Genomic DNA, 57,671 nt, shown 5'->3' with positions numbered 1-57,671 from the left:
GCGTAGCGATCCTCGACGTACGCGGAAAGGACCAGGACGGGAAAGCCCGGGCGAAGCTTGCGCACCTCGATCGCCGCTCGAAGCCCCTCGTTGGTGAAAGTAGGAGGCATCCGGACGTCGAGCACCGCGGCGTCGGGGGCGGTCTCCTCGAACACCGTGAGGAACTGTGCGGCGTCGGAGACGGCAGACACCTCGAAGCCCTCTCCGCGGAGCAGCAGTGCCAGCCCCTCTCGCAGGAGAGCGTCGTCCTCGGCAATCAGAATCCGCACGGTAGTTCCACCCTCATCGTTGTCGGTCCACCCTCCGGGCTCTCCAATACTGCGGTTCCTTCGAAAGCCTCGACCCGGCGTCGGATACCCGCCACGCCGCCGCCCGGACGTTCGTTCGCGCCGCCCTGACCGTCGTCGATCACGTCGATGAGCATCGTCTCACCCAACGAGTCGGCAGACGCCTCCGTCCGTGCCGTGACGGTGACGCTGCGCGCTCCGCTGTGTTTTGCGACGTTGGTCAAGGCCTCGGCGACGACGAAGTAGGCAGCGGCCTCGACGGCAGCCGGGGCACGGCGGAGTTCTTCGATCTCGAGTACGCAGGGCACGGCGGAGCGCCCGGCGAGCGCGGAGATCGCGCCCTCCAGACCCAACTCGTCGAGGATCGGCGGGTAGATGTCGTGCACCAACGTCCGGAGTTCGCTCAACGCCTCGGTGGCCGCATCCTGGGCCCGATGCAGTTGTGGCAGAGCCTGGTCCGGATTGTTCTGCAACGACCGCTCGGCCATCCCCAACATCATCACCACCGCGACCAGACGGTTCTGCGCGCCGTCGTGCAGATCCCGCTCGATGCGCTTGAGTTCGGCCGAATGTGCGTCGAGCGCCGCAGCGCGGCTGGCCGTCAGGGCGGTGACGCGCTTCGAGAGGTCCGAACGCGTGTCCGGCGCAAGCAAAGTCGTGGTCGACCAGCTGATCCACTTCGCCATCGCGGGGGTCAACCACCACGCGATCAGAAGGTACAGGATGCCGATCAACGGCATTCCGGCAGCGCCCAACCACGACGTCACGGGGTACGGATTGTTGACGGGTTCACCGGCGGGCATCTGCTGCCAGTACAGCGGGACGGCAATCGAATTGAGTGCACCGAGTGGCAGAGCAATGGTCAGCATCGCTGCGACGAAAGCCCCCAGACCATGAATCGACAACCAGGCCGCGTCGCGCCTCGTCGACTGATCGGTGAGGAACCGGCGCCAATCCCCGAAGGTCGGATTGCCGGGCATCGGCGGGTATCGCTGCAGAACAGGGCGTCCGGTGTACGCAGCCGTTCTCTTGCGGGCCAGACCCGCCCACCACCGGAGCACCCGCACGTACGACGGCAACAGCAACCAGCCGACGATCAGAATCGAGAGCGACAGCAGAATGAGACCGACCATCAGCAAGAACAGGGAGACCACGGCTGCCGCACCCTCGACGAGCACGTACACCGCAGCCCTGGTTCTCTTCTTCACTGCCCCAGCATGCCGCACCTGATGCCGCGATCCACTACAGCTGGCTACACCATTGATTCGGGACCCTGCTGGATGTCGACGAATGCCGAATCTCCATAGCGTTCTTCCCATGAAGAATCGACACTCGGTCCTCGCCCCGCCGGCCCCTGGTGCCACGGCCGCCCGAACATCCGCCGTGCGACTCGAAGGCGTCAGCAAGATCTACGGCAACGGCCGCGGCGCCGTGACCGCCCTCGACAACATCAGCCTCACCTTGCCGCGCAGCACCTTCACCGCCGTGATGGGCCCGTCCGGATCGGGCAAGAGCACTTTCCTGCACTGCGCCGCAGGGCTCGATCGACCGAGCAGCGGATCGGTGTGGCTGGGCGACACCGAGATCTCACAGCTGAAGCCGAAGGCCCGCAGCATCTTCCGTCGCGATCACATCGGTTTCGTCTTCCAGGCATACAACCTGCTCGGCGCTCTCGACGTCGAGCAGAACGTCACGCTCCCCCTACTACTCGCCGGACGACGAGCCGACAAGCAGTACCTGACCTTCGTCCTCGAATCCGTCGGACTCGGATCGCACCGCAAGCGCAAACCCTCCGAACTGTCCGGCGGTCAGCAGCAACGCGTCGCCATCGCGCGCGCACTCGTCACTCACCCCGACGCACTCTTTGCCGACGAGCCGACCGGCGCCCTCGACTCCCGCAGCGCCAAGCAGGTTCTGGAGTTGTTGCGCCGGACAGCCGCCGAGTTCGATCAGACCATCGTCATGGTCACGCACGACCCGGTGGCCGCGTCGTACGCCGATCGTGTGCTGTTCCTCGCCGACGGGAAACTGGTCGGGCACATCGACCGCCCGACGCCGCAGCAGATTGCCGAGCGCATGACACACCTCGGGGACTGGTGATGATGAAAGCGCACACCTTTGCGCACCTGAAAGCGCATCGCTCCGGTTTCGTCGCCGTGTTCGTCTCCGTATTCTGCGCAGCGCTCCTCACCTGCGGTCTGGGTGTGCTGCTGGAATCGGGAGTGCGAGGCGGAGTCTCACCACATCTCTACGCCGGTGCCGACGCCGTCGTGAGTGCACCACAGGCGCTCGAGGTCAAGGAAGACGCCGATCAGCCTTTTGCCGAGCGAGTTCTCCTCGACGGCGATACGGTCCGCAAGCTCGATGCCCTCGATGCCCTCGATGTCACGGTGATTCCCGACATCTCCGTCCCCGTCAGCACCGCCGAGGGCGTCGTACTCGACGCACATCCTTGGAACACAGCACAACTGGCGCCGTACTCGCTCACCGAGGGGCGCGCTCCGCAGAGCCGAGACGAGGTGGTCTCGACTACGGGCGCCGCTCTCGGCGAGCAAATCACGCTGGCTCACGGCGCGATAGCCGACGAGTACACCGTCGTCGGCACAGCTGATTCGGCTTCGGTGCCGTCACCCGACCGTCCGGCACTCGTCTTCCTCGACGACGCAGAGGCCGAACGGTTGTGGCCGCACCAGAACGCTGTCACCGCAGTCGGATTGATCGCTCCCGAAGGCGTGGATGCTGCCGCTCTCGCCCGCGATGCACTCGCCGGAACCGGCGCGGAGGTCACGACCGGCACTGCGCGCGGAGGCATCGAATTCCTCGACGCCGGTGCTGCGCGGACCCAGTTGATCGTGCTCTGCGCGTCGTTTGCCGGTCTCGCGTTGATGGTCAGTATGTTCGTCGTTTCCAGCACGCTGTCGCTCTCGATCAACGCCAGACGCCGAGAGTTCGCTCTGCTGCGGGCAATCGGGGCCACCACGCGACAAGTCCACGTCATGATCGGGCGTGAAGTGCTGCTCGTCGCGGCGGCTGCGGCTGCGCTCGGCGCGGTGCCCGGATTCCTACTCGCCCGATTCCTGGGTGCACAGTTTGCCGACGCCGGGGTCATGCCCACCGATTTCGCGCTGGCCTACAGCCCGCTTCCGGCGATCGCGGCATTCCTGATCTGCGTACTCACTGCCCGCGCGGCAGCGGCGATCGCGGCACGACGACCGGCGAAGCTCGACCCCGTCGAAGCGCTTCGCGAATCCGAAAGCGGCCCGGCGAAACTGAGCCGCGGACGCATCGTCACCGGGCTGATCTTCGGCGCCGCCGGCCTCAGCGCGTGCGTGCTCCCCGCTTTCCTGCCCGGCAGCGTGGCAGCCGCTGGAGCCGGTTCGAGTGCACTGTTGTTGATCTTCTCGGTCGCGCTGCTCGGCCCCTTGTTGGTGCGCGGCATCATCAAGATGATCGGCGGTCCACTGCGCCGTAGTGGGTCGGCGTCCAAAGTTCTCGCTGCCGCCAACGCCGAATCCAATTCGAGACGGCTCTCGTCGGCGGTTGTTCCATTGGCTCTCGCAATCGCACTGGGCTCGGTGCAGTTCTTCAGCCAGAGCACCGTCGCCGCCGAGGCGACCAACCAGTCGATCAAGGGCGTCACCGCCGACCTGATCGTCGGCGCGCCGGCCGGTATCGCTCCCTCGCTCCTCGACTCGATCGCATCGGCGCCCGGAGTGAGTGCGGCAAACCCGGTGGTCCGCAGTCAAGTCCTGCCGGTACCCAGCGGTGAGGAAGGCGGCTCAGCCGACAGCGCGATCGCTGCCCAGGGCATCGACGCCGCCGGCGCCGACGCGACCCTCGATCTCGCGGTGACCGAGGGCGACCTGAGCGCTCTGACCGGCGATACCGTTGCCGTGAGCGAAGACGGCGCCTTCACACTCGGAGCCAAGGTAGGTCAGCGCGTCGACCTCTATCTAGGGGACGGCACACTGGTGCATCCGATGGTCGTCGCAAAATATGGTCGCGGCCTCGGATTCGGGGACGTGACCATGCCGATCGAGACTTTGCGTCAGCACTCCACCGACGCTCTGATCGACACCGTTCTGATTGCTGCCGAACCCGGACGGTCGGCCGAAGTCCAGCAGTCGTTGCGCTCGTTCCCCTCGATCGCCGCGATGAACCAGGACCAGTTCGGGGCCGCGGGCGAAGATCAGCGTCGTATGCAGTCCTGGGTCAGCATCCTCGCCGTACTCGTCCTGCTCGGCTATCTCGCAGTCGCCGTCGTGAACACCCTGGTCGCCGCCACTGCCGAGCGTTCCCGCGAGTTCGCGCTCCTTCAACTGGTGGGCTCGCGGACGAGGCAGGTCCGAGCGATGATGCGCATCGAGTCGTTGATGGTGGTGGGAATCGCCGTCGTGGTCGGATCGCTGATCGCCCTGCCGCCTCTGATGGGTATCGCCGTAGCGGTGTCCGGGCAGCCGATCCCGGCGATTTCACCGGCGATCTACGGTTCCATCGTCGCGGTGACCGCTGTTCTGGGATTTGTCTCCATCGCGATCCCGACGCGCGCCGCCCTACGCAAGAACCCGATGGACGGAGTGCGTAACCACTGAGTGGCACTACCGTCGTCATCTATGGATGCGGCGGCCTGGGACAAGAAGTACGAAGAAACCGAGCTCGTCTGGGGCGCTCCTCCCAACGAACTGCTGGTGGAATACGCGACGGCCCTCCCCCACGGCCAGGCACTGGACCTGGCGTGTGGCGAGGGCCGTAACGCGTTGTGGCTCGCGACCCGCGGTTGGGAGGTCACCGGCATCGACTACTCGGCCGTCGCGATCGAGAAAGCCCGCACGATCGCGGCCCGCTCGCCCCGATCGGTTCTCGACCGGCTCGACTACCGATGCGGCGACGTCACCGTCGCGGATTACTCCTCCAGGAACGGGCAGGGATACGACTTGGCCCTGCTTCTTTACCTTCATCTGCCCGCACCACAACGCACCCTGGTTGTGAACCGTGCCATAAATTCTCTGAAACCTGATGGAATCCTCATGATTTTGGGTCACGACCGAAGCAACATCGACTACGGCGTCGGTGGACCGAAAGATCCCGAAATCCTTTACACACCAGAAGAATTGATGCAGGAGTTCCAAGGAAGGCTCGAGTTCGAGATCGCCGGAAATCCGCACAGACACACCGAAACGGGGATCGCGGTCGACGCGCTTGTCATCGGACGCAAATCCGGTGTTGGCAATGCAAAGAACGGCTAGTAACATGTATTAAGTTACCGACGAGTAATAAACTTCGGGCGGTACTAGGAGTGCTGGACCGCACCACCTCACTGGGAGAAGCAGAAGACATGGGCCATTACAAGAGCAACGTTCGGGACCTGGAGTTCAACCTCTTCGAGGTTCTCGGACTGGAGAAGCCACTGAGCGAAGGCGCTTGGGGCGACCTGGATGCCGACACTGTCCGCAACATGCTGGCAGAGGTCGCACGCCTGGCCGAGGGACCGCTTGGCGAATCTTTCGCCGACGCGGACCGCAACCCCCCTGTCTTCGATCCCGAGACGCACACCGTTGCACTTCCGGAATCCTTCAAGAAGTCGTTCAAGGCTCTGTGGGATGCCGAGTGGTACCGCATGGGACTGAGCGAAGAGGTCGGCGGCGTGCCGGTTCCCCGCTCCGTCGTGTGGGCCATCGGTGAGCTGATCCTGGGCGCACAGCCTGCAGCGCACATGTACCAGGCTGGACCCGCTTTCGCGGACGTGCTGTTCAACAACGGCACCGAAGAGCAGAAGAAGTGGGCAGCCACCATCGTCGAACGCGGATGGGGCGCCACGATGGTCCTCACCGAGCCCGACGCCGGCTCCGACGTCGGTGCCGGACGCACCAAGGCGATCAAGCAGGACGACGGCTCCTGGCACATCGAGGGCGTCAAGCGCTTCATCACCTCGGCCGACTCGGACGACCTGTTCGAGAACATCTTCCACCTCGTTCTCGCTCGCCCCGAAGGCGCCGGACCCGGCACCAAGGGCCTGAGCCTGTTCTTCGTCCCGAAGACGCACTTCAACTTCGAGACCGAAGAGTTCGGCGAGCGCAACGGCGTCTTCGTCACCAACGTCGAACACAAGATGGGCCTGAAGGTCTCCGCCACATGTGAGGTCACCTTCGGTGGCCACGGCATCCCCGCACAGGGCTGGCTGGTCGGCGAGGTCCACAACGGCATCGCCCAGATGTTCGACGTCATCGAGCACGCTCGAATGATGGTCGGCACCAAGGCAATCGCCACCCTCTCCACCGGTTACCTCAACGCTCTCGATTACGCCAAGCAGCGCGTTCAGGGTGCTGACCTGACCCAGATGACCAACAAGGCAGCACCGCGCGTGACCATCACGCACCACCCCGACGTGCGTCGCAGCCTGGCAATGCAGAAGGCATACGCCGAAGGCCTGCGCGCGGTGTACCTCTACACCGCAGCACACCAGGACGAGGTTGTCGCCCAGCTCGTCTCGGGCGCAGACAAGGACACCGCGTTCCGCGTCAACGACCTGCTGCTCCCGATCGTCAAGGGCGTCGGCTCCGAGCGTGCGTACCAGTACCTGACGGACAGCCTGCAGACCCTCGGTGGCTCCGGCTTCCTGCAGGACTACCCGATCGAGCAGTACATCCGCGACTCCAAGATCGACTCGCTGTACGAAGGCACCACGGCCATCCAGGCTCAGGACTTCTTCTTCCGCAAGATCGCTCGTGACCGCGGCGTCGCCCTCGCTCACGTTGCCGGACAGATCAAGACCTTCATCGACAGCGAAGCCGGCAACGGTCGCCTGAAGGCGGAGCGCGCACTGCTCGCCACCGCACTCGAAGACGTCCAGGCCATGGCTGCCACGCTCACCGGCTTCCTCATGGGAGCTCAGGAGCAGCCCACCGAGCTGTACAAGGTCGGCCTCGGCTCCGTCCGCTTCCTGATGTCCGTCGGCGACCTGCTCATCGGCTGGCAGCTCCTCCGCCAGTCCGAGATCGCTCTCGCAGCACTCGACAACGGCGCTTCCGACAAGGACAAGGGCTTCTACGAGGGCAAGGTCGCCATCGCGTCCTTCTTCACCAAGAACGTCCTGCCCGAGCTCACCGCTTCACGCGAGATCATCGCGAACACCGAGAACGACATCATGGAGATCGACGAAGCAGCATTCTGATTCGTTCCTGATTCATGAAAAGTGCCGGTCCCGAGAATGTTTCGGGACCGGCATTTTCATGCTCGGCAGTCAAGGCAATCTGTGGTCATCTGCGCTCGACGGTCGGGCAACTGATCTGTGCGGACAGTACGGACGTCGTCGGTTGTTCGCCGGGCCGTGCCGCCGTTCCTACCAGGGAAAGCGCCACGCGCCTGCGGTCCGGAGAACTGACTATTTCGATGGAATTGTCGACGCCGCCGCCGAAGGACACGAACTGTCCGCTCTGATCCGAGAACATCATCGTCGCCCCGGACTGACCTGGTTCCGGGTTTTCGTTCACGTAGACCTGCAACTGGAAATCACGCCCCGGATATTCGCCGCCGCCGTCGTACTCGTAGAAGGAACTCGTGTGCACCTCGTAGGCCCACTGGCGGTGACCGGCGGGCAGCGAATCCGCCCAGTTGTGCTCGAAACACGTGACGGATCCGGGCAGCGAGACATTGGCTGCGCCGCTCCACCCACCGGACAGGGTGATGGCTCCGTATGGCGCTGCTTCGGACTCGTGCCGATCGGAAGGCAAGGGCGGAACGGTCACGGGTCCGACATTGCGCCCGGTGAACTCGAAAAGCCTCTCGCTCGACACGAACGGGGGCGACTCGCGCTCACCGGCACAGGAGACAACCGACAGGGTGGCCATGACCAGTACCGCGCACATACCGCGTCTACGAACCGGCACTTCGACACCCCCTGTCCGTTTCCAACAGAATACATACCGTTCGGTCTTCAAGTTACCGATCGTGTCCGACACATCCCATTCGTGGGACCGCTCACCCGCTACCGATGTGATTGGGTGAGCACGAACGTCCACTGAACCAGCACTCGGTTCTTTCGAAGGCCGAGTAGATCAACAGACAGGTGATCATCGTGGTCGCACCAGAGCACGCACAACTCGATTACGCCCCTGAACTGGCATTGACCGCCACGGACTTGGCGCTCGACGGCCCATGGGGGCCGGTGTTCGGACCCGTCAATCTCGAGATTCGTGCGGGCGGTGTGACCATCCTCGAAGGCTCCGCCGGTTCAGGACGTACGTCCTTACTTCTGACACTCAGCGGACGAATGAAAGCCAGTTCCGGATCACTGTCCGTCTTCGGTCGAACGCGTCCCCGAGAGATCTTCGAGATCGCCGGGGTCGCCGGGTTCGAGGACATCGACGAGCTTGCCGAGTCCGTCACCGTCCGAGATCTGATCACCGAACAAATTCGCTGGGATGCGCCCTGGTACAAGCTCATCGGACGTGCCGGAGACCGCGAACTCGAAGCGGTGTGCGCTCCCGTCTTCGGCGATCATCCCTTACCTGCGCTCGGCCGGTACGTCAGCGATCTCGGGGAACTCGAGGCGACCCTGCTGCGTATCGCCGTCGCGAACACGAAGAAGCCGGCCCTGCTCGTCGTCGACGATCTCGAACAGGTGCGGCGCGACTCCGAACGCGCGTACCTCGTCGAGCGACTCGTCGAGATGGGGAGCTACCAGACCATCATCGCGTCGACCGTCAACCCGCTGCCCGACGGATCACCCATCGATGCCGTCGCCCTGCTCCAAGAAGTCACCAATCCCGACCAAGAAGGGGCGAGGTAACCGCGATGCTCGCTGGAATGTCTCTCGGAACCGAACTCAAGCGGTTCTCCCGCGGCGCGATGCCCAGGATCGCACTCGTCACCATCATCTTGATGCCACTGCTGTACGGCGCAATGTACCTGTGGGCCTTCTGGAATCCGTTCGGTGAGGTCAACAAGGTCCCCGTCGCACTGGTCAACACCGACCGCGGTGCAATGGTGCAGGGTCAAGAGCTCAAGGCTGGCGACGAAGTAAGCCAAGCACTTCTCGATTCCGGTGAGCTCGATCTCCACCTGGTCTCACAGCAGGAAGCCGAACAGGGAGTCTCGGACGGGACGTACTACTTCTCTCTCACTCTGCCCGAGAATTTCAGCGAGGCCGTTGCCTCCCCGACGTCCAAGGACCCCCACAAAGCTCAGTTGCAGTTCACCTTCAACGACGTCAACAACTACCTCGGCACCATCATCGGCCAAAATGCCGCCCAGCAGGTTCTCAGTCAAGTCAGCGACAAGATCGGCGCGCAGTCCGTCGAGACGGTTCTGGTCGGATTGACCGATGCGGGTGCAGGTTTGAAGCAGGCCGCCGACGGAGCACTCCAGCTCTCGGCCGGAGTGAACACTGCCAACGCCGGAGCCGGCGAATTGGCGTCGGGTTCGAAAACTCTGGCAGACAACATGGTTACCGCACGTGACGGTGCAGCCACTCTTGCCGGCGGTACAGCGCAACTCTCGACCGGTATCAATACCGCCACGGACGGTGTCCTCGCACTGACCGACGGTTTGGGGCAACTCGATCTCGGAGCCGTCCAACTGGGCGACGGCGCAAGCCAACTCAGTGGTGGCGTCACCCAGGTCGTCGACCAACTGAGCGTCCTCGGGAACACACAGGCAGACGTTGCACAACTGGTCGGGCAGGCGGTGGCCAGCCTTCGGCTGAACCCGGATCCTGTCAGCCAACAGATCGCCAATGCCCTCGCGCCTGCCCAGGACATGCTGCGCACTCAGGGTTTCGGTGAAGCGACCATGGGCCAACTGGGCGAACTCAAGAGCGGTGCACAACAACTCGCTTACCAACTCGACGATCCGTCGAGCACCTTCCGAGCCGGGCTGAATGCCGCGGCCAACGGCGGCGGTGAACTCCGCAACGGCCTGGTGCAGCTGCGTGACGGCGGTCAGCAAGTCAACGACGGCGCGCAAACCCTCAGCAGTGGACTGGTTCAACTCACCGACGGCAGCGTCCAGCTCTCCGATGGTGCAGCCAAACTCGCCGACGGCACCGAGCAACTCCGTGCCGGGTCTGCCGAACTCGCGACCAAACTCACCGAGGGCGCCGGTCAGATTCCCAGTTGGACCGATCAGCAGCGAACCGCAACCGCTCAAACCCTCTCCAGCCCGGTCGAACTACAGGAGACCTACGAGAACCGGGCAAGCACCTTCGGTACCGGTTTTGCTCCGTTCTTCCTGCCCCTCGCGCTGTTCGTGGGCGGCATCATCACCTGGATGCTGCTCAAGCCGCTCCAGAACCGGCCCATCGCAAACGGACTCGGCGCGCTGCGAGTGGTCCTCGCCTCGTACTGGCCGGCATTGCTCATCGGCATCTGCCAGGTGATCGTGATGTACCTGGTCGTGCACTTCGCCGTCGGCCTGCACCCCACACACGCCCTCGGCACCGTCGGATTCCTGATGCTCATCACTGCCACGTATATGGCGTTGATCCAGGCATTCAACGCCATCTTCGGAGTATCCGTCGGACGCGTCATCACCCTGGCGTTCCTGATGCTGCAACTGGTTTCGGCCGGCGGCATCTATCCCGTCGAAACCACCGCGAAACCGTTCCAGATCATCCACCCCTTCGACCCGATGACCTACGCGGTGAACGGGCTACGACAACTCACCGTCGGCGGTATCGACTCGAGACTGTGGGTCTCGATCGCCGTCCTCGGCGGCCTTCTCGTCGCCTCACTCGGGGCCAGTTCACTTGCTGCACGCCGAAATCGGCAATGGACCATGGACAGGCTGCATCCGCCGATCGAAGTCTAGGTCAGGGTCTCCGGCCAAGGCTCCACGGTCAGCGCAGGCCATTCCCTGCGCCACCGTGCCGCCTTGGCCTCGTAAACCTCTCTCGGCGCCAGCACCGGGTTGGGGCGGACGATCATGTCGAAAAGATCGTCGTATCCATGCGGGGCATACACGTCCACAGTGCCGCCCGCGGCCTTGGTGATCCCGAAACAGCAAGTTGTGGAAGCGAAGTGGTCGATAGCGTCGCGGCAACTGGTGAACGGAACGCCGGGAATCCCGAAATGCTGCTCGTACCACAGGTGCACGCGGGCTTCGTTGCGTACTTCGACATCGGCATCCACATCGGCGAACAGTTCTGCCGCCGAACGAATCACACGGTCCTCCGCGTCGTAGCTCAGATCGCCGGCGTCGAAATAGAAGAGGTCGTAGTCCTTGATTCCGGCGCCGAGGTCACGGCCGTCGATGTGATTCCAGACGGTTTGGAAGAGCCCACCCGCCGTCAGGTACCACTCCGACAATCCCAGCTTCGGCGCCCGATCCACGATCGTTGCGACCACTGGATTGGCCAGGGAGATCTCGAGAAATCGTTCACGCATGCTCGTCAGCCTCTCATATGACAAGTAAACTTGACATCATGTGACAAGTATTCTTTACTTTTCCCATGACTGGAAAGGCCGGCGACAACAACGTGCGGGAGCACCGACGCCTCGCCGGCCTCACCCAGGCGCAACTGGCCACGGCAGGTCAGGTGAGCAGACAGAGCATCGTCTCCGTCGAACGCGGCGACTACGCACCGAGTGTCTACCTGGCACTTCGCCTGGCACTGGCACTGGGGACCACCGTCGAAGCGCTCTTCCCCTTACCCGAATCGGCACTCACCGCAGAAATTCCAGAGGAGACGGCATGAGCACCATGATGAAGGCAATGCGGTTCGTCGGAGATCTGGACGACGACTTCTACAAGGACGAGCGGCAGCGCGACGTCTGGAACGAAGCCTCGGCGGTGGGATTCCAATTCGCCTATTGGATCACGTTGATCGCAGCGGCAATTCTGCCGTGGGTTGCCGGACGCACCGGCGCATGGATTTCAGTGGGACTGATCATCGGATGGTTTATCTGCTCGATGGTGGTGCTGCGGTATGCGCAGGCTCACGACGTCGACGCCTACACAAGCATGAAGGGTCTGCCGCCCCGAGTACTCATGGCTGGGTCCGTCTATCTGATCGCATTGATCGGCGTCGTCGCCCAACTCGTAGCTCGACCGGGCGACGGAATCTCGACTTGGGCCGGCGCTGGAGTCGGTGCACTCGTCGGCGTCACAGCCGCCGTCCTGGGCGTAAAGCGCCACCAGCAGCGCGCCAAGCGACGCGAAGCGGCCGAAGAACTTCTCTGAATTCCGGAAGTCTGCCCAGCACAACGGAATCCATAGAGTTGGTAAAATCGTGCCGGGTCCTCCGATCGCGAGTAACGTCGAAACGGTGAGCACTCGCCTCGGATACCAGATGCCCAACTTCAGCTACGGCGGTCCGGTCAAGGACCTCTTCCCCACCGTCATAGCGCAGGCCCGCGAAGCCGAAGCCGCAGGCTTCGACACTGCATTCGTGATGGATCACTTCTACCAACTCCCCGGAATCGGAGCGCCGGACGCCCCGATGCTCGAGGCCTACTCCGCGCTCTCCGCGCTGGCGACGGCCACCGAGACCATCCAGTTGTCTGCACTGGTCACGGGAAACACCTACCGCAATCCGCCCATGCTCGCCAAGACCGTCACCACCCTCGACGTGGTGAGCGGCGGTCGGGCCATCCTGGGAATCGGCGCCGGTTGGTTCGAGCTCGAACACAATTCGTTCGGATACGAGTTCGGAACGTTCACCGAGCGCTTCCAGAAGCTCGACGAAGCACTGCAGATCATCGCGCCGATGCTCCGCGGTGAGCGCCCCACCTTCGACGGCAAGTGGTACCACGTCAAGGACGCCATCAACGAGCCTCGAGTCCGCGACGACCTGCCGATCCTGCTCGGCGGTGGCGGTGAGAAGAAGACGTTCGGCCTCGCCGCTCGCTTCGCGGATCACCTCAACATCATCTGCGACCCCTCGGAACTGCCGCGCAAGATGGAAGCACTTGCGGCACGCTGCGACGAAGCCGGTCGCGATCCCGCAACCCTCGAGACCAGCTTCCTCACGTTCATGATGATCGACGAGGACGGCGACAAGGCTCGCGCGCATCAGCGAACGTTTCTCGCGGAGCGTGGCCTCGACATCACCACGGCGCCGGAAGACGTGGTCGCCAAGGCCACCGAACGCCATTTCGTCGGCAGCCCGGACGACGTCGCCGAGCAGGTTCAGACGCGCATCCTCGACCACGGCATCGACGGCGTCGTGATCAACCTGATCACCAACGGCGAAGAGCCAGGCATCGTCGACCTCGCGGGCCGCACCCTCGGCCCACTCGTCGGCAAGTAGTTCCCTACTCGCACTTCACGATCGGCACCGGGTCGTACTTGACGGTCCGGGTGTTCGAGGAAATCTCGGCGCCACTCGCGTGGTCGGTGATCACGCGGGTGTCGCTGACCGTGAATCCGGGCGCACCGCTCGAAGCCACACAACCAGGCCCCTCCGGCAACGTCACGGTGTTCGGCGACGTCGGCGACGTACGCGGGCCGGTCGTCGAAGCGACATCGACGGTTTTGGTTCCCCAGATCCGAACGGTGATGTTCGACGACGTCGCAATCGTCTCGATCATCACGCCGGTCTTCGCCGGATTACGGAACTGCAAGTCGATCGCTCCATCGAAGATGGTCGCCTCACGCGCCTCGGGGTACCGCGAGATGTAGTAACTGTGCTCGGTGTGCGCGACGTCGTCCATGCCTGCGAAATACGTCGCGTTGTAGAGCGTCGTCGCGAGCTGGCTGATACCGCCGCCGACAGCCTTGTCCGGGCGACCATTGTTGATGATCCCCGACTCGACGTATCCCTGAGCCGCACCGCGCGGACCCGTGTACTCGTTGAGCGAGAACGTATCCCCTGGCTTGATCACGGCCCCGTCGATCTCCGATGCGGCCAGGCCGATATTCACACCAGACGCGTATTCGAAACCACCGGTGGTGAATTCGCCGATCACCTCGTTGATGCCGAGGGCATCCGCGGCTTCGGTGGTCAACGCCGGCGGGACCGGTCCGTACACGGCGGGCGTTGCCCGAGAAGCCGTGCTGCCCAGCAGAACCGGAAGTTCCTTGACCGTGTCCGGCCAGTTGATCAGATCACCGACAACACCCGGCACAACCGACGGCTTACCACCGGCGAAGGTGAACGACGCGTCCTTGGGTTGTACTTCAGTCGATACCAACTGCGGAGTCAGAATCTTGATCGCAGCATCCGTGTTGTACTGCGGAGTCAGCCCACCCGAGCCGTCAGGTGTGAAGGTCAGAACCTCACCGATCTGGTCGACGCCGAGCGTCGCAACCTTGCCGTCACGGCCGTTGACCACGACATCACCCGAGGCAGCCGGAATGGCAATCTCCTGCAGTGCGCGATCGACACCGGCCTGAGTGACCGTCACCGGCACCTCGTCGACTGGAAGATCGACGACGCCACCGTCAGACCACTCCGCGGCGAAGGTTGCGCCCGCCTGCTGCGTTTCGAGAGCCTGCCCGGCGGCAGGTGAAACACCCGTCGCCTTCCCACTCTCGAACACGACTGCGCCTTCGACGGGCGCACGATCGCTGTTCGCCGCAAGCTGCGACATCGAGGCATCCAACGCACCCTGGTCGACCGTCGACACCACGGGCACCTCGCGGGAGCCGAAGAACGACGTGATGCGGGTGATCGGGTTGATCGGCTGAGCGTTCACGCCCGAGAGCGTCGCCGACCAGTCGACGTCCACACCCGCAGATGCGGGAACGATCTCGGCATCGACGCCGCCGGCATGTACCGCTACCGGTTCGACGAGCCTTGGGCCGAGTTCGGCGCGCAGCGTGGCCTCTGCGTCGGCAGGCGTGAGATCACCGATGTCCACCCCGGCGACCTGGGTGCCGCGTGGTGTCTTCCCCGACGACGTGAAGATGTCCACTCCGTAGGCAATCACTGCGACGGCAAAGATGGCGCCGAGTGCTATCGCTGGTTTGACCCACTTACGGGAAGAAGCCGGAGCGGGCGCTTCTGGCTGTTGTTGCGGTGCTGGTGGTGCAACTGCCTCTGGTTCGCGGACAACAGGCTCGTACTGCTGCTGGATGGGTTCGAATTGCTGGGTGTCGTACTGCTGCACGAACTCGGGACGCGGCGGCTTCGGGGGAACCACCACTGCCGGGGGCTCGAACTGCTCTGTCTGCTCGTCGATGGTTTCTGTCGCCGGAGCCGAGTCGACTACTTCCGTCGGCGGTGCGCCCTCCGCTGGGACGACTGGGATGACGGTGGTGACCTCGTTTGCCGATTCGTCGATGGCCGGCTCGTCGAATGTTGTCTCGACGTCGGTCGGCTGGATTACTGCTTCGCCGACTGTCGCTTCTGTGGAATCGATTGCGTCTTTGTCGACAGGCCTTGGTGCTTCGGCTGGTTCAGGTTCTACTGATTCAGCCTCGACAACCGCCTCGGTGTCCTCAGTGGCCTTGGGTTCCTCGACCGACTCGGCCTCTTCGACCGCCTGAGGTTCCTCGACCGCCTGAGGTTCCTCGACCGACTCGAGTTCCTGTTCCGGGAGGGACGAGTCCTCGCTGTTCGTCTTCTCGACGGACGGACCCTCTTCGTCACTCACCTGTTGGCTCCTCGCTGCATCAACCGTCGCTGCGGCGCTCACCGACAACTCAATACAGGATATCCGGACATACGAGAGCCCCGCGCTGCTGCCAGGTCGGGGGTCAGGCAGCAACACGGGGCTGTCATGAATATCGGTAGCTATTCTGCAGCGTTACACGCCTGCGCGAAAAAGTTTGCAAAGAGTTCGGGGATCCGGCCACCCCTCGTGGCCGGATCCCCGATTACGCATCCCCTCGCGACGATCACTGCAGGTGAGCGCAGTTTTCAGTCGCGTGGGGAGATTGTGGAGCGGTTACCGCTCGATAATCGCCGTGACACCCTGGCCACCGGCCGCACAGATCGAGATCAGACCGCGGCCCGAACCCTTCTCCGCGAGCATCTTTGCGAGGGAAGCCACAATACGTCCGCCGGTTGCCGCGAACGGGTGACCTGCAGCCAAGGACGATCCGTTGACATTGAGCTTGCTTCGGTCGATCGATCCCAATGCGCCGTCGAGGCCGAGGCGTTCCTTGCAGTACTCGTCGGACTCGAAGGCCTGCAGGGTTGCCAGAACCACCGAAGCGAAGGCTTCGTGGATCTCGTAGTAATCGAAGTCCTGCAAGGTCAGACCGTTGCGGGCCAGCAAACGCGGAATCGCGTACGTGGGAGCCATGAGCAACCCGTCTTTGCCGTGGACGTAGTCGACGGCAGCGGTTTCGGAATCGACGAGGTGCGCCAGAACCGGAAGGTTGCGCTCGGCTGCCCACTCGTCGGTGGAGAGGAGCACTGCAGAAGCGCCGTCGGTGAGCGGCGTCGAGTTGCCTGCCGTCATCGTCGCGTCGCCGAGCTTGGTACCGAAGACGGGCTTGAGCGTCGACAGCTTCTCGACGGTCGAACCGGGACGGAGGTTGTCGTCGCGGGTCAGGCCGAGGAACGGGGTGACGAGGTCGTCGAAGAAGCCGCGGTCGTAGGCAGCCGCCATGTTCTTGTGGCTGGCAGCGGCAAGTTCGTCCTGATCCTCGCGCTTGATGCCGAATTCCTTGGCGGTGATCGCAGCGTGGTCACCCATCGACTTGCCGGTGCGAGGCTCGCCGTTGCGCGGAATTTCGAGGCCGAGCATGCCCGCACGGACGTTGCCGAGCAGCTTGATGCGGTCGCCCGTGGACTTCGCGCGGTTGAGGGACAGCAGGAACTCGCGCGCCTGATCGTTGACGCCGATCGGGGCGTCGGACGTGGTGTCCGTGCCGCCGCCGATGCCGGAATCGATGCGGCCGGCCGAAATGGCGTCGCCGACGGCGATGATCGACTGCAGTCCCGTGCCACACGCCTGCTGAAGGTCGTACGCCGACGTGTACGGGCTCAGCGCGCTGCCGAGAACGGACTCGCGAATGAGATTGAAATCACGGCTGTGCTTGAGCACCGCACCGCCGACGACCATGCCGAGCTTCTCGCCCTGCAGATTGAATCGGCTCACCAGACCGTCGAGCGTCGCAGTGAACATGTCCTGGTTGGACGCCTGTGCGTACGCCTTGTCCGAGCGTGCGAACGGAATGCGATTTCCGCCGACGATCGCAACCGGACGGCGCTGACCTGCGGACTTCGCAGCGGCTGCGGCCGGTGCGGTGCGCGGTGCGGCGGGCTTTGCGTTTGAACGGGCTTTGCTTGTCACTTGCGTCTCCAAGGATGGTGCGATTACCTGTTGAAGACTATTCTTACTCAGTAGTAAGTTACTTGTCTATCGCCGCATTCTTCCGATTGCCCGGTGAGAGACAACCCGAAACACAACAGAAGGTAGGACCGTGGCAGCCAGCAAGGGAGCTCCCGACCTCTATTCACAGTTCCTCTCGTCCGCCCCCGGCGCATTCATCGCGTCGAAGGCCGGCCTGCCCAGGCCCGAGAACCTGCGTCGCTACAAAGCAGGGGAACCCGCACTCGCCGGACCTGTCCTCATCGGCGGCAAGGGTCGGCTCGCAGAACCACTTCGCGTACTGCTCTCCGACTACCCGGCGGCTCAGGCACACGACAGCAGCTTCGGCGGACTCGTGTTCGACGCCACCGGAATCACTCAGGTCAGCGAGCTCGAGCAGCTGTTCGAGTTCTTCCAGCCCGTGATCCGCAACCTCGCACCGTCGGCTCGCGTCGTCGTTCTCGGCACGACGCCGGAAGAAACGTCGAGCGTCGACGAGCATGTCGCGCAGCGCGCGCTCGAAGGCTTCACCCGCAGCGTCGGCAAGGAGATCAAGCGCGGCTCCACCGCTCAGCTGGTCTACGTCTCCCCCAAGGCGTCCACCGGACTGTCCGGCGTGGAATCGACTCTGCGCTTTCTCCTTTCGGCAAAGTCCGCCTTCGTCGACGGCCAGGTCATCGTCGTCGGTGCTGAAGATTCCGTCGCGCCCGCAAGCTGGGACAAGCCGCTCGAAGGCAAGGTTGCCGTCGTCACCGGCGCAGCCCGCGGTATCGGCGCCACCATCGCCGAGGTCCTGGCACGCGACGGCGCACACGTGGTCTGCGCTGACATCCCGGCCGCCGGCGAAGCACTGTCCGAGACCGCAAACAAGGTCGGCGGCACGTCCCTCGCCCTCGACGTCACGGCGGCCGACGCAGCCGAGGTCCTCGCAGCTCACCTCCTCGAGCGTCACGGCGGAGCCGACATCATCGTCCACAACGCCGGCATCACCCGCGACAAGACCCTCGCCAACATGGACGAGGGCCGCTGGAACATGGTCATGAACGTCAATCTTCTTGCACCGCAGAAGATCACCGAGCACCTCGTCGAGAAGGGCGCCCTCAAGGAAGGCGGCCGCGTCGTCGACGTCTCCTCCATCGCCGGCATCGCGGGCAACCGCGGCCAGACCAACTACGGCACCTCCAAGGCCGGCGTCATCGGCCTCGTACACGCCGAAGCTCCCGTCCTGGCGAAGAAGAACATCACCATCAACGCCGTCGCACCGGGCTTCATCGAGACCGCCATGACCGCAGCCATCCCCTTCGCCACCCGCGAAGCCGGCCGCCGCATGAGCTCGCTCCTGCAGGGCGGCGAGACCGTCGACGTCGCCGAGACCGTCGCATACTTCGCCAGCCCGGCCTCCAATGCCGTTACGGGACAGGTCGTTCGCGTCTGCGGCCAGAGCCTCCTGGGCGCATGATGGCAACAAAGACCGTCGCGCTCACCGAGCAGCCGAAGACCCTCGACATCTACTCCCGGGCGGTACTGGGATTGTTGCCGTGGAACAAGTCCAACTCGCGCTCGGTGCCACAGCAGACCTTCACCCTCACCGGACTGAAGGTCGACACCGACAATCTGGCGGCGTACTGCCGCGTGACCGGACTGCGATTCGGCGACACTCTGCCGATCACGTATCCCTTCACCTTGGCCTTCCCGACCGTGATGAAGCTGATGGTGTCGAAGGACTTCCCCTTCGCCGCCGTCGGCTCAGTTCACGCCGAGAACGTCATCGAATCGCTGCGGCCCATCTCCGTCAGCGAACCGCTTGACCTCTCGGTGCATGCCGAGAACCTGCGTGAGCACCGCAAGGGCCTGCTGATCGACGTGATCACCGAAATTCGGGTGGGACGGGAACTGGTCTGGCGACAGACCTCGAGCTTCCTGAACCAGCAGAAGACCTCCCTGTCCGGCCAGCCAGGTCCGGAGCCCAAGGCCGACGAGGTCCCGCCGATGCCGATGAGCACCATCCGCGTCGACCAGACCACGATCAGCAAGTACGCCGCCGTCTCCGGCGACCGCAATCCGATTCACGTCTCGTCTCTGGGCGCCAAGGCTTTCGGTTTCCCGAAGACCATTGCTCACGGAATGTGGAGTGCCGCGGCAGTTCTGCGGACCGTCGAGGGGTCCGTCGCGGACAAGGTCACCTACAGCGTGCGTTTCGGCAAGCCGATTCTGCTGCCGGCGACGCTGAATGCCTACGTCGACCGCACCGACGACGGCTGGGATCTGTCGCTGCGTCACCCGAAGAAGGGTTACCCGCACGTCACTGCGACGCTGCGCTGACCTGAGTTTTGTCGGGTTTCCCCCCCACCCCAATTGAGCGAACGTACCTTTCGGCGCCTTGGATGCGCTGAAAGGTACGTTCGCTCAGATTGGCTTGGGGGGGCTATTCGGACTTCTTCTTGCCCGACAGACCGCGCCACGCGAGGGATTCGAGTAGATCCGCTGCGGCATCCACTTCGATTTCCCCACCCGCGACCCGGTCGGCTACCGCCTCACCGGCGCCGACGAGCGCAATGGCGATGATCCCGTAATCGTGCGCGGCATCAGGATCCTTGGTGCTGGACTCGAGCAGATGCGCAGTCAACTCGATCAACCGATCGCGGCTGGACTGCACGGTTCCCGCAAAAGCCTGCTGCCCGACGGCCTGACGGTAGAGCACCATCCACGACTTGCGGTTTGCGCCCACGAACCCGAGGAAGCCCTCGAGAGCGGCGCGCAATTGTTCACGCGGAGTCAGGTTCGGCGCGCCGGCCGGGGCGAGCGCTTCGAGGAAGCGGAGCCCTTCACGATGAATGCACGCCGCGAACAGCTCTTCCTTCGAGCCGTAGTACAGGTACAGCATCGGCTTCGAGATCTCGGCTTTGGCTGCGATGGTGTCCATCGAAGTTTCGTGAAACCCCCTGTCGGAGAACACGTCCACAGCCGCGTCGAGCATCTGCTGCTCACGCACTGCGCGTGGCAGTCGCTTGGTACCGCCGGCCATGCTTCCTCCAACCACAGGGTAAATGTCGATCTTACTCTACGGTAAGATTGTGCGTCGAATCCTGACTTCGACTCAGCAGGTCACGGCGCCTTTGGCAGTGGCAACTGTGACCACGGCCTGATCGACCCGCGCCTGCGGAAGCTCACCGGACGCGACGGCCTGCTCGAGATGGTCGAGCACCCGCGGAACGTCGTCGGTTGTCAGCCACAATGCCTGATCGACTCCAGCCACCAGCGCAGCCTGAACCGCGTCGGCAATATCGTATCGGTCGGTGATCGCCTGCATTCCGCTGAGGTCGTCGGTGAATACCGGGCCGGTGAACGGCGCTGCGCCGTAACCCACTCCGTCGCGAAGCAACGCGACGGCGGCGGGGCTGATGCTGGCAGGGGTACCGGGCTCGGTCAGACCGGGAACCTCGAGGTGACCCATCATGACGCCGACTCCGGTTCCCGACAGCTCCCGGAAGGGAATCAGGTCCGACGCGATCAGATCCTGTAGCGGCGGCGTTGTCACCTCGCCCCGGTGCGAGTCACCCGACGCGCTGCCATGCCCGGGAAAGTGCTTGATCACCGGGAAGATTCCGGCATCGCGCATACCCTGCGCGTACGCACCGGCGTAGGCAACCACGGTCTGGGGGTCGTCGGAGTACGAGCGGTCCCCGATCACGGAGTCGTCGGGTTGGCTGCTGACATCGACGTCGGGGGCGTAGTTGACGGTGATCCCGAGATCCTTCAACCCACGTCCACGCTCGAGTGCCATCTGGTACGTCTGTTCCACTGTCATGGTCTGCGCCGTTTCTCTGGCCGACGGATCGGGCCCGAGGATGTCCGCGACGCGGGAAACTCGCCCACCTTCTTCGTCGATCGTCACCATCAACGGCAACTTCGACGACGAAGCAACCTGCGGCACTTCGCGATTGGTGAGCATCGACTGATCGGTCCAACTTCCGACGAAGATGCCGCCGATCTCCTCGTTCTGCACTATCGACAACGCGTCGTCGGTCCCGGTGACGCCGACGTTGAGCAGCTGGGCAAGTTTCTGACGCAGAGACAGTGAAGCCACAAGGTCACTACCGCACGACGCGGCGACGGGCGCGGAGCTGGATGCCGCAGGCGTCGACGTGATCTCGGAGGTGGTGCTGGTCGGGGCGCTCGAAACCGGATCGGCGGTCCCGTTTTCGCCCGAGCATCCCGCAACCAACCCTCCGCATAAAGCAATGGTCGTCGCAGCCTTCAGAAACTTGATCCGCATACCTCGACCGTAACGGACCCGGTACCCATACACTCCCTCACGGGCACATCGGGACGGTAGCCTGGAAGAGAACCGATTCCCCCGCTGACGAGGAGGTCGTGATGCCACAAGGTCTGATGCTCATCGCGTACGACGGTTCCGACAACGCCAAGCGTGCAGTCGACTATGCGGGGCGTTTCCTCTCCGCCAATCGTGCTGTTCTCGTCACTGCCTGGGAGCCGATGGTTCGCCAGGCCGCTCGCATGTCCGGCCTGTCCGGGGTGATGCAACCGGAGTGGGTTCCCGACGACGACGTCGAGGACATCGCGTACACCGACGCCAAAGTCACCCTCGCCGAGGGCGTCGCACTGGCCGAGGCCGCAGGCCTGACCGTCGAAGGCAGAAGCGCCGAGTGCCGATCCGCGATCTGGTCTGCAATCTGCGAAACCGCAGACGAATTGGACGTCGACATCATCGTGACCGGCACCCGTGGCACTACGGGTTTGCGGTCGCTACTGCAGAGCAGCGTCGCGGATCATGTTCTGCGTCACAGTCATCGGCCGGTGTTGATCGTCCCTCCAGGGAAGTGACCTTCGCGCATTCCTGATCCGTGGCCGACTAGTGTCGAAACCACCATGGACGGTTTTGTTCTCTCGCGCCCCGATCACAGCGTGGTCACCCGCGGCGTACGACGCAGCTTCGACAGCTCCGACGCGGCCACCCACGCTCTGTCGGCAGGTACGACAAAGCTGATCGTCGGAGCGCTCCCCTTCGACCCCGCTGCCGCAACGGCGTTGTACGAACCTGCCGAGGCGACGATCGCGTCGCGGCCGTGGCAACCGCTCGATCCCCAGGCCCTGCCCACGACCCGGGTTGACCGGGAGATCCCGTCGTCGTCGGAGCATCGTCGTCGAGTGGAAAAGTTGATCGGACGCCTCCGCAGCGGAGAGATCGACAAGGTTGTCGCGGCTCGCACTGTGGAACTTCGCACGCAGACCCCGATCTCCCCGACCGCGCTCGCCGCACGCATGGCGGCGCTCAATCCCGTCGCCAACACCTTTGCCGTCGACCTCTCTGCTGCGGGAGCCGAATTCGAGGGCCACAGCCTGGTCGGCGCGACGCCCGAAGTATTGGTCAGTCGACGCGGGCGCGTCGTGACGTGTCGCCCGTTGGCCGGGACCACAAAGCGATCCGCCGACGCCGATCAAGACCGCGAGGCAGGCGAAAGCCTTCTGCATTCGACGAAGAATCTGGCCGAGCACGCCTTCGTGACGGCGTGGATCCGCGAGGTCCTGCAACCGATGTGCAGCGATCTGTCGGTGCCGGTAACTCCCGAACTGACCAATACTCACGAGGTCTGGCACTTGGCCAGCCCGATCCGCGGCACGCTGCGAAACGACACCACTGCGCTCGACCTCGCCATCGCTCTGCATCCGACGCCCGCGCTGTGCGGAACACCCACCGACGCGGCACTGAAAGTCATCCGCGAGACCGAGGAGCCTCGCCGTTTCTACGGCGGCGCCGTGGGATGGTGCGACGAGGCCGGTGACGGCGATTGGGTGGTTGCCATCCGCTGCGCCGAGATCAGTGCAGACGGCCGCAACGCCTGGGCCAGCGCGGGTGGTGGAATTGTCGCCGAATCGGATCCGCAGGACGAACTCGACGAGACATCTACGAAACTGCGCACTCTGTTGACCGCGCTTGGTGCCGAAACCCTCGACTGACCAGCACGTCACGAGGGTAATCGTCCGGATTCTCGAGTGCGGGTGATACCTTGACCCGAGCAGTTCGTACGGGCCGGTAAGTCCGTCCGACCGCGAACGACCGACTAACGACCAATTGGGAGATCCGCGATGACGAAGTTCCTTGTCCCCGGTGTGGCCAGCGCTGTCATCGGTGCCGTTCTGGGTGCCGGCGTCATCTTCGGTGTCACGGCCGCCGCGTCGGACAACACTCGTCCCGAGATCGACCGCAGCGGAAACGCAGATTCTTCCGTGCTGAACCAGGTTGAGTACGGCAGCCGCTGAGAGCGCAGGCCTCGCGAGTTCCCGTTCTTCCGCCGACGCAGCGGTGTCTTCGGTAGACACCGCCCCGTCGGCAGAGCCCCTGTCGAAGCGGTGGCTGTTCGGCGCCTCCGTCGTAGCGTTTCTTCTCACTTTTCTGCAATCGCCGGGTCTGATCACCGCTGACACCAAGTACGACCTGACGCAGAATCCGTTCGGTTTTCTCGAACGCGCGTCGCATCAGTGGAGTAGTCAGGCCCCGCTCGGCCAGGTTCAGAACCAGGCCTACGGATATTTCTTTCCGCACGGGCCGTTCTTCGCGCTCGGTGAGTTGGCGAACATTCCACCGTGGATCACCCAGCGCATCTGGTGGGCGCTGCTCCTGATCGCGGGTTTCTGGGGCATCATCCGCATTGCCGAGGCTCTCGGTATCGGTAGTCGTAGTTCACGCGTCATCGCAGCGGTTGCCTTTGTTCTTTCTCCCCGCGTGCTGACCACGCTCGGTTCGATTTCCTCGGAAACCCTGCCGATGATGCTGGCGCCGTGGGTGTTGTTGCCGGTGATTTTGGCCTTCGGCCCTGTGCGTGGAAAAGGAGTCCCTGGACTCCCTAACCACTCACGGGGGTTGAGGCGGTTAGCCGCACAATCCGCGCTTGCCGTCGCGCTCATGGGTTCGATCAATGCCGTCGCCACTGCCGCGGCCTGCCTGGTCGCGATCATCTGGTGGCTCTCGCACAAACCCAACCGAACATGGCTGACGTTCACCGCGTGGTGGGCGCTGTTCGTCGCTCTCGGCACGCTCTGGTGGATCGTGCCGCTACTTCTGCTCGGCAAGATCAGCCCACCGTTCCTCGACTACATCGAGTCCGCCGGTGTCACCACGCAGTGGGCGTCGCTGGCCGAGATACTTCGCGGCACGGACAGTTGGACCCCGTTCGTCTCCCCCGAACGCATTGCCGGCGCCGTCCTGGTCACCCAGCCCGCAGCAGTTGTCGCCACCGGTCTGGTTGCCGCCGCCGGCCTCGCCGGGCTCTGCATGCGGTCCATGCCTGCTCGCGGCCGGCTGACGCTCATCCTGTTCGTCGGTATCACCGGCCTGGCCGCGGGATACGTTGGTGAACTCAGCTCGCCGGTGTCGGAGTCGGTACGCCTGTTCCTCGACTCGGCGGGCGCGCCGCTGCGCAACGTCCACAAGCTCGAGCCGTTGGTCCGTCTGCCGCTGGTGCTCGGACTCGCACACCTGCTGGCCAAAGTGCCACTACCGGGATCGGTTCCACTCGCCCGATGGCGCCGCGCGTTCGCCCATCCCGAGCGCGAACCGATGGTCGCACTGACCAGCCTGATCCTCGTTGCCCTCACCCTCTCCACCGCCTTGGCCTGGACGGGAAAGCTCGCTCCCCGCGGTGCGTATCCGGACGTCCCCTCGTACTGGAACGAAGCAGCGCAGTGGCTCGAGGACAACACCTCCCCCGGGTCGGAAGCCGAACGTGCCCTGGTCGTCCCGGGAGCGCCCTTCGGCAGCCAGGTCTGGGGTCTGACGCGTGACGAACCGCTTCAGGCTTTGGCGAGTACGCCGTGGGCGGTGCGTGACTCGGTCCCGCTGACCCCTCCCGGCGCGATCCGAGCGCTCGATTCGGTGCAACGTCTCATCGCCGACGGACGGCCGTCGGACGGTCTCGCGCAGACCTTGCTTGGGCAGGGCATCCACTACCTGGTGATGCGCAACGACCTCGACGGCGAAACGTCGCGATCGGCCAGGCCGATACTCGTGCACCAGGCGGTCGAAGGCTCGCCGGGGATCGAGCGAGTCGCCCACTTCGGTGAAGACGACAGCCCCGAACAGATCGAAGGGCTGGTCGCGGACAGCGATCTGCGTCCCGGTTACCCGGCGATCGAAATCTTCGAGGTCACCCCGCCCGACGGCACCCCGGCGGTCAGTGGCCCGTACTCCGTCGACCTGAACCAGGTTCCGCGTGTACAAGGTGGGCCGGAATCGTCTGTACGACTTCACGAAAGCGGGCTGGTTCCGGGGACCGGGCCGATGATTCTCGCCGCCGACGCCGAAGCTGCGGGACTGCCCGTCGATTCTGTCACCGTCACCGACACACCGCGCGATCGAGAAACCGATTTCGGTCAGGTCGACAACCACAGTTCCGCCCTTCGCACCCCTGACGACGCTCGTCGTACCTACAATCTGGTGCCCGACTACCCGGTTGCGAACACGCCTCTCGCGGAAGGCCGTTGGAGCGGAGCTTCGATCACCGTTTCCAGCGCCGCCTCCGACGCCACCCAGCTGGGCGGCACTTCACCGTCGAGCAGTCCCGCGTCGACGGTCGACGGCGATCCGGCCACCGGCTGGTTCAGCAACGGCATCGAGCGCGCACTGGGCCAGTGGTTGCAGATCGACTTCGACACACCGATTTCCAGTGGGTTGCTTCATCTGACCACCAGTGCCGCGGCAATCGGAGCTCCCGTCAAATGGCTCGAGGTCTCGACACCGAACGGCAGCACGGCGGTGAAGGTGGAGCGTCCCGGTGAGCCCATCACCGTCTCGATCCCGGGCGGCAACACGCCGTGGGTACGCGTCACAGCGACTCACACCGAAAACGGATCTCCTGGAACACAGTTCGGCATCAGCGAACTCTCCGTCGAAGACTTCTCCGATCGCAGCGCGCCGAAGACCGTACCGATCCGTTTCGACACAGTCCTGCCGAGCACGCCGACGGGCGCATCTGTGAACGCGTGGAACCTGAGCCAGGAGTTCCCCGGCCGCAACGCCTGCGCCGACTCGACGGACCGCGTGCGGTGCAGCAATGCATTCATGGCGATACCGGAAGAGCCGAGCCGCTTCCAGCGCACGCTCACGGTGGCCGAAAACACAGTCGTTGCACCGACACTGACTGTCCGAGCGCGTCAGGGCAACGCTCTCGAAGACCTGCTTTCCGTCCCCGGCCGAATCACGGCTTCGGGTTCGAGCGACATCGGCGACACACGCGGATCTGCCTTCGCTGCCACCGACGGCGACGCACGCACCACGTGGTCGGCGCCGCAGAGCACCACAGAACCGGGCGGCCCGAAACCGACGCTGACTCTCAATCTTCCCGAGCCCACCCTGGTCACCGGCCTGGACATCACCCGGGGACTTGGCACTCTGCCGTCGCTGCCGACCAGTGTCGCGGTGAATCTCGGCAACGGGCCGCAGGTGCGAGAGCTGCCCGAACCCTCGGACGACACGCCTCGAACCAGTCGAGTTACTCTCGCCCCCTTCGTCACCGACAAGATCGTCCTGAGCATCACCGCTTGGGAACCGGTCCTCGATCAGACGGCGCTCGGCTTCGCCCAGGCGCAGCCCACCGGCCTCGCCGAGGTCGGCGTCGTCGGTGCCGACGGAACCCCGATCGCCGGTTCCGGAGTGCAGGGCGCAGAATCATTCGACAACCGCACCGTCACCGTCACCTGTGGCGACGGCCCGACCATTTCGGTTGCCGGACAGCAATTCCCCACCTCGATCACGGCGACGGCGACGCAACTTCGGACCGGCGCACCCGTCGAGGCACGTGTGTGCGGTCTGGACGCTTCGGCGACTTTGCCGGCGGGACAGCCTGAAGTGGTCGTCGAACCAGGCCCCGCATTCTCGGTCGACAATCTCGATCTGACGGCGGTCGGTCCTTCAGCCGCGCAACGGAATACACCGCTCGAATCGACCGCGTGGACGGCGAATCACCGCGAACTCACCGTCACGAGCTCGTCCGCCGATCAGCTGATCGTCAATCCCGAGAGCACCAGCATCGGTTGGATCGCCACGGCGCCGGACGGTTCCGAGCTGACGCCGGTGGTCGTGAACGGTTGGCAGCAGGGCTGGATCGTGCCGGCAGGCACCGCGGGAACCGTCACCATCGACTTCCCCAGCGACCGTTGGTACCGCCTCGGCATCTTCGGCGGGCTCGTGTTGCTGATCCCGCTGTTGTTCGCGGCTCTTGTCCCCACGCGCCGAGAGCCCAAGCCCCTCACACCACCCCGACCGTGGCGCAGCGTCGCGGCAGGATGGGTGGGCGTGCTCGCGGCGGCCACCGTCATCGGCGGCGGAGTGGGAGCGGCGATCGCAGTCGTGTGCTCGATCCTCGGACTTGCCGCGCTGCGAATCTTCGGCCCGGCTCGGACCGCACGCATTCTCGTCGGCACCGCCGGCGTGGCCGCGATGATCGGCATCACGCTGCTCTCGACCGGGCCGTGGCGGGCACCGGGCGGCTATGTGGGCGATTCGTTCGCGATTCAGTTCTCGATGTTGGTGGCCTTGGTCGTGACCGGGTTGGCCGCGTTGCCCTTTGCCGGTTCACCGATGTGGCGGCGCTTCTCCCACCGCGTGACCGCGACGCGCGCCGGTTCCTCCACCAAGGCGTAACTGGCCGAGGCCACAGCGACGCTCAGGACGACCGTGAGGGCCAGAACGTAGAAGAAGCTGCCCGAGAACGGAACTATGCCGAATACGGGGAACACAGCGTTCAGTACGGCCAGGTGCCAGATGAACAGGCCGTAGGACCAGCGTCCGATTGCCAGCGCCAAAGGACTGGCCAGGAACCGATGCTGCGATTGATCGCGCAGAACCAGTGGCGCGATCAACGAGAAGCTGATGATCGCACCGAGTGCAATCTTGATCGCGTACTGCCACGGCTCGGGCCGCACCAGACCTTCGGGCCCGGCCAGATCAGTGCACGAGAGAACGAAGGCGATAAAGGCAATGAGGGTCAGGAGTACCCGACGGTGCGCGAGGCGATGCACCCATGTCGACGGGCCCACTGCCAGCTCGGCCAGCACCATGCCGGCGCCGAACCACGGCAGGTAGCCCGGCAACCAGTTGTCGTGGTGGATAGCGTCCGGCGTCGGAATCGGAATGAATGCCCACGTCAAGGCCAAGACCGACACCCCGAGCAGAAGCGGCAGCCGGAACCGGACCGAGTTTCCTCGTAGTCGGACCATCAGATACGCGAAAAGCGGCAGCAGAACATAGAACGCCACCTCGACCGACAGGCTCCACATCTGCGTGAGGCCCTCGGTGAGTGTCAACGGCACGAAGACCTGCGCCAACCCGAGATTCGCCAACCACACTTGGTAGCCCCCGCCGGCTCCGGGCAGGAACAGCAGGATCAGGACCACTGCCACCCAGTACGCCGGCAGAATGCGCGTCGCGCGGGAGATCCAGTACCGGACGGTCGACTGCGGCTGCCCGATTCCGCGAGCCTTTGCCGCGTGGGGGCGCCACAGGAGAAATCCGGACAAGGCAAAGAACACCGCTACGGCGAGATCGAGTCGACCGAACGCGCGCCCGATCGCACCGGACTGCGCTTCACCGGTCTGGAACGCGACATGGGTGACGAGGACGCCGAGCGCGGCCAATCCACGCATACCGTCCAAAGCCGGAACGAAGCCCCGAGCCTGTGGCGGGACCGTCTGAGAGGAATTCGTGGAACTGATCATCACGGATAAGTGTGCACCCCAGGCCGATTGAGGGAAACCACCAGGGACTCACAACAAAATGCCTGGCCAATTCATGCCCTCATGCGACAAACCGGGCCGGTGGACTGTTAGTGTTCTGCCACACATGGTGTCCATCGGGGGCCCCATGCGATCTGCGCAGCTCATATTGTGCCGGTTGGGGAACCTCGAAAGACTTAACGGGTTAGGAGTCACAGCATGGCGGAACGCTCAGGGCCGAGCCGGATACTTCCTTGCATTCTGGTGGGCCTCGGTGCCTTCCTTTTGGCCATCGCCATCCTCATTCCTACCTACACGGTAGGCAAGCTGGAGAAGACGCCACTCGACCTCGAGGTGACCACCGTCGCCACAGGCACCGGTAGCGTCCTCAACTCGGCGGCCCTCCTCGGCGGAAAGGCACAGGTCGACACCAACGTGCCGATCGTCGCTCAGCGCTACGTCACCACGCAGGACCCGTCCGACGCCGACATCATCACCGTCGAAGCCGGCCAGACGGTCCGTCGTACCGACAAGCAGGGCGATACCGGACTGCTGACCGCAACCCTGGACCGCGTCACGCTCGATCGCGTCAGCTCGATGCCGACCAACGATCCGGTCGGAACCGTCCAGACGTCCAGCGACCAGCCCGCCGAAGAAGTTTCCCGCGACGGTCTGCAGTACAAGTTCCCGTTCAACACGGAACAGAAGAGCTACCCCTACTTCGACCTGAACGCTCGCGCCACGAAGGACATCGACTTCGTCGAAGAGACCGAGATCAACGGTCTGAAGGTGTACCACTTCCAGCAGACGATCGATCCCGTCGACCTGTCGAAGGTCGTCAACTCCCCCACCAACAAGCTGAGCCTTCCCGCTGACACCTGGGGCGTTCCCGGCGGCGCAACCCCGATCACGATGACGCGTTGGTACACCAACGTCCGTGATCTGTGGGTCGAGCCCAAGACCGGTGTCGTCGTCAAGGGCCAGGAGCAGTTGCACCAGTACTACGGCCGCAACAAGGATGCCGTCGACGTCGAGGTTCTCAAGGTCACGCTGCCCTTCGACGAGGCGACCATCGAGTACCAGGTCCAGCAGGCGCGTGACGGCATGGACAAGCTCTCGCTGTTCGGCCGCACCGTCCCGATCGTGGCAGGTGTCCTCGGAGTCATCGCGCTGATCGCCGGTATCTTCCTCGGCCTTCGCGGCGGCAAGGGCGGAACTCCGGCCCGCGCTGCACACGGCGGAACGAACCAGAATCCCAGCGGCCAGGGTTCGCCCGAGCCGGCTCCGGGTGAGCACGACTGGACCTCGGACGACACTCAGGTGATCCCGCGTCCGGATCTGCGCAAGGACTGATTCAGGCAGTAAGCAGAGCGCCCCTTCCACACGGAAGGGGCGCTCTGCTGCATTTCGAGACTTTGTTGCCGGATCGGCGTACGGATTGGCGCAACGGGTCGTTCCCTCCGCGTGGTCGCGGGCTTAGCGTTTTCTGGAAGTCCAGACCACCCCGAACACGAGGAGCCACATGCCCGCATCAACAGTTCTGGGTTCGCACATCTGTGTCAGCGATCTGACACGTCGGAGATTTGTTGTCGGCAGTGCTGCATTCTCCGGGCTGTTCGCCGCCGGTTGCGCAAGGTCCGCCGGTACCGAGGGCGATGCGTCCGGGATGCGCACGGTCACGACCTCGCTCGGAACCTACGACATTCCGGTGACACCGAAGCGCGTCGTCGCCATCGACTCCCGACTCGACCTCGAACCAGCCGTTGCGATGGGCCTGCCGGTCATCGCGTACAGCTTCGACGCCGCCGAGCCGTGGGTTCCAGCCGATCCCACGGCGCAGGTGTTCGAGGCACCGGTCAACGTCGAGGCAATTCTCGCGCTGGAACCGGACCTGATCATCTGCACCGACATCGGTGAGGCCTCCGACATGTGGCCGCTGCAGCAGTTGAGCCAGACAGCGCCTGTGCTTCCGATGGACTTCACCCGTCCGTGGCGCGAGAACATCGATCAGTTGGCGAGTTGGCTGAATCGCACCGAGAACCCCGAAGTCCGTCAGGTCATCGGAGCGTACGAGGACAAAGCAGCCGGATTGAAGGAACGCCACGCCCGGAGTTTGGCGAGCAAGCAGATCGTGCTGCTGAACTACGTGAATCAGAAGGTCAACGGCGTCAACCGCAAGGGCATCTCCACGCAGGTGGCCGAAGACCTCGGCGTCCAGCTCCAGTGGCCGGTCGAGGGACAGAAGGAGATCTCTACCGAAAACCTGGTGACTGCCCTCGACTCGGCCGACGGAATGATCGTCACCACCGCGCCCGGCGTGGATCCCGTCACCGACGACCGCGCGATGTGGAACCGTATCCGCGCAGTACAAGGCGACAACGTCGTCTACACAGGTGGGAACATCAACTACGGATCCGTCTACACCGCGATGCGTACGCTCGACTACTTCGACGATTTGTTCACGCGTCTGGAGAACTGACGTCGCTGTGAGGTGCCGGCCGGGCGCGGTCGGCACTTCGCACTGCGGCGACGGACACCGCCAAGGCCGTCGTCGACGCAACCACCACGGCGACGCCGATCAACTCTCCCGGCGTCTTCGCCCACACCAGCATGACCGTCGCCTCCACAACCAGTCCTGCCCACGCCAGAAGGGCCACTCGCGTGCGTTCTGACGCGATTGCGGACAGCAAAGCACCCTGGAGTACCGCCAGCGCTGCACCGTGCAGGGCGAAGGCCCACAGCATCGGAGCCACGGCGGCGTACGCGTCGCCCACGAGCATCGGCACCAGCGGGCCGGCAACCGCCGCCCCCAGAACCAACACGGCGCCGATACCGACGAGCACCGCCAACGCCGAGCGAACCGCTTGAGCGGAGTGCGCGGGATTCGCCATCTTCGGGTACAGCACGACGCCCACTGCCTGTGGCAGCCAGAACGCCACCTTCGTCGCGACGGCGCCGAGTGCGTAGACACCGGCGTCGTACTCACTGAGGACGACGCGGACGATCAGCAGGTCCAGCGAAGACAACGCGATCAGCGCGAGCTGGACCTGTGACGCCGCGAGCACGGAGACGACGCCGATACGCACCGCACGGTCCTCGCTCACCGAGACGGTTCGGTCGACCACTCGAACTATCGCCACCAGCAACGCAGTTCCGGCCGCGCCCGCGACCAATGCCGCGCCTGCCCCGCCACCGAAAGCCAGAACGATCACTGCCGGAAGGACTTTCATCACCCCGGCTCCGGCCAGCACGGCGCTGAGAGTGCCGAATCGACCGTGACCCTGCAACAACCCCTGCTCCGTTGCCAGCAGAACCAACATGGGCGCGGTCACCAATGCCGAGAACGACGCCACGATTCCGGTGTCGAGCAGCCACGCCATCGCCGGAGCGAGCGCAACCGCGAGGACGGCGACGATCGCGGTGCATCGATACCCCAACGACCGCAACGCATCTGTGCTCTTGCCACGCACCGCCTCGCGGGCGACCACCGTCTGCAACGCCAAAGCCGGAACCGCAAGTACCAACTGGGCGGCAAGCAGACTCGCGAACTCTCCGTAGCCGACCGGACCCAACCATCGGCTGGCCAACCATGCCAACAGGTACGACGCGACATTGGCCGTCATCGATCCCACCAAAACCATGCCGACCCCGGCCGCGGCGGCGCGATCGAGTGGTTGGCGAGGCATGGCAGTAATGATGCACCACGTATCGTGCGCGTCATGACAGTGCAAGCCGGATACCGCCGTTACCTGCCTGCGGCGTACAGCCTGGCGCTGGCACTGTTGATCCTCGGACCGCTGCTCGGCCCCGGCTACCTCCTGCTGCGCGACGCCGTCAGCACGCCGCGCTCGTACTTGACCGACTCCGCCCTCGGACTCACCGACGCCGCAGCCCGCGCCGTTCCCCAGGACGCGCTGATCGCAGCGTTGAGCACCGTGATCGACGGCGGACTGGTGGTCAAGTTCATCCTGCTCGTGGCGCTCTGGCTCGCCGGTTGGGGTGCGGCGCGCATGGTCGCCGTCCTGCTGCCGACGGCCGGTCTCGGTCCACAACTGGTCGCGTCGACGGTGATGCTCTGGAACCCCTACGTGGCCGAGCGCCTGTTACAAGGACATTGGAGCCTGCTGACCGGATATGCCGCACTGCCGTGGATCGTGTGTGCCGGAATCGGAGTTCGCCGAGCCACGCCCGGGTCCTGGTGGGCGTTGGCCGCGTCACTGGCATTCGCGGGCCTGACACCTACCGGCGCTCTGCTCGCTCTGACGGCCGCGCTGGTGGTGGTAGCCACCCCCGGAGGCCGAACCTCGGCCATGCGGCGTGTCTGCGGCGCTTTCGGGCTGTTCCTCGTCGCCGCCTCGCCGTGGTTGGTCGCCACCTTCGTATCCGGAGCAGCAGGCGACGGTTCCGATCCAGCGGGAGTCGCCGCCTTTGCCGCCCGAGCAGAACCGGGACTCGCGACGCTCGGCAGCCTCGCCGGGCTCGGCGGTATCTGGAACTCGGCAGCGGTACCGTCCACGCGCACAACACTCTTCGCGTTGGTCGGAACAGTTCTTCTGCTTGTCGTGGTGTTTGCCGGTGTGCCCGCTCTATGGCGCCGACGCCGGAACCCCGTTGTCAGTGGACTCGGCGCGCTGGCCCTGTTCGCGGTGCTCGCTCCGACCCTGGGCGCTACCCCGTGGGGGCTCGACGTCGGCCGATGGTCGGTCGAGGTGTTCACCGGCGCCGGTCTACTGCGTGACGCCCAGAAGTGGGTCGCGCTGGCCGTACCGTTCTACGCACTCGCTGCCGCCGCCGCGGTGATGTGGGCGGGCAATCGGTTCTCCCTTCCCCGCCCGACATTCTCGATCGCCGCCGTCGTGGTGACGATCGTGGCGCTACCGGATCTGGTGTGGGGCGTCGGCGGCGCGTTGAAGCCCGTGCACTATCCCGGGTCCTGGACCGTGGTGGCCGAGCAACTACGAGACGAAACCGGTGACGTTGCAGTGCTTCCCGCCGGGATGTTCCGTGCCTTCCCCTACAGCGGTGATGCGCCGGTACTCGATCCAGCACCACGCTTCCTACCCCTCGACGTGCTGCAGACCGGCCAACTGGTGGTTGCCGGTGGTGCTGTCGGCGGTGAAGGAACCCGGGCCACCCAGGTCGAGGATCTGCTGCTTGCCGGCGGGAGTCCTACGCAGTTGGCCGATCTCGGAGTCGGATGGGTACTGATCGAGCGTGAGACACCAGGCCAACTCGGCAAGGCGGCAGCGACACTCGACGGATTGGAACAGGTCTTTGCCGACAACGATCTCGAGCTCTACCGGGTACCCGGAGATGTTGCCGCGCAGGAAGCGTCGACCGGTGCCCGAACTGCCGTCATCGCTGCGCATCTCGCCTGGATACTGATGGGCGTGATCGCGCTGATCTCAGTCGGACTGAACCAGAACCGAATTCGACTCGCGAGGCGCGGCCAGTCCTGAGACCCACCGACCGTCCTTGTGCGCGGTCAGCACCTCGAGCACTCCGGTGCCGGTCTGCTCCCAGGAGAACTCGCCCGACCACACCCGAGCTTTCTCACCGAGCACCGTGCGGAGTTCATGGTCGCGGAGCAGGGTGCCTGCCGCCTGCGTCAGATCAGCGATGTCACCGTCGCCGGCGTGCTCACCGCCGACCAACAGCCCGGTCACTCCGTCGACGATCGAATCGGTCAAGCCCTTGGAACTGCGGTAACCGATCGTCGGAACACCGTGCTGCGCAGCCTCGATGACCGCCAGGCCCCACCCTTCCTTCCGCGAAGGCATGAGGTGAATCCACGACTGCGCAAGGAGCTCATGTTTACGAGCCTCGTCGACGTGACCGTAGAACGAGACCGCGTCACCGATTCCCAACTCGGCGGCACGATCTCGCAGGTTCTGCTCCCACCAACCACCACCGATGACGTCGAGATGGATGTCCGGAAGCGTCGGACGCAGGGCTGCGACGGCCTCGAGTGCGTCCTCGATCTGCTTGTGCGGCACCAGTCGTGAGAGAACCGAGATGGTGGGACGCTCGGCCCTGGTGATCGATCCACCCGCGTCGACGCCGACGGGGAGCCGATCGGCACCGTTGCGCACCACGGCAATTCGTTCGCGCTCGACACCGAGGTCCACCAATTCTTCGGCCGAAGGAAGCGACACCGTCAGATACTGACTACGTCGATGGGTGCGCGGTGACAATCGCGATTCGACCCACCAGCCGATCCGGCCGACGAGCTTGCCTGCCACCGGCCATTGTTCACGATGGCAGTGATGGACCAGAAGCGTGACCGGCGCACCCGCCACGGTCTTCGAGAAGAAGGGGATGCCGTTCTGGGTGTCGATCACCGCGTCGGGGCGAATGCCCTTGAGCGATCCGAAACCCAGACGTCCGGCGGCAATGGCGGCCAGAGCGCGGGGGTACACGCTGAAACGTCCACCGGCCCGGCTGATCGTGATGCCGTCTCGAACCTCCGACGCGGGCGCCCCGGGATACGACGCCGTCCGCAGCGTCACCTTGATACCGCGCTCGGCCAACTGGGATCCGACCTGCTCGAGGTAACGCTCGCTTCCACCGCCCTGGGGATGCCCGGTATCGCGCCAGCAGAGCAACAGAACCTCGCGCACGTGCGTTACTCCCTGAGTCGGTCGGTGGCCACCCCGGTTCGGGCGATCCTGCGGGATGCCCCGCCTGACCGGCCGGTAACCCTGCCGAACACCCTAACTGTTCGAGCGTCCGTATTGCCGCGCTCCTGACGGTGTTCGTGGACCGGGCGACCCAGTGGCTAAAGTTGCTACCCGTGACCAAGCCCGCAGTGACCCGCATTTTCGGCCGACGGGCAACCCTGAAACGCTCGTTCGGCCTGCTCAGCGACTTCCGCCACGAGCAGTCCGCGCCCGACATCTTCTACGGCGCGCTTGCGCGCGACTCCGTCGAGTTGATCTCGGACCTGCACGAAGGTCACACCGGACGATCCCTCGACGGTCTCACTGTCCTCGACGTCGGCGGTGGTCCGGGCTATTTCGCGGAGGTCTTTCAAGCCGCAGGTGCCCGCTACATTCCCGTCGAACCCGATCCGTCGGAGATGCATGCTGCGGGTCTGACCGTGGGCGGCGCGGTGCGTGGATCCGGTTTGGCACTGCCGTTCCTGGACTCGTCCGTGGACATCTGCTTCTCCTCCAACGTGGCCGAACACGTCAGCGAGCCCTGGCTGATGGCCGAGGAAATGCTGCGCGTGACCAAGCCCGGCGGCTTGATGGTTCTCTCGTACACCCTGTGGTGGGGTCCGTTCGGCGGCCACGAAACCGGACCGTGGCACGCGCTGGGGGGCGAGTACGCAGCCAAGCGGTACCTCCGCAAGACCGGACGCGAACCGAAGAACAGATTCGGGGTGTCGTTGTTCAAAGTCGGCGCCACCGACGGCCTACGCTGGGCCCGTGGAACCAGCCAGGGCACGTTGCTCGCCGCGATCCCGCGCTACCACCCGTCGTGGGCGTGGTGGATGGTCCGAGTCCCCGGTCTTCGGGAGTTCCTGGTGAGCAACCTCGTCGTGGTTCTCGAAAAGCGATAGCGGCATGCGCCTCGCACTCGATATCGGTGGCACCAAGATGGCGGCCGGCGTCGTGTCCGAGGACGGCCGCGTTCCCGTGTTCGACAGTGTGCCGACGCCGCAGACCGACCCGTGGGGAGCGTGTGCGGCGCTGCTCGAACGAGTCGCAGACGGCCGCGACGTCGACGGTGTGGGCATCGCTTGCGCCGGGCCGGTGGACACCGTCGCCGGCGTCGTCGCCCCCATCAACATCACCGAGTGGGCACGGGGATTCGAGCTCGTAGCGGGCGTCCGCAGCGTCTTTCCCGATGCCGGAACCGCCCTCGCCATGGACGGAGCCGCAGCGGCATTGGCGGAGTTCCACCACGGCGCCGGACGCGGAACCCCGAACCTCCTGAGCCTGGTCGTCTCGACGGGAATCGGCGGAGGAATCGTCCTCGGCGGTGAGATTGCTCGGGGTCGCACGGGGAACGCCGGTCACATCGGCCACCTCGTCGTTCCAGGATCTTCCGAACCGTGCAGCTGCGGGGGCGTCGGCTGCCTCGAGACGGTGGCCAGTGGACCGTCCGCGGTGCGATGGGCTCGTAGCCAGAGCTGGTCGGGAAACACCGGCCGTGAACTAGCCGAGGGTGCACGCAGCGGCGACGCGATCGCCGTGGACGCGCTCCACCGCGCAGGCACGGCGCTCGGTGGTGCCATCGCCTCGGCGGCTGCCCTCCTGGACGTGGACCTCGCGGTGATCGGCGGCGGTTTCGCCCAGTCGGGTGCACCGCTGTGGGAACCGATGCTCGACGCGGCTGCCCGACATGCCCGTTTGTCGTTCATCGCCGGGCTCCGGATCGTTCCCGCCGAGCTGGGTGGCGCCGGAACTCTGACCGGTGCGGGCTTGCTCGCGCTCACCGCCGTTATCTGACACGCGTTCTTCCCCGATAAATCCGTAGGGAGTCCCACTAAACGGGTGCCACCTGTTCCCAATTTCTGTAACGTGTTTTAGTGTTCTGACTCACACCGTTACGGGCATTGCACGTGACGTCTACGGGAAGGAGGTGACCGTGAGCCCAGACGCTTCCTCATCTGACGTTGCCTCGACTGCTTCTTCGACCGATGAAACCGAGCATCACGCCCAGGTCGCCCGACCGAGCGATTCCCTCCGCGACACCGAAGACCTCCGTGAGCGCCTGGAACGGTGGATGGCCGGCAAGGTGCCGAGCGGATCCACTGTGACCGTCGCCGACGTCACCTTGCCCGCAGCCAACGGCATGTCCAGCGAAACCATCCTCTTCGACGCCACCTGGGACGGCGATCATCATCCCTTGGTCGCTCGGGTGGCACCGACGGAATCGACCATGCCGGTGTTTCCGACCTACGACCTCGAATCCCAGTTCCGCACCATGGCTCAGGTGCGCGAGCACTCGGCGGTACCTGTGCCCGCGGTGTACTGGTCAGAATCCGACCCGGACGCGTTGGGTGCGCCGTTCTTCGTGATGGAACGAATCTCCGGCGACGTGCCGCCAGACGTCATGCCGTACAACTTCGGATCGTGGGTCACCGAAGCGTCCCCCGAGCAGCGAAAAACGCTCCAGCGCAGCTCGGTCGACGTCCTGGCTCAATTGCACGCCATCGACAAGCCGTGCGAGCGTTTCGACTTCCTCCGACTCCCGAATTCGGGAACGACTGCACGAGACGCATTCACGGCGCACATCGCCGAGCAGCGCGCGTACTACGAGTGGGTGGTCTCCGACGGCATCAGATCACCGCTCATCGAACGTGCCCTCGACTGGATCGAGGAGAACAATCCCGCGGACGATTCTCCGGCGGTGCTCTGTTGGGGCGACTCGCGCATCGGCAACGTCATGTACCAGGACTTCGCGCCGGTAGCCGTACTCGACTGGGAAATGGCAACTCTCGGCCCGCGAGAGATGGATCTGGGCTGGATGGCATTCCTGCACAGGTTCTTCGAGGACATCGCCGGACTGGCGAACCTACCCGGTCTTCCCGACTTCCTTCGACTGCCGGATCTCGCGCAGACCTACGCCGAGATCACCGGCCACGCCCCACACGATCTGGAGTTCTACGTCACCTATGCCGCACTGCGTCAGGCGGTCATCATGTGGCGAATCCAGGCCCGCGCCATAGCTTTCGGCCAGTCACAGCGACCCGAAGACCCCGACGACATGATCATGCACCGCGCTTCGCTCGCCGCGATGCTCGACGGTACCTACTGGGAGAGGTTGGCCTGACATGCTCTCACCGATGGACGACTATCCCGTTCACCAGATCGCCGAACCGATCCGTCACGTAGCCACCTCGGATCGAAACTTCTACGACCGCTACTACTTCAATTGCTACCCCACCGAATCCCCCGACGTGTTCCTCATCGTCGGACTCGGCCAGTACCCCAACCTCGGCGTCATGGACGCATTCGCTGTCCTTCGCCGCGGTGACGACCACATCGTTGCTCGCATGTCGAAGGCGCTGGGTGCCGACCGTACCGACACCACCGTCGGACCTCTGCGCGTCGAAGTGCTCGAAGGGCTGCAGAAGCTCCGCGTCGTACTCGAACCGGGCAGCGAATACGATCTCTCCTTCGACATCACCTTCGATGCCACCATCCCCGCGGCGCTCGAGCCCAAGCACTTTCGCCGTCAACTCGAACGAGTCACGTTCGACACCTCACGCTTCCTGCAGACCGGCACGTGGACCGGATCGCTCACCGTCGACGGGGAGGACCTCGCGATCGACCCGAAGACGTGGCGAGGTAACCGCGACCGCTCGTGGGGTGTGCGTCCGGTCGGTGAAGCCGAACCGCAAGGCAGACGCGCCGTCGACGGAATCCAGAACTTCTTCTGGATCTACGCGGTCATGCAGTTCGACGAGTTCACGATCTCGGTGATCATGCAGGAAGACGAGCAGGGCAGGCGCATCGTCGAAGAAGCCATGCGAGTGTGGCCGGACGAAGCCAGGGACAACGAATGGCTCGGCCGACCCGAACACGAGCTGACGTTCTGCCCCGACACCCGCGACGTCACCGGAGCGACCATCACCTTCCACCGGCCAGGCGGTGAAGTCCTCACCGTCACCTGCGAACTGTTGCTGGCCAACTACATCGGAATCGGCACCGGCTACGGGCTCGAACAGGACTGGCGTCACGGAATGTGGCAGGGCGAACTCGTCGTACAGGGGCTCCGCCACAAGGTCCACGAGATCGAACCGTTCCAACGCATGTTCTCCCCCGTCGACAACCTCGCGTCCTTCACGCTCACCGAAGGCACGAATACCCATACCGGCACCGGCCTTTTCGAGGTAGCCGCCATCGGACCGCACGAGAAATACGGATTCACCAGTTTCACCGACACCGCACAGGCAGACGACGCGTATGCCCTCGCGGCGACCGACAACACCGAGGAATGAATTGATGACTGACTACGACAAGCTCTACATCGGTGGAGCATGGGTGGCCCCGGCCACCGACCAGGTACTCGAAGTGTTCTCTCCCGCAACGGAGGAGCGCGTCGGCAGCTGTCCCATCGCAGCACCGGCAGACATCGACGCGGCCGTGTCCGCAGCCCGCGCGGCGTTCGAGGGACCGTGGTCACGCACCACCCCCGCCGAGCGCGGCGCGATCCTCGCCAAGGCCGCCAAGCTGATCGAAGAGCGCAGCGCGGAAATCAACCAGCTCATCTCCAACGAGATGGGCCAGCCGCCCGCCATGGTCGGCATGATGCAGCAGACCCCGTCAATGGCGACGCTGGGCTACTACGCCGAGCTGGCCGACAAGTTCGCGTGGGAAGAGAAGCGCACCGGCGCATTCGGGCAGACCAAGGTGACCCGTGAGCCCGTCGGCGTCGTCGCCGCCGTGCTGGCCTGGAACGTCCCGCTGTTCCTGGCGATCAACAAGCTGGCCCCCGCACTGCTCGCCGGCTGCACCGTACTGCTCAAGCCCGCACCCGAATCCCCTCTCTCCGTCCACGTGATCGCCGAGATCTTCACCGAGGCAGGTGTTCCCGAAGGCGTCATCTCCGTGCTCCCCGGCGGAGCCGAGACCGGCGAATACCTGGTCTCTCATGCGGGCATCGACAAGATCACGTTCACCGGATCCAGCGCCGTCGGCCGCAAGATCGGTGCCATCGCCGCGCAGAACCTCAAGCGCTGCTCCCTCGAACTGGGTGGCAAGTCCGCCGCGATCATCCTCGAGGACGCCGACATCGCCGCCGGAATGCCGATGCTGGTCATGTCCGGCCTGATGAACACCGGCCAGGCCTGTGTCGCTCAGACCCGAATCCTCGCTCCCCGTTCGCGTTACGACGAGGTCATCGAGGGAATGAAGACCGCGGCAGGCTTCATGACCGTCGGCGATCCGTCCGATCCCGCAGCACAACTCGGCCCGCTGATCTCCGAGAAGCAGCGCGAGCGCGTCGAGGGCTACATCGCCAAGGGCAAGGAAGAAGGCGCGCGCGTCGTACTCGGCGGTGGACGTCCCGCCGGCCTGGACAAGGGCTGGTACGTCGAGCCGACGATCTTCGCCGACGTGGACAACTCGATGACCATCGCACGCGAGGAAATCTTCGGACCCGTCCTCTCGGTGATCCCGTACGACTCCGAGGACGAGGCCATCAAGATCGCCAACGATTCGGATTACGGCCTCGCCGGATCAGTCTGGACCACCGACATCGATCACGGACTCGAAGTTGCCGCGCAGATCCGCACGGGTACCTACGCGATCAACTGGTACGCCTTCGATCCCGGATCACCGTTCGGTGGTTACAAGAACTCCGGTATCGGGCGCGAGAACGGACCTGAGGGCCTCGAAGCCTTCTGCGAGACCAAGTCCGTACTCATGCCGCCCGGCTACGTGGGCTGACCCACCCGGGAGTTGGCACCCTTTACTGACAGTTGGCACCCGTTCCGACCTGCCGGAACGGGTGCCAGCCCCATGAAATGGGTGCCAACTCCCAGCGAATCCACAGATCCACCCGGTACCGTCGAAAACGAATCAGTCATCTCACAAAGGACATTCATATGCTCACCAACGCCATCAACGCTTTCCTCGCACTCTGGGGCAGCGCCTCCGTCGGCAGCAGTGGATACCAGATCCCGCCGGGAACCCTTCCCTTCGGTTCCTGAGACATGAATGTTTGAAGCCCGCCGATTGGTCAATCGGCGGGCTTCAAACGTAATCGAGGCACCATTCAGGCCAGTCCACGCTCCCGACGAAGCGCATCCTCCATCTGCTCATACTCGCGACGCGCAGAATCCCGTTCCAGGATATGACTGCCGTGCGTGCAAAGCTCGGGCGCTCGAACTGCAGGGATGAATATGGAAACGGGCCACGTGAGACCAACTGCTAGAAATCCGAACATTCCTGTAAATATCGCCTCTGTCGAGAAAAAGGAGCGATACACTCCGTGTTTCCTTCTCCAGTAAGACGTCCCTATTGCCCGACCGATTACAGCATAGGAGATGAATGCAATGAATCCGACTACTACCATGTCCATTGAATATCCTCTCGACCGATTGATAACGAATATTTTTCGCCGGATTCAGGCACTCGGCGGCCAACTCTCATAGCGTTGACATCGACGTTCACCGAACCTAATGCGCTAGCCTGAGCAGCATTGACTCATCGGTGCTGCGCGCATGGGCTACCGCCTTGCCCGTGGCACCTCGTGCAATTTCCAAAGGTTCCCCACACCTTCCCCTCCCCGTTGCAGACCGAACATTTGCCGTGCTGGCAATCCCGGCACCTATTGTCGTATCCCATGGTTCACTCCTCGAATTCGCATTGGTCTGAATATTTCTACCCAATCTCGATACTCATGGCAGTCGTCTGATTGACGGACAATCGCCACAGGGTCCTGGTTGCATTCAAGAGAAATCAATTCAGGCTGACCGGGTCCGCAAGAAATATTCGACCACTTGAATCGAATTGACCGTCTCACTGATGGACAGAACCCGCTGAGCGCACTTCGCGCTCAGCGGGTTCTCTGTTTCGCCGACCTGTATCTACCGGTCCAGAACGTGATCCATCAATTGATTCTCCTGACCTGCGACCAATGCTTCAGCGTCACCGGCGTCCACATGACCGAACCAGGTGCCACCGGGGTTCGCGATCACCAACGGGCCCAGGGTGCACGGGCTCAGACAACCGGTTCCCGTCACCTTTGCCGAAGTGCCTTTGGCCGCCGCACTCATGGCCCGGTGGAGAGGCCCTGCTCCGTACGCCATGCAGCGGGGCCCCTTGCACACCAACAGATGTGTATCGTGCTGCTCGATCACCGACCAAGCCGGACTGCGATACGACGCCGGACTGGCAGTGATCGGCTTTCCTGCCGCGCCGAGTTCATCGATCACCTGCGCGGCCACAGCACCTTCGAGCGTTTCCGATTCGTGGAGCGAAACTTCCAGTTCGGCACCGATCCGGGTTTCGCGCCAGTTCGCAACCGCCTTGCTGGTCCACGTGAGCAGGTACCGATCCCTCGGCACCGCAACTGGAATCAACACGACCTTGCCCACGTCATCGGTATGCGCTCGATCGAGTTCCTCGTGAAGGCTCGGCGACGCGACATCGAGGTACGCAATACGAACGTCGGCGTCGGTGCCGGCCCGAACAGCGTCGAACATCCGTCGCGCGGCCGACTCGTCGAGGCCGCTGACGGTCGGCCGCAGTACGACGATCACCCGATTCGAACCACTGTCGACACTCATGCCGACGGCGCGGTTGTCCAGTCGATCCCGCTCGACGGAGCAAGTCCGAACTCTTCGATCTTCGCGCGCAGCTCTTCCGCGCCGTAGACGTTGGGGAATCCGCTGGTGAACATGGCGAGCGGGAGTACGACGAAGCGGTTCTGCTTGACGGCATCGAGATCGCGTAGGCCTTCTCGGCTCTTGATCGCGTCGATCTTGCCCTGTACTTCGTCAGCGCTCTTCTTGTAGTCCATGATCACGATGACGTCGGGTTCTGACTTCGCGACGGTCTCCCAGCTCGCTTTGAACCAGGTGTTGTCGACGTCGGCGAACACGTTGGTTCCCCCGGCGACGTCGACGATTCCGTTGGGGGCTCCGTTGCCTCCGCTGGTGTACAGATCTTCTTCACCGCTGTCGTAGATCAAGACCTTCGGCTTGTCGGCGGCATCTGGCGCGGACTCCAGACGTGCCAAACGTGAATCCAATTCGTTCAGTGCCTCGGCGGCAGTGTCCTCGGTTCCGAACAGCTTTCCGTAATTGGTCACGTCCGCACGAAGGGCATCCCACGGACCCATCGTGCCGAGCGCGGAATCCGCTGCGGCACTCTGCCTACAACTATCGGAAATCACATATGCATCGATGTTGTTGCTCTGCAGCGATTCCGGCGTCACACCGGAGGCTCCCTTGAACAAGCCACTGTAGGAGCCGACCACCAGGTCCGCCTGCTTACCCAGAATCGTCTCCATCGTGATCGTTCCGTCCAGGTGTGGGACGTCCGCAATTCCAGGGCCGAACATCGACTCCATGATCGCGTCGTTGTTCGTGTTCAACACGACGGCCGCGAGACGATCCAAACCGCCGACTCGGAGAATGGTGCCGATATTGGCCGCATTGCTTGTCGCAACGACGTTCTCGATCGGAAGCTGGAAAGTGCTTTCGGTCCCGCAGTTCTCCAATGTCACCGAAGTCTTGTCTGCAGCTTCGTCGACGGGCGCGGTTGCCGAGCAGCCGGCAACTGTCAATAACGCTGTCGCGGCTACAACCGCACCGAACGACGCTCGAGTCTTGACATGTATCAAAGTGCACTCTCCGAAAATGATTGTTGTAGTTGAGAATTTCGTGATTCGAATACGAGGTGTGAACGGCCTGTCGCGGGGTTCACGAGCTCGAAAGTCTCGACGCCGAAGACAGTTGCCACCACCGAGGTGGTGAGTACGTCGGATGGATGTCCGAACGCCCTGGCAACTCCATCCGCGAGCACGAGCACCCGATCGCACACTGCCGCAGCCAAATCGAGGTCGTGCAGTGCCATGATGACCGTCCGGTCCAACGACCGGACCAGATCGAGCAGTTCGAGTTGATGCCGGATGTCGAGATGATTGGTCGGCTCGTCGAGGATGAGCACGCCGGCATCCTGCGCGAGACCTCGGGCGAGAAATACCCGCCGACGCTCGCCGCCGGAAAGCGTGTCCATCGAAGAGAACCGGTGCTCGATCATTCCGACCTCGCCCAGAGCACGATCAACGACGGCATTCTCGAGCTTTCCGCCGACACTCCAGGGCTTTGCATGTGGCGTGCGCCCCAGAGTCACGTACTCGTGAACCAACAAATCGGCGGGACTCTGCTCTTCCTGCGCCACAAAAGAAATGGCTTTGGCCCGCGAACGCGCGGACATCGCGTGCACGGACTCGCCGCCGACGCGTACGTCACCGTCGGCGATCGGTCCGAGACCGGCAAGCGCACGCAACAAAGTCGACTTGCCCGATCCGTTCGGACCGACGACGCCGACTACTGCACCGGCGTCCGCCGCGATGTCGACGCCCTTGACGACGGTTCGGCGGTCGATGTGGACAACGACTCCGGACGCGGTCAGCGCCAGGGCGCGGGCGCTCACGAACTGCCACCGAATCGGTAGCGCCGACGGCCGAGAAGCAGGAGAAACAGCGGGGCACCGATCACCCCGGTCACCACGCTCAGCGGGATCTCGGTCGGCCGCAACGAGGTCCGCGCCACGACGTCGACCCACACCAGGAACGACGCGCCGATCAGCGCTGCCGCCGGCAACACCACTCGATGTCTGGCTCCGACGAGCATGCGTGTGACGTGCGGTATGACCAAGCCTACGAAGGCAATCGCGCCGGACACTGCAACCATCGTGCCGACCAACGCTGCCAGCACGCCGAACAGCACGTTTCGCAGGGTTCGGATGGGAATACCGAGCGAAGCCGCGACGTCCGGTCCGGCCGCCAGCGCATCCAGCCAACCGTGCAGGGCGAACACCGCTGCCGTCAGCAGGAACACAACGATGACCGGCGCCCACAACTTGTCCCAGGATGCCCCGGCCAAACTTCCCAGGAGCCAGAACAATACGGACTGCGCGGCCTGGGAATCATTGGTACGCAGCACCAGAAAACTCGCGATCGCCGACAGGGCGGATGCGGTAACGGTGCCGGTCAGAACCAATCGCAGTGGAGTGATACCGCCTTGCAGCGTCGCGATGGTGAAGACGAGAATCGCAGCTCCCAACGCCCCGATCATCGCGCCGAAACTGAGCGCCCACACTCCCGCGCCGGCGAACAGTCCGGTGGTGATGACGGCGGTGGCACCGACACTCGCGCCGGACGACACTCCCAGCAGGTGGGGATCGGCAAGAGCGTTACGGACGAGGGTTTGCACCACCGCGCCGGCGACGGCAAGACCAGCGCCGACGGCCAGACCGAGCAGTACCCGCGGTGCTCTGATCCCCCACACGATCGCAAGTTCGGAACGCGTGACGGGTGGGCCTCCGAAGCGCGAGTGCACCACGTCCACCACAGTGGACACGGGGAGCATCTCGGATCCGAATGCCAACGCGCACACAGCAGAGAGCACGGTGACGACCAGCAGAGCGGGCAGCACGATACCCGGACTGAGCCGTCCTCGAGGCGCACCAGCCTTCGGCGAAGGCAGGTGGGTAGGTGGAGACAGAGCTCCGCCAACAGCATTCATGGTGTGACCGATCCATCCTCGTGGCATGACACAACGTCAACGAGGGTGGTATCTGGCTACGGTCGACGCAGGGACGACCTCACAGTGGCGGGACCGCGCCGGAATTGCACCGACTTCCCATTACCTCGATGATGACGTCAGAACCATAACGGACTGTGGTCACCATTCCGCACACCGGATCAGGATTCCGACGCGATCATCGATCTCGCCTGCCGCACGACGGCTTCCGTTCGCACTCGAAGTTCTTCGGGTGAATCCGATTCCAGCACAACCCGATGCACCTGACTGTCCACGGCAGTCACGGTCAGCCGCGACGTCAACAAAGCATCCTCCGCACTGAAACCGTAGCTCTGGAGGTACTCCGAAAAACCCAGTACCAGTTGCCGATTCATTCCTTCGACCTGCTCGATGAGCTCACGCGTACGCGGAACCTGATCGTAGAGCAGGTGAAAGAACTCTCGCGGCTTACTGTTCACTTCGACCGCGCACTCCACCAACATCCGGACGGCCTCGTCCGGGGCGAGTTCACGCTCGACGATGTCGGCAAGGCAGAGCGCAAAACTCTCCCGCGCAGCACTCACGTGACGGTTCGCCAACTCCGCAAGGATCTCGTACTTGTCGCCGAAATACTGGTAGAGCGAGCCCACCGACACCCCTGCCTCGTCAGCGATCCGGTTGGTGGTCGCTGCCATGCCCTCCGACGCGAAAACGCGAGTAGCTGCCTCCAGGATCGCGTCGTAGGTAGCCCTCGAGCGCTGCTGGGAGGGCCTTTTCCGCCGAGTCGACACGGTCCTCCGATGCGAGTTGTCAGCCGCGACGCCGATACCGAGAATTGTGTAGGTGACCAGCGCCGATTACTCGAAGTTTATGCCCGACCGGTACACCGACCACATGCCGGCGCCGACCCCGACGTGGTGGGAGTGGAACGGCAACACCGTCCACGTCGCACGGGCAGTGGTTCCAGACGCGCCGGTTCGTGTTCTCGGCATCCACGGCGCCGGCGGCTACTCGGGCGCATTGTGGCCGTTCGCCGGGATCGGCGTGAAACTCGGAGCCGAAGTCCTCTTCCCTGATCTTCCGCTGTACGGCGACACCGTCGTAGCCGATCCCGCCGGCGTCCGGTACGAGCAGTGGGTCGATCTCCTCTGCGATCTCGTCCGGGCCGAGAAGGCAGCCGACGATCGGCCGCTGGTGTTGTTGGGCGCCAGCATCGGCGGTCTGCTGGCCTACGAGGTAGCCGCGCGGACCGGTCTGGCCGACGCCGTCGTCGCTACCTGCCTGCTCGATCCCTCGAATCCGTCGGCCAGAGCTGCCGCGGCGCGGTTCGGCCCGATGGGTGTCTACGGCGCTCCCCTGATGCGCCGCACCGAACGACTGGTGGGCCGTATCCGCGTGCCCATCCGTTGGGTCGCCGACGTCGCGAACATGAGCAGCAACCGTGAACTCGCGACGCTGTGCGCAACCGATCCGCGCGGTGGCGGTGTTCGGGTGCCACTCGGATTCCTCAGCAGCTACTTCTCGTTCGAGCACACCGCACCCGAAGCATTTCGGACGACGCCCGTTCTGCTCACCCACCCGGCCGCCGACCGATGGACGCCACCCGAACTGAGCTTGCAGTTCCTCCGCCGCATCAACGCACCCACCGAATTCGTGATGCTGGACGGGTGCGGGCACTTTCCCGTCGAAGAGCCGGGCCTGACGCAGTTCCACGACGCCGTCGACACACTGCTGCGCTCCGTCGCCGAGCGTCACCGCACGAAACCGTCGCCACCCGCCTAGCCTGAAGTTCGTGAGCATCGAACCCAAGGCCGAGCCGACGGGAAACGGCGACGAGAGCACCACGACAGTCGTACTGGCGTTTGCGGCTAACGCGCTGATCGCCGGGGCCAAGACGGCGGCCGCCATCGTCACCGGATCTGCATCGATGGTCGCCGAGGCCACCCACTCCTGGGCCGATACCGGCAACGAAGTGCTGCTGCTGATCGCGAACCGCCGCTCGAAAAGGGTTCCCGACCGAGACCAGCCACTCGGGTACGGCCGGGAGGCCTACATCTGGTCGATGTTCGCCGCCCTCGGACTCTTCGCGCTCGGCGCAGGTGTGTCGATCACCCACGGCATCCAGGAACTGTTCCATTCCGAACCGGCCACCGACTTCGGTGTCGCCTACGCAGTCCTCGGCGTCTCGTTCATCCTCGAAGGCATCTCGTTCCGGCAGGCGTACAAGCAACTCCGAACCGAAGCATCCGCCGTGAACCGCGACGTCATGGCCCAGGCGCTCAACACGTCCGACCCGACGACCCGGGCCGTGTTCGCCGAAGATGCTGCGGCACTGATCGGTTTGGTCATCGCATTCGTCGGCGTCCTACTGCACCAGATCACCGGTTCACCGATCCCCGACGCCCTCGGCTCCATCTTCGTCGGCATACTTCTCGGAGTCATCGCGATCATCCTGATCGATCGCAACCGCCGATTCCTGGTCGGCGAAGAGGCCTCACCGACGCTGCGGGCAGCAGCCGTCGAAGCTCTCACCCAACTGCCCGAGATCAACCGAATCACGTTCCTGCGCATGGAATACCTCGGTCCGCGGCAGGTGTACCTGGTGGCCAGCGTCGACCTGGTCGGCGACTACGCGGAATCCCGAGTGGCCCACACGTTGCGCGAACTCGAACGCTCACTCGAGCAGAGTCCACGCGTCGTGCGAGCGATCCTGACCCTCTCGACGCCCGAAGAACCGTCGATCGCAGTCTGAACTTCCGGCCGGGCGATAGGCTCGTTCGATGCGCGCACTGATCGTAATTCTGGCGGTTCTGGGATTTGTCGTCGGGGGAATTCCCCTGGTAGGCAGTCTGATCGACGTGATGACCAGTCCTGACGAGACCATCGTCTATCAGGGTTCCTACGTACCACTGCGCGGCGTACAGATGGCTCGGGACTACGAGTCGTCGTTGAACATCGCTTTCGACGCCCGATCGGACAATCCACGCTGGCTCGTCCTGGCCTGCTATCCCCTGATCGGAGCAGCACTGGGCGCTGCGACGGCCGTCGTACTGGGACGTCGCGGGTGGCACCTGACGCGAGCCTGAACAGACGCCGATGGCCACCCGCCGTCTACACGAGGGTGGCCATCGAAGAAGGAGTGCTTCAGATGTACATCGCAGGATCGATGTAACTGTTCGGGTCCACCAGTTTTTCCTTGGTGGTCCGTGGCCGCGCCACCGCCGGGATACCCGTCGCGATGGATTCGGCCGGAACATCTCTGGTGACAACGGCATTGGCGCCGATAGCGCTACCTTCACCGATGACGACAGGTCCGAGGATCTTGGCACCAGCGCCGACGGTGACTCGGTCTCCCAGCGTCGGGTGACGCTTGACCTGCTCGAGCGAGCGACCACCCAGGGTGACGCCGTGATAGAGCATCACGTCGTTACCGACCTCGGCCGTCTCCCCGATCACGACGCCCATGCCGTGGTCGATGAAGAACCGTCGACCGATGGTGGCACCGGGGTGAATCTCGATGCCGGTAACGAAGCGTGTCAGCTGCGAGAGCACTCGCGCCGGGCCGCGTAGTGCAGGGACGACCCACATGCGATGCGCAACCCGATGCGCCCAAATGGCATGCAGCCCTGAATAAACGAGCGCGTTCTCCACATTGCTGCGCGCGGCAGGATCCTGACCGCGCGCAGCCTGCAGGTCCTCGCGAATTGTCCCGAGGATACTCACAAGTCTCAGTCCCGGATGTGTTCGAACAGCGGGGTGGAGATGTAACGCTCGCCGAAGTCACACACGACAGCCACGATCAGCTTGCCGGCGTTTTCCGGACGCTTCGCCAACTCGAGTGCGGCCCAGACGATGGCACCGGACGAGATGCCGCCCAGGATGCCTTCCTGGGTGCCGAGTGCGCGAGCGACCTCGATGGAATCGGGGAACGAGACGTCGATGATCTCGTCGTAGATCTCGCGATCGAGGACGTCGGGCACGAAGTTCGCGCCGATTCCCTGGATCTTGTGGGGACCGGGCTGGCCACCGTTGAGGATCGGCGAGTCGATGGGCTCGACGCCCACGATCTTGACCTCGGGCTTGTACTTGCGAAGGGTGCGTCCGACGCCGGTGATGGTGCCGCCGGTGCCGATGCCGGACACGAAGATGTCGACGGCGCCGTCGGTGTCGGCCCAGACCTCTTCGCCCGTCGTTGCCTCGTGGATGGCCGGGTTGGCAGGGTTGGCGAACTGGCTGGCCGAGACAGCGTTCTCGGTCTGCTCGACGATTTCCTTGGCCTTGGCGACTGCACCGGCCATGCCCTCGGAGCCCGGGGTCAGCACGATCTCGGCGCCGTAAGCACGCAGCATCACGCGACGCTCGGTGGACATGGTCTCCGGCATGGTCAGGATGACCTTGTAGCCGCGAGCAGCACCGACCATGGCGAGTGCGATACCGGTGTTACCACTGGTGCCCTCGACGATGGTTCCGCCGGGCTTGAGTGCACCGGACTTCTCGGCGGCGTCGATGATTGCCACGCCGATCCGGTCCTTGACGCTGTTGGCCGGGTTGTAGAACTCGAGCTTGACGGCGACCTGTGCGTCCAGGCCCTCGGTCAGACGGTTGAGCCGCACGATCGGGGTGCGCCCGACCAATTCGGTCACGTTGTTGTAGATCCCGCTCATATCTGGTCCTCCTGAGGATCGAGTGTGTCGACCCGCTCGCTGATCACTGCTTTACGGCTGAACTGCATAACGGCTGAACTGCTTAACGGCTACAGGCAAGGGCATACAGACGACCGATGCCGCATCGGTTCATCAAATTGAACCAATGCGGCATCAGACCACTACATACGGGGGCGGTTTATCAGGCCAACCGCTGCTTCAGAGCTTCGAACTCGTCACGAATGCCGGTCGGCAGCTTCTCGCCGACGAAGTCGAACCACTCTTCGATGAGCGGGATCTCGGCCTTCCACTCGTCGACGTTGACCGCGAGGGCCTCGGTGATGTCGGCGTCCGACACGTCCAGGCCTTCGATGTCGAGTGCCGATCCGGTGGGAACGACGCCGATCGGGGTGTCGATGCCGGCAGCCTTGTGCTCGATGCGCTCGACGATCCACTTCAGGACGCGAGAGTTCTCGCCGAAGCCTGGCCACAGGAAGCGTCCGTCGTCGCCACGGCGGAACCAGTTGACGTAGAAGACCTTGGGGAGCTTGGACGCGTCCGCGGACTTGCCGAGGTCGATCCAGTGCTGGAAGTAGTCACCGACGTTGTAGCCGAGGAACGGCAGCATAGCCATCGGATCGCGGCGAACCGTACCGACCTGGCCTTCGGCTGCTGCGGTCTGCTCGGAGCCGACCGTTGCACCCATGAAGACGCCGTGCTGCCAGTCACGAGCCTCGGTGACCAGCGGAACCGTCGTCTTGCGGCGTCCACCGAACAGGATTGCCGAGATCGGCACGCCCTTCGGGTCGTCCCACTCGGGAGCCATGATCGGGCACTGCGACATCGGGGTGCAGTAACGCGAGTTGGGATGAGCCGCATGGGTGCCCGACTCGGGCGTCCACTCGTTGCCCTTCCAGTCGATCAGGTGCTGCGGGTCGCCTTCGAGGCCTTCCCACCAGACGTCACCGTCGTCGGTCAGAGCGACGTTGGTGAAGACCGTGTTGCCCTGGTCGATGGTGCGCATGGCGTTGGGGTTCGACGACCAGTTGGTGCCGGGAGCCACGCCGAAGAAACCGAATTCCGGGTTGACGGCGTAGAGCTGTCCGTCCTCACCGAAACGCATCCAGGCGATGTCGTCACCGAGGGTCTCGGCGCGCCATCCGGGGATGGTCGGCTGGATCATCGCGAGGTTGGTCTTGCCACAAGCGGAGGGGAATGCCGCCGCGATGTAGTAGGCCTTGTCCTCGGGCGAGATGAGCTTGAGGATGAGCATGTGCTCGGCCAGCCAACCCTCGTCGTGCGCCATTGCCGAAGCGATACGCAGCGAGTAGCACTTCTTGCCCAGGAGAGCGTTTCCGCCGTAGCCGGAACCGAAGCTCCAGATCTCACGATCCTCGGGGAAGTGAGTGATGTACTTGGTGTCGTTGCACGGCCACGCGACATCTTCCTGGCCATCGGCCAGCGGAGCGCCCAGGGAGTGCAGCGCCTTGACGAAGAATCCGTCGGTGCCGAGCTTGTCGAGAACCTTGCTGCCCATGCGGGTCATGACGCGCATGGAGACGACGACGTACTCGGAATCGGTGAGCTCGACGCCCAGCTTCGGATCCTCGGCGTCGAGGGGGCCCATGCAGAACGGCACGACGTACATGGTGCGTCCACGCATGCAACCGCGGTACAGGTCACCCATGAGGGTGCGCATCTCCGCCGGGTCCATCCAGTTGTTGGTGGGACCTGCGTCGATTTCTTCCTTCGAACAGATGTACGTACGCGATTCGACTCGCGCGACATCGGACGGATCGGAGTTGCCGAGGAAAGAGTTCGGCTTCTTCTCGTCGTTGAGGCGGGTGAAGGTTCCTGCCTCGACCAACTTCGTTGTCAGTCGGTCCCATTCTTCGTCCGAGCCGTCTGCGAAGACGACGCGATCAGGCTGGGTGAGTTCGGCAACCTCTTGCACCCATGCAAGCAGTTCCTTGTGCTGCGTGGGGGGCGTGCCGTCAGTTCCATTGAGACCGGGAATGGTCGCTGAGGTCATCAAACTCTCCTGGGGTGAGCCGGAACCGGGTTCTCGTGACACCGGATGCAAACTGCAGCGCCCCGATACCAGTCGATCCCGGTGTCCCCCTCTCGACGGGGTCCAGCCGCGTCATCCACTCACGTGGATTTCACGGACGCCGGGTGTCCTATGTATTGAGGTTAACGCTGGCTGTTCACCTGCAGGTAATCGGGTGCGGTCAGAAATGTCACAGAAACGATTCAGTTGGTGTGTTCAGGTGCCTACCCGGCGCTCAGAGCACATAAACGGAACCTTTTCAGAGCGCTCCGGCATCGATTTTCTGCCACACGAGGGCGCCTTCGTCGTCTCGACTGCATTCCCAGGCCGAGTAGTCGCCGTCCGACTCGATCATCGTGAGGCGATCGGCGCTACCGTCGCGATCGAAATCGGACACGATCACGACGTCGTCGTCGGAGTGGACGACACGGCTGTCGACCGTTCCGTCACCGTCCAAGTCGAAGGCGTCGAAGTTCAGGTCGCCGGCATCGACCGGTCCCGACGAGGGCCCGAAGGTCTCGGGCTCGATACGCCCAGGATCGAGCGCTTCGGCTTCGTGCCCGTCGATGTGTCCGGCCGTGATCAGAAATGCGTCCATTACTCCCCCTACTGGATGGTGACCTACTGCTTCGGCAACCCCTACCGAAACCGTCCGCTCAGTATTACCAGACCCCGACGATCAGTCGTGGCCGAAATTGCGGCGCTGTGGAGAACTCTGCACTCGCGGAATGTCAGTAGGCGGCGTTCAAAACGGCGAGGTCGCGCTCGCACGACGCCAGTTGCCCTGATCTGGCCGCGGCAAGCTCACGAAGTTCACCGTCGATCTCCACGATTCGGGCCTGCGCCGACGCCACCTGCTCGCGGCTCTCCGCCATGATCGCCGCTCCCAGATCCGCCTCGGCCTCGAGCAGAACACTCTGGACTCGCTGCTCCCACTGTGCGCGAACCGTCGACATCGATTCGACGATCCACGACCTCGAGTAGGCACGATCCGCCGTCAGCCCGCGAGTTCGCGCCAACCACCACGCCGCGGCGCCACCCAGAACCAACGTCACGGGGATACTCGCGAACTCCAGGGCCGGAATCATCTCCAGCGGAGTCACCGCGATACGGCCGAGGCCGAGACCCGCGGACGCGCCGACAAGAATTGTCACCCGGTCCTCGTTTCCGCGCTGACGGCGCGGCGGGCCCTCCGGAATCCGTGGGGAAGGCATGTATCCGGTCGTGCCCGCCACTTCCACCGCTGCCGCCATCGCGGCATCGAACACCCGGGTGTGGTGGTCGACCTCGTGCTGCAGTCGCGTCGGCACGCTGCCCAATTCGGCTCGCGAGGCCGCATCGACCCAGGCACGTGCCCCCGCGACCGTAGCCCGGGTTGCCTCGGCGATTTGTTGTGACAGATCCCCGCGCGCTCGCTGCAGTCGGCTTCGCACCTGCACCAGGCGTTCGCCTCGCCGGCCGTCACGGTCTGCGAGCAGCTGTGATCGCTCGGCCCGCAGTTCGGCACCAGGAACACTGTCACGCAGATTCCTGATCTCTATCTCGATCATCCGGCGCGTCTGCGCGATGACACCGGAATCCGAACCGCCTGCTTCCCTCTCCCGTGCCGCCCGGCTCACGACCGCAACGAGCGACTGCTCTTGACCAGGCGCAATCGGGACCACCGGGGCCTGAGCAAAAGCGGTGCAGTGCGAAGCAAGAATCTCGGCATCACGCCGGCGCACCGCCTGCCAGTCTCGGTAGACGTCGATGCGGGTCAGCGCGACCACCACCGGGATTCCGCTCTCTGCAGCGTCGTCGAGAAGAAGAAGATCCTCGCGTCCGATCACACTGGCGGCGTCGACGACCAGAAGTACGACGTCGGCGTCCACCTCGCGTGTCACTGTCGAACAGTCATCCGAAGCATCGAACATCCGGGCGACGTCTTCCCGTCCACACCTCGGTGGGCCGACAACGTAAATTCTAGTGCCACTGGATGTTTCGGCGGCAACCTGGCGACCCGGATCGGATGCCGGATTCCATCGCTGCACCACGCGCAGCACCGAATCCGGAAGTAACGAAACGCTATCCATCGGTCACCGCCGGAGCGGAGCGATCGCCCCCGAGCTGCGCCCACCGACGCACATACCCGCGGCGAATCAGTGAGACCCTTTGTTGCGGAGCCTGTTCCGACTCGTCCACGAGCTCGCCCCACCACCGGCTGCATGTGCCCGCGTCGTCGGCGGTACGAGGATCGGGAGGCTCGCCTTGACGCAGGGCTCGAATTTCGGGGCTCATCATCGCCGCCGCGGCGCCGAACAGCACCGCGGAGTCCGAACTCAGATACAACTCGATCTCGTCCCTGCCCGCAGCGCTGCGCGAGGCAGACCGCCTCAGCGCCGGGCCGATCTGCTCGACCCGGCCCCACCACTGCGCCTCCAGAACAGGTCCGAGAGCCTCGAACAATTCTTCGACGCCGCGCCCGGTCAGTGTCTCCACCGGAACCGTGGGCACGCCGACGTTCTCGGAGATTTCCGCGGCCCGTCCCAGCGCCTCGTCCCAGCGCGGACCGAACAAGTCAGCCTTGTTCGCAGCGACGACCACACGATCGGAAACTCGGGCAATGGCTCGGCGGTCGACGTCGCGGACCGCGTCGACCACCACGTAGACAACGCAACGACGACCCAGATCGGGGTTCGACGTTCCAGGGACGTCGAACGCGCGCGACTCGGTCACCACAACCGGTGCGCCGACGACTCTGCGCGAGAACCGGTCGTCGCGCCCCAGGATCCGCGCCAACGACGACCGCCCCACCCCGGCTCGCCCGGCGACCACCAATTCGAGCGGCGCGCTCAGCGATCCGAGCACCGAGTGAACCGCCTCTGCGGCTCCCGAATCGATCGACGTCAGCCGATATGCCAGAGCGCGCAAGTGGTCGATCGGCTCCGCGCAGGCGTCGTCGATCGATTCTGCGGGCAACATTCGTGACCAATTACTGCATGCAAATCCTGTGTTCATCCCCACCCCACGTCCCCATCGTGTCGGTGAGATTCTGTCAGGTTCTCGGCAAGGACGGCAGGTGACACCACTCTTTCGCTGACTGTCCGAAGTCGGCTGTTTCAGGACTTTCCGCAGAAAGTCTCAACTCAAACTTCAGACCCGTCTGCGCTAAACGGGGGTCATGCGTGACAATGGGTTCGTGAACGAAGCCGATCAGCATGCACCGCAGACCCCTGACACGGGGCAGACGGACCACGCCAAGGGGTCCCGTCTCCATCCGAGAGTGACCAGCTTTCGCTCTCGCCGGGGTGCGCTGACCGACGCGCAGCAGCAGGCTTGGGACCGTCAGTGGCCGCTCATCGGCGCCGACGTCTCGGACACACCGCTCGACGCGAACGCCTGGTTCGGACGCGAGGCACCCCTGATCATCGAGATCGGTTCGGGTACCGGCACCGCGACGGCCGCTATGGCCAAGGCGGAACCGCACGTGAACCTGATCGCCATCGAGGTGTACCGCCCGGGGCTCGCGCAGCTTCTCCAGCAGGTCGAGCGCGAAGAGATTCCCAACGTCCGCGTACTGCGCGGTGACGCGATGGACGTACTCGAGAACATGGTCGCCCCCGAATCGCTCACGGGCGTCCGGGTGTTCTTCCCGGATCCGTGGCCCAAGGCCCGCCATCACAAGCGTCGCCTCCTGCAGGGGCCGACGTTCGCGCTGATCGCCAACCGCCTCAAGCCCGGCGGAGTCCTGCACGTGGCAACCGATCACGCCGAGTACGCCGAATGGATCGAAGAAGCCGGCAATGCCGAGCCACTGCTGACCGCACTCGACTGGGAGTCTCCGATGACCCACGAGCGTCCGGTCACCAAGTTCGAGGACAAAGCCCATAAGGTCGGTAGTGCAATCACCGAGCTTATATGGGGGAAGATCAGAGCATGAGCGTCAGCGAACAGCTATCCGACGACGTGACGTCGTCGGAATCTCCTCTCGACTTCGGTCGTGACTCCCGCCACCCCAAGCGGGTGCTTCTGGTCTGGGACGCCCCCAACCTCGACATGGGCCTCGGCGCCATCCTCGGTGGCCGGCCTACCGCCGCCTACCGGCCACGATTCGACGCTTTGGGTCGTTGGCTGCTCTCTCGCACCGCCGAACTGTCCGCACAGAACAGCGGCACGCTCGAGCCTGAAGCGACCGTCTTCACCAACATCGCGTCCGGCAGCGCCGACGTTGTTCGTCCTTGGGTCGAAGCCTTGCGTAACGTGGGTTTCGCGGTGTTCGCCAAGCCGAAGGTCGATGAAGACAGCGATGTCGATTCGGACATGCTCGAGCACATCGCGCTCCGGTACGGCGAGGGCCTCGCCGGAATCATGGTCGCGTCCGCCGACGGCCAAGCGTTCCGCGAACCTCTCGAGGACATCGCAGCAACCGGTATCCCGGTCCAGGTTCTCGGGTTCCGTGAACACGCCAGCTGGGCTGTGTCGTCCGATATCTTGGACTTCGTCGATCTCGAGGACATCCCAGGTGTCTTCCGTGAGCCTCTGCCACGGGTAAGCCTGGACACCCTGCCC

At 64.1% G+C, this 57,671-nt stretch carries 49 protein-coding genes, 1 pseudogene and 1 riboswitch (2 of these 51 only partly in view); of the genes and pseudogenes, 28 read left to right on the top strand and 22 right to left on the bottom strand.

Going from position 1 to position 57,671, the window contains the following annotated elements; translation table 11 throughout:
• A protein-coding gene (locus tag FEZ59_RS05270; RefSeq protein WP_003945784.1) for a response regulator transcription factor crosses the window boundary here: on the bottom strand, positions 1–269 show its 5' end (the start). The gene continues 373 nt to the left of window position 1, outside the view; only the first 269 of its 642 coding nucleotides appear in the window; its start codon is at positions 267–269; its stop codon lies beyond the left edge, outside the window.
• Entirely contained in the window at positions 257–1,495 is a 1,239-nt protein-coding gene (locus FEZ59_RS05265) for a sensor domain-containing protein (protein WP_346343217.1), read from the bottom strand. The genes FEZ59_RS05270 and FEZ59_RS05265 overlap by 13 nt, the downstream gene beginning before the upstream one ends.
• 109 nt (positions 1,496–1,604) lie before the next feature.
• On the opposite strand from FEZ59_RS05265, the gene FEZ59_RS05260 reads away from it, so the two are divergent.
• The 4 genes from FEZ59_RS05260 to FEZ59_RS05245 all read left to right on the top strand — a co-directional run bounded on the left by FEZ59_RS05260 (position 1,605) and on the right by FEZ59_RS05245 (position 7,458).
• Positions 1,605–2,387: an ABC transporter ATP-binding protein gene (locus FEZ59_RS05260; RefSeq protein WP_019747152.1), complete on the top strand. Its 783-nt coding sequence runs from the start codon at positions 1,605–1,607 to the stop codon at positions 2,385–2,387.
• Positions 2,387–4,879 (top strand): FtsX-like permease family protein, encoded by a 2,493-nt coding sequence (locus tag FEZ59_RS05255; RefSeq protein WP_172932333.1) that lies wholly within the window; start codon positions 2,387–2,389, stop codon positions 4,877–4,879. Before FEZ59_RS05260 ends, FEZ59_RS05255 begins: the two co-directional genes overlap by 1 nt.
• A gap of 21 nt (positions 4,880–4,900) precedes the next feature.
• Complete coding sequence (locus FEZ59_RS05250) at positions 4,901–5,533, top strand: class I SAM-dependent methyltransferase (RefSeq protein ID WP_172932332.1); 633 nt, start codon at positions 4,901–4,903, stop codon at positions 5,531–5,533.
• Positions 5,534–5,622: 89 nt separating this feature from the next.
• A complete protein-coding gene (locus tag FEZ59_RS05245) occupies positions 5,623–7,458 on the top strand; it encodes an acyl-CoA dehydrogenase (protein ID WP_020906438.1) in 1,836 nt (611 codons plus the stop codon).
• A gap of 85 nt (positions 7,459–7,543) precedes the next feature.
• On the opposite strand, the gene FEZ59_RS05240 is transcribed toward FEZ59_RS05245, so the two are convergent.
• Positions 7,544–8,173, bottom strand: a complete 630-nt coding sequence (locus FEZ59_RS05240; protein ID WP_244891399.1) for a hypothetical protein — start codon at positions 8,171–8,173, stop codon at positions 7,544–7,546.
• Between the two features lie 179 nt (positions 8,174–8,352).
• On the opposite strand from FEZ59_RS05240, the gene FEZ59_RS05235 reads away from it, so the two are divergent.
• Positions 8,353–9,075, top strand: coding sequence for an ATP-binding cassette domain-containing protein (locus FEZ59_RS05235; protein WP_019747147.1), 723 nt, complete (start codon positions 8,353–8,355; stop codon positions 9,073–9,075).
• A 5-nt stretch (positions 9,076–9,080) separates the two neighbouring features.
• A complete protein-coding gene (locus tag FEZ59_RS05230; protein WP_019747146.1) occupies positions 9,081–11,093 on the top strand; it encodes a YhgE/Pip domain-containing protein in 2,013 nt (670 codons plus the stop codon).
• Here FEZ59_RS05230 and FEZ59_RS05225 read toward each other — a convergent pair.
• The gene (locus FEZ59_RS05225; RefSeq protein WP_172932331.1) at positions 11,090–11,668 is read right to left on the bottom strand and encodes a nucleotidyltransferase family protein; all 579 of its coding nucleotides are present in this window, start codon (positions 11,666–11,668) and stop codon (positions 11,090–11,092) included. The two genes, FEZ59_RS05230 and FEZ59_RS05225, sit on opposite strands and share 4 nt — an antisense overlap.
• Before the next feature lie 65 nt (positions 11,669–11,733).
• Here FEZ59_RS05225 and FEZ59_RS05220 point away from each other — a divergent pair, with 65 nt between their 5' ends.
• The 3 genes from FEZ59_RS05220 to FEZ59_RS05210 all read left to right on the top strand — a co-directional run bounded on the left by FEZ59_RS05220 (position 11,734) and on the right by FEZ59_RS05210 (position 13,533).
• Positions 11,734–11,979, top strand: coding sequence for a helix-turn-helix domain-containing protein (locus FEZ59_RS05220; RefSeq protein WP_019747144.1), 246 nt, complete (start codon positions 11,734–11,736; stop codon positions 11,977–11,979).
• Positions 11,976–12,464, top strand: a complete 489-nt coding sequence (locus FEZ59_RS05215) for a hypothetical protein (RefSeq protein WP_021343067.1) — start codon at positions 11,976–11,978, stop codon at positions 12,462–12,464. The genes FEZ59_RS05220 and FEZ59_RS05215 overlap by 4 nt, the downstream gene beginning before the upstream one ends.
• An 85-nt stretch (positions 12,465–12,549) precedes the next feature.
• A complete protein-coding gene (locus FEZ59_RS05210) occupies positions 12,550–13,533 on the top strand; it encodes an LLM class F420-dependent oxidoreductase (RefSeq protein WP_024487540.1) in 984 nt (327 codons plus the stop codon).
• A 4-nt stretch (positions 13,534–13,537) separates the two neighbouring features.
• Here the strand turns inward: FEZ59_RS05210 and FEZ59_RS05205 are convergent, their stop codons facing one another.
• Together FEZ59_RS05205 and FEZ59_RS05200 are read right to left on the bottom strand one after the other, a co-directional pair.
• On the bottom strand, positions 13,538–15,820 hold the full coding sequence (locus tag FEZ59_RS05205; RefSeq protein ID WP_172932330.1) for a VanW family protein: 2,283 nt from the start codon (positions 15,818–15,820) through the stop codon (positions 13,538–13,540).
• 294 nt (positions 15,821–16,114) lie between these two features.
• Positions 16,115–17,470 carry an acetyl-CoA C-acetyltransferase gene (locus tag FEZ59_RS05200; protein WP_019747140.1) on the bottom strand — a complete coding sequence of 452 codons (1,356 nt, stop codon included), beginning with the start codon at positions 17,468–17,470 and terminating at the stop codon, positions 16,115–16,117.
• Positions 17,471–17,600: 130 nt separating this feature from the next.
• On the opposite strand from FEZ59_RS05200, the gene FEZ59_RS05195 reads away from it, so the two are divergent.
• Together FEZ59_RS05195 and FEZ59_RS05190 are read left to right on the top strand one after the other, a co-directional pair.
• Positions 17,601–18,947, top strand: coding sequence for a 3-oxoacyl-ACP reductase (locus FEZ59_RS05195; RefSeq protein ID WP_003945596.1), 1,347 nt, complete (start codon positions 17,601–17,603; stop codon positions 18,945–18,947).
• The gene (locus tag FEZ59_RS05190) at positions 18,947–19,810 is read left to right on the top strand and encodes a MaoC/PaaZ C-terminal domain-containing protein (protein ID WP_172932378.1); all 864 of its coding nucleotides are present in this window, start codon (positions 18,947–18,949) and stop codon (positions 19,808–19,810) included. Before FEZ59_RS05195 ends, FEZ59_RS05190 begins: the two co-directional genes overlap by 1 nt.
• A 103-nt stretch (positions 19,811–19,913) precedes the next feature.
• Here the strand turns inward: FEZ59_RS05190 and FEZ59_RS05185 are convergent, their stop codons facing one another.
• Together FEZ59_RS05185 and FEZ59_RS05180 are read right to left on the bottom strand one after the other, a co-directional pair.
• On the bottom strand, positions 19,914–20,513 hold the full coding sequence (locus FEZ59_RS05185) for a TetR/AcrR family transcriptional regulator (RefSeq protein WP_003945885.1): 600 nt from the start codon (positions 20,511–20,513) through the stop codon (positions 19,914–19,916).
• Positions 20,514–20,585: 72 nt separating this feature from the next.
• Positions 20,586–21,764 (bottom strand): glycoside hydrolase family 3 N-terminal domain-containing protein, encoded by a 1,179-nt coding sequence (locus FEZ59_RS05180; RefSeq protein WP_172932329.1) that lies wholly within the window; start codon positions 21,762–21,764, stop codon positions 20,586–20,588.
• Positions 21,765–21,865: 101 nt separating this feature from the next.
• On the opposite strand from FEZ59_RS05180, the gene FEZ59_RS05175 reads away from it, so the two are divergent.
• The 4 genes from FEZ59_RS05175 (at position 21,866) to FEZ59_RS30385 (ending at position 28,148) form a co-directional block, all read left to right on the top strand.
• Positions 21,866–22,333, top strand: coding sequence for a universal stress protein (locus FEZ59_RS05175; RefSeq protein WP_003945900.1), 468 nt, complete (start codon positions 21,866–21,868; stop codon positions 22,331–22,333).
• Positions 22,334–22,378: 45 nt separating this feature from the next.
• Entirely contained in the window at positions 22,379–23,467 is a 1,089-nt protein-coding gene (locus FEZ59_RS05170; RefSeq protein WP_172932328.1) for an isochorismate synthase, read from the top strand.
• Positions 23,468–23,596: 129 nt separating this feature from the next.
• Positions 23,597–23,770 carry a DUF2613 domain-containing protein gene (locus FEZ59_RS05165; protein ID WP_003945488.1) on the top strand — a complete coding sequence of 58 codons (174 nt, stop codon included), beginning with the start codon at positions 23,597–23,599 and terminating at the stop codon, positions 23,768–23,770.
• A 43-nt stretch (positions 23,771–23,813) separates the two neighbouring features.
• Positions 23,814–28,148 carry an alpha-(1->3)-arabinofuranosyltransferase family protein gene (locus FEZ59_RS30385; RefSeq protein WP_172932327.1) on the top strand — a complete coding sequence of 1,445 codons (4,335 nt, stop codon included), beginning with the start codon at positions 23,814–23,816 and terminating at the stop codon, positions 28,146–28,148.
• Here the strand turns inward: FEZ59_RS30385 and FEZ59_RS05155 are convergent.
• Positions 28,106–29,221, bottom strand: a pseudogene (locus tag FEZ59_RS05155) (acyltransferase); the annotation flags it as partial. The gene FEZ59_RS30385 and the pseudogene FEZ59_RS05155 overlap by 43 nt on opposite strands.
• A gap of 216 nt (positions 29,222–29,437) precedes the next feature.
• On the opposite strand from FEZ59_RS05155, the gene FEZ59_RS05150 reads away from it, so the two are divergent.
• Both FEZ59_RS05150 and FEZ59_RS05145 read left to right on the top strand, forming a co-directional pair.
• Positions 29,438–30,571, top strand: a complete 1,134-nt coding sequence (locus tag FEZ59_RS05150) for a DUF3068 domain-containing protein (protein ID WP_019747133.1) — start codon at positions 29,438–29,440, stop codon at positions 30,569–30,571.
• A gap of 169 nt (positions 30,572–30,740) precedes the next feature.
• Entirely contained in the window at positions 30,741–31,697 is a 957-nt protein-coding gene (locus tag FEZ59_RS05145; RefSeq protein WP_172932326.1) for an ABC transporter substrate-binding protein, read from the top strand.
• Here the strand turns inward: FEZ59_RS05145 and FEZ59_RS05140 are convergent.
• Positions 31,678–32,904: a polysaccharide biosynthesis protein gene (locus tag FEZ59_RS05140; RefSeq protein WP_031331334.1), complete on the bottom strand. Its 1,227-nt coding sequence runs from the start codon at positions 32,902–32,904 to the stop codon at positions 31,678–31,680. The genes FEZ59_RS05145 and FEZ59_RS05140 overlap by 20 nt on opposite strands.
• Positions 32,905–32,937: 33 nt before the next feature.
• Here FEZ59_RS05140 and FEZ59_RS05135 point away from each other — a divergent pair, with 33 nt between their 5' ends.
• Entirely contained in the window at positions 32,938–34,677 is a 1,740-nt protein-coding gene (locus FEZ59_RS05135) for a hypothetical protein (RefSeq protein ID WP_172932325.1), read from the top strand.
• Here the strand turns inward: FEZ59_RS05135 and FEZ59_RS05130 are convergent.
• Positions 34,624–35,838 (bottom strand): glycosyltransferase family 4 protein, encoded by a 1,215-nt coding sequence (locus FEZ59_RS05130; protein WP_019747129.1) that lies wholly within the window; start codon positions 35,836–35,838, stop codon positions 34,624–34,626. The genes FEZ59_RS05135 and FEZ59_RS05130 overlap by 54 nt on opposite strands.
• A gap of 173 nt (positions 35,839–36,011) precedes the next feature.
• On the opposite strand from FEZ59_RS05130, the gene FEZ59_RS05125 reads away from it, so the two are divergent.
• The 5 genes from FEZ59_RS05125 to FEZ59_RS05105 all read left to right on the top strand — a co-directional run bounded on the left by FEZ59_RS05125 (position 36,012) and on the right by FEZ59_RS05105 (position 41,622).
• Complete coding sequence (locus FEZ59_RS05125; protein WP_003945692.1) at positions 36,012–36,782, top strand: class I SAM-dependent methyltransferase; 771 nt, start codon at positions 36,012–36,014, stop codon at positions 36,780–36,782.
• 4 nt (positions 36,783–36,786) lie between these two features.
• Positions 36,787–37,674, top strand: a complete 888-nt coding sequence (locus tag FEZ59_RS05120) for an ROK family protein (protein WP_020968591.1) — start codon at positions 36,787–36,789, stop codon at positions 37,672–37,674.
• Positions 37,675–37,813: 139 nt separating this feature from the next.
• On the top strand, positions 37,814–39,001 hold the full coding sequence (locus FEZ59_RS05115; protein ID WP_030245371.1) for a phosphotransferase family protein: 1,188 nt from the start codon (positions 37,814–37,816) through the stop codon (positions 38,999–39,001).
• Between the two features lies 1 nt (position 39,002).
• The gene (locus FEZ59_RS05110) at positions 39,003–40,172 is read left to right on the top strand and encodes a hypothetical protein (protein ID WP_172932324.1); all 1,170 of its coding nucleotides are present in this window, start codon (positions 39,003–39,005) and stop codon (positions 40,170–40,172) included.
• A 4-nt stretch (positions 40,173–40,176) separates the two neighbouring features.
• Positions 40,177–41,622, top strand: a complete 1,446-nt coding sequence (locus FEZ59_RS05105) for an aldehyde dehydrogenase (protein WP_003945530.1) — start codon at positions 40,177–40,179, stop codon at positions 41,620–41,622.
• 1,142 nt (positions 41,623–42,764) lie between these two features.
• On the opposite strand, the gene FEZ59_RS05100 is transcribed toward FEZ59_RS05105, so the two are convergent.
• From FEZ59_RS05100 to FEZ59_RS05080, 5 genes are all read right to left on the bottom strand, one after another.
• A complete protein-coding gene (locus tag FEZ59_RS05100) occupies positions 42,765–43,466 on the bottom strand; it encodes a (2Fe-2S) ferredoxin domain-containing protein (protein ID WP_172932323.1) in 702 nt (233 codons plus the stop codon).
• The gene (locus FEZ59_RS05095; RefSeq protein WP_172932322.1) at positions 43,463–44,524 is read right to left on the bottom strand and encodes an ABC transporter substrate-binding protein; all 1,062 of its coding nucleotides are present in this window, start codon (positions 44,522–44,524) and stop codon (positions 43,463–43,465) included. The genes FEZ59_RS05100 and FEZ59_RS05095 overlap by 4 nt, the downstream gene beginning before the upstream one ends.
• Positions 44,521–45,339, bottom strand: coding sequence for an ABC transporter ATP-binding protein (locus tag FEZ59_RS05090; protein WP_172932321.1), 819 nt, complete (start codon positions 45,337–45,339; stop codon positions 44,521–44,523). The genes FEZ59_RS05095 and FEZ59_RS05090 overlap by 4 nt, the downstream gene beginning before the upstream one ends.
• Positions 45,336–46,343: an iron ABC transporter permease gene (locus FEZ59_RS05085; protein WP_003945625.1), complete on the bottom strand. Its 1,008-nt coding sequence runs from the start codon at positions 46,341–46,343 to the stop codon at positions 45,336–45,338. Before FEZ59_RS05085 ends, FEZ59_RS05090 begins: the two co-directional genes overlap by 4 nt.
• A gap of 115 nt (positions 46,344–46,458) precedes the next feature.
• A riboswitch (cobalamin riboswitch) is annotated at positions 46,459–46,596 on the bottom strand.
• A gap of 16 nt (positions 46,597–46,612) precedes the next feature.
• A complete protein-coding gene (locus FEZ59_RS05080) occupies positions 46,613–47,221 on the bottom strand; it encodes a TetR family transcriptional regulator (protein ID WP_172932319.1) in 609 nt (202 codons plus the stop codon).
• Between the two features lie 52 nt (positions 47,222–47,273).
• On the opposite strand from FEZ59_RS05080, the gene FEZ59_RS05075 reads away from it, so the two are divergent.
• The 3 genes from FEZ59_RS05075 to FEZ59_RS05065 are packed head-to-tail and all read left to right on the top strand — an operon-like array spanning position 47,274 to position 49,516.
• A complete protein-coding gene (locus FEZ59_RS05075; protein ID WP_029254578.1) occupies positions 47,274–48,212 on the top strand; it encodes an alpha/beta hydrolase in 939 nt (312 codons plus the stop codon).
• A 10-nt stretch (positions 48,213–48,222) separates the two neighbouring features.
• Positions 48,223–49,182 (top strand): cation diffusion facilitator family transporter, encoded by a 960-nt coding sequence (locus tag FEZ59_RS05070; RefSeq protein ID WP_019747118.1) that lies wholly within the window; start codon positions 48,223–48,225, stop codon positions 49,180–49,182.
• A 28-nt stretch (positions 49,183–49,210) separates the two neighbouring features.
• Entirely contained in the window at positions 49,211–49,516 is a 306-nt protein-coding gene (locus tag FEZ59_RS05065) for a hypothetical protein (protein WP_020968582.1), read from the top strand.
• 58 nt (positions 49,517–49,574) lie between these two features.
• Here FEZ59_RS05065 and epsC read toward each other — a convergent pair whose 3' ends face one another.
• From epsC to FEZ59_RS05035, 6 genes are all read right to left on the bottom strand, one after another.
• Positions 49,575–50,153: a serine O-acetyltransferase EpsC gene (epsC, locus tag FEZ59_RS05060; protein WP_019747116.1), complete on the bottom strand. Its 579-nt coding sequence runs from the start codon at positions 50,151–50,153 to the stop codon at positions 49,575–49,577.
• A 5-nt stretch (positions 50,154–50,158) separates the two neighbouring features.
• Entirely contained in the window at positions 50,159–51,094 is a 936-nt protein-coding gene (gene cysK, locus FEZ59_RS05055; protein WP_019747115.1) for a cysteine synthase A, read from the bottom strand.
• 181 nt (positions 51,095–51,275) lie between these two features.
• Positions 51,276–53,105 (bottom strand): phosphoenolpyruvate carboxykinase (GTP), encoded by a 1,830-nt coding sequence (locus FEZ59_RS05050; RefSeq protein ID WP_172932318.1) that lies wholly within the window; start codon positions 53,103–53,105, stop codon positions 51,276–51,278.
• A 277-nt stretch (positions 53,106–53,382) separates the two neighbouring features.
• Positions 53,383–53,721, bottom strand: coding sequence for a DUF6802 family protein (locus FEZ59_RS05045; RefSeq protein ID WP_021333139.1), 339 nt, complete (start codon positions 53,719–53,721; stop codon positions 53,383–53,385).
• Between the two features lie 133 nt (positions 53,722–53,854).
• Entirely contained in the window at positions 53,855–55,006 is a 1,152-nt protein-coding gene (locus FEZ59_RS05040) for a hypothetical protein (RefSeq protein WP_241895989.1), read from the bottom strand.
• Between the two features lie 181 nt (positions 55,007–55,187).
• Positions 55,188–56,084 (bottom strand): GTPase domain-containing protein, encoded by an 897-nt coding sequence (locus FEZ59_RS05035; protein ID WP_172932317.1) that lies wholly within the window; start codon positions 56,082–56,084, stop codon positions 55,188–55,190.
• 199 nt (positions 56,085–56,283) lie between these two features.
• On the opposite strand from FEZ59_RS05035, the gene trmB reads away from it, so the two are divergent.
• Together trmB and FEZ59_RS05025 are read left to right on the top strand one after the other, a co-directional pair.
• On the top strand, positions 56,284–57,042 hold the full coding sequence (trmB, locus tag FEZ59_RS05030) for a tRNA (guanosine(46)-N7)-methyltransferase TrmB (protein ID WP_019747110.1): 759 nt from the start codon (positions 56,284–56,286) through the stop codon (positions 57,040–57,042).
• Positions 57,039–57,671, top strand: partial view of an NYN domain-containing protein gene (locus FEZ59_RS05025; protein ID WP_003945733.1) — the 5' portion only. 75 nt of this gene lie beyond the right edge of the window; the window shows 633 of its 708 coding nt (coding positions 1–633); it begins with the start codon at positions 57,039–57,041; its stop codon lies beyond the right edge, outside the window. Before trmB ends, FEZ59_RS05025 begins: the two co-directional genes overlap by 4 nt.

The sequence above is a fragment of the Rhodococcus sp. MS13 genome (assembly GCF_013277835.1).
Classification (GTDB): Bacteria; Actinomycetota; Actinomycetes; order Mycobacteriales; family Mycobacteriaceae; genus Rhodococcus_F; species Rhodococcus_F erythropolis.
Note: the sequence above shows the minus strand (reverse complement) of the source record. Positions and strands in the feature narration are given on the sequence as shown.

Coding starts and splice junctions, on each gene's coding strand:
- FEZ59_RS05260 (WP_019747152.1), top strand. CDS start 1,605: ATGAAGAATCGACACTCGGTCCTCGCCCCGCCGGCCCCTGGTGCCACG.
- FEZ59_RS05255 (WP_172932333.1), top strand. CDS start 2,387: ATGATGAAAGCGCACACCTTTGCGCACCTGAAAGCGCATCGCTCCGGT.
- FEZ59_RS05250 (WP_172932332.1), top strand. CDS start 4,901: ATGGATGCGGCGGCCTGGGACAAGAAGTACGAAGAAACCGAGCTCGTC.
- FEZ59_RS05245 (WP_020906438.1), top strand. CDS start 5,623: ATGGGCCATTACAAGAGCAACGTTCGGGACCTGGAGTTCAACCTCTTC.
- FEZ59_RS05230 (WP_019747146.1), top strand. CDS start 9,081: ATGCTCGCTGGAATGTCTCTCGGAACCGAACTCAAGCGGTTCTCCCGC.
- FEZ59_RS05225 (WP_172932331.1), bottom strand. CDS start 11,668: ATGCGTGAACGATTTCTCGAGATCTCCCTGGCCAATCCAGTGGTCGCA.
- FEZ59_RS05220 (WP_019747144.1), top strand. CDS start 11,734: ATGACTGGAAAGGCCGGCGACAACAACGTGCGGGAGCACCGACGCCTC.
- FEZ59_RS05215 (WP_021343067.1), top strand. CDS start 11,976: ATGAGCACCATGATGAAGGCAATGCGGTTCGTCGGAGATCTGGACGAC.
- FEZ59_RS05190 (WP_172932378.1), top strand. CDS start 18,947: ATGGCAACAAAGACCGTCGCGCTCACCGAGCAGCCGAAGACCCTCGAC.
- FEZ59_RS05185 (WP_003945885.1), bottom strand. CDS start 20,513: ATGGCCGGCGGTACCAAGCGACTGCCACGCGCAGTGCGTGAGCAGCAG.
- FEZ59_RS05180 (WP_172932329.1), bottom strand. CDS start 21,764: ATGCGGATCAAGTTTCTGAAGGCTGCGACGACCATTGCTTTATGCGGA.
- FEZ59_RS05175 (WP_003945900.1), top strand. CDS start 21,866: ATGCCACAAGGTCTGATGCTCATCGCGTACGACGGTTCCGACAACGCC.
- FEZ59_RS05170 (WP_172932328.1), top strand. CDS start 22,379: ATGGACGGTTTTGTTCTCTCGCGCCCCGATCACAGCGTGGTCACCCGC.
- FEZ59_RS05165 (WP_003945488.1), top strand. CDS start 23,597: ATGACGAAGTTCCTTGTCCCCGGTGTGGCCAGCGCTGTCATCGGTGCC.
- FEZ59_RS05150 (WP_019747133.1), top strand. CDS start 29,438: ATGGCGGAACGCTCAGGGCCGAGCCGGATACTTCCTTGCATTCTGGTG.
- FEZ59_RS05145 (WP_172932326.1), top strand. CDS start 30,741: ATGCCCGCATCAACAGTTCTGGGTTCGCACATCTGTGTCAGCGATCTG.
- FEZ59_RS05140 (WP_031331334.1), bottom strand. CDS start 32,904: ATGCCTCGCCAACCACTCGATCGCGCCGCCGCGGCCGGGGTCGGCATG.
- FEZ59_RS05135 (WP_172932325.1), top strand. CDS start 32,938: ATGACAGTGCAAGCCGGATACCGCCGTTACCTGCCTGCGGCGTACAGC.
- FEZ59_RS05120 (WP_020968591.1), top strand. CDS start 36,787: ATGCGCCTCGCACTCGATATCGGTGGCACCAAGATGGCGGCCGGCGTC.
- FEZ59_RS05110 (WP_172932324.1), top strand. CDS start 39,003: ATGCTCTCACCGATGGACGACTATCCCGTTCACCAGATCGCCGAACCG.
- FEZ59_RS05105 (WP_003945530.1), top strand. CDS start 40,177: ATGACTGACTACGACAAGCTCTACATCGGTGGAGCATGGGTGGCCCCG.
- FEZ59_RS05100 (WP_172932323.1), bottom strand. CDS start 43,466: ATGAGTGTCGACAGTGGTTCGAATCGGGTGATCGTCGTACTGCGGCCG.
- FEZ59_RS05065 (WP_020968582.1), top strand. CDS start 49,211: ATGCGCGCACTGATCGTAATTCTGGCGGTTCTGGGATTTGTCGTCGGG.
- cysK (WP_019747115.1), bottom strand. CDS start 51,094: ATGAGCGGGATCTACAACAACGTGACCGAATTGGTCGGGCGCACCCCG.
- FEZ59_RS05050 (WP_172932318.1), bottom strand. CDS start 53,105: ATGACCTCAGCGACCATTCCCGGTCTCAATGGAACTGACGGCACGCCC.
- FEZ59_RS05045 (WP_021333139.1), bottom strand. CDS start 53,721: ATGGACGCATTTCTGATCACGGCCGGACACATCGACGGGCACGAAGCC.
- FEZ59_RS05035 (WP_172932317.1), bottom strand. CDS start 56,084: ATGTTGCCCGCAGAATCGATCGACGACGCCTGCGCGGAGCCGATCGAC.
- trmB (WP_019747110.1), top strand. CDS start 56,284: ATGCGTGACAATGGGTTCGTGAACGAAGCCGATCAGCATGCACCGCAG.